Source organism: Streptomyces sp. ITFR-6 (genome assembly GCF_031844725.1).
Taxonomy (GTDB): Bacteria; Actinomycetota; Actinomycetes; order Streptomycetales; family Streptomycetaceae; genus Streptomyces.
Map to the genome: position 1 here is coordinate 3,541,064 of NZ_CP134612.1, position 53,904 is coordinate 3,594,967.

The window sequence follows — 53,904 nt, forward strand, 5'->3', positions numbered from 1 at the left end:
GACGCGTTCCGGGAGGGGCGGGCGGCCGTGCTGCGGCAGCTTCTGGAGCTGCCGAGGCTGTTCCGTACCCCGCACGGGGCGGCCGAGTGGGAGCCGAGGGCCCGGCACAACCTGCGCACGGAGCTGGAGCTGCTCGCACACTGAGGTGACCCGCGCCACCGCGCGACCGGGCCACCGCGCCACCCGTCCGTCGCGCGACCGGCCGGGAATGCGACGGGTAAGCGCGCTGTTAAGACGTGTCATGCCCGACTCTGCCGCTAGCCGCTCGCGTATGCCCCTGGCCGTATACATACTCGGCCTCTCCGTCTTCGCACTCGGCACCAGCGAGTTCATGCTCTCCGGACTGCTGCCGCCCATCGCGGACGACATGAACGTGTCGATCCCGCGCGCCGGACTCCTCATATCCGCGTTCGCGATCGGCATGGTGGTGGGCGCCCCGCTGCTCGCCGTCGCCACGCTGCGGCTGCCGCGCCGCACCACACTCATCGCGCTGATCTCGGTCTTCGGGCTCGGCCAGGTCGCGGGCGCGCTCGCGCCGACGTACGAGATCCTCTTCGCGTCCCGGGTGCTCAGCGCCTTCGCGTGCGCCGGGTTCTGGGCCGTGGGCGCCGCCGTCGCCATCGCGATGGTCCGGGTGAACCAGCGGGCGCGCGCCATGGCCGTGATGATCGGCGGGCTGTCCATCGCCAACGTGCTCGGGGTGCCGCTGGGCGCCTTCCTCGGGGAGAACCTCGGCTGGCGCTCCGCGTTCTGGTCGGTCGGGGTGGCCTCCGCGATCGCCCTCGTCGGCGTGGCGACGCTGATTCCCCGCATCCCCGTACCGGACGAGAAGCCGCAGCTGAAGCGGGAAGTGGGCATCTACCGCGACCGGCAGGTGTGGCTGTCCATCACGATCACCGCGCTCGCGGCGGGCGGGGTGTTCTGCGCGTTCAGCTATCTCGCGCCGGTGCTCACGGACGTCGCCGGCCTGGACTCCGGCTGGGTTCCGGCCGTCCTCGCGCTGTTCGGGGTCGGCGCGCTGATCGGTACGACGATCGGTGGCCGGGTCGCGGACGCGCACCTCTTCGGGGTGCTGCTGAGCGGTATCACGGCGTCCACGGTCTTCCTGACGGCGCTGGCGCTGTTCGCCTCCAACCAGGTCGCCGTGATCGTGCTCTCGTTCCTGCTGGGCCTGTCGGCGTTCTATACGGCCCCGGCGCTGAACGCCCGGATGTTCAACGTCGCGGGCGCCGCCCCCACGCTGGCCGGTGCGACGACCACCGCCGCGTTCAACAGCGGCAACACCGGTGGCCCCTGGCTGGGCGGCGCGGTGATCGACGCGGACTTCGGGTTCGCGGCGACCGCGTGGGCCGGTGCCGCGATGACCGTGCTGGCGCTGGTGGCGTTGGTGGTCTCGCTGCGGTTGCAGCGCACCCGGGGCTCCTCGTCCCGGCTGGTGGCGAGCGCCCCGGCCGCCGTGCCGAAGCAGTCGCAGGACGCGGCGGAGGTATGCGCCCCCTCGACGGGCACCTGAGCGCTACCGGCCCGGCAGCTCGCGCCCCTTCGGGCGGCGCAGGCCCGCCTCCGTGATCCGGCGGACCAGCTCCTTGGAGCCGATCTGCCGGGCCCCGGCCCGTACGGCGTCCTCGTACCGGGCAGCCGGCACGTCGTAGTGGTCCCGCTCGAAGGCCCGCGCCGGGCAGCCGATGGACGCCGCGAACGCGTGCAGCTCGTCGAACGAGTCGTCGCTGACCAGGTGCGACCAGAACCGCCCGTGGCCCGGCCAGTCCGGCGGATCGATATACACGGTCACGGGCGCAGTATCCCGCCGAGCGCGCCGACCGGGGCGACCGCCACGGTGGCCTTCGTGCAGACCCAGTGCGGGTCCGGGCCCAGCTCCGGTTCGACGTCGAGCGCGTGCGGGTCGCCCGAGTCGCAGACCGGGCACAGCGGCCAGCGGCCGTACTGCTCCAGGAGCGCGTCCTGGACGTCCTGGGCGACCAGGCCGACGACGAATTCCACGCCCTGCGGCCACTGCTCGACCCACCAGCGGCGGTGCGTCACCGCGTCCTCGACCATCGAGACGATCTGCGCCTCCGCCACGTCTCCGGCGGCGAGGTCGGCCATGACGCGTGCGCGGGCGGTGTGCAGCGCCTGCTCCAGGGGATTCAGCTCCATGCGTCCATTGTCCACCTGCGCGCCGGGGCGCCCCGCCGCTGCCGCCAGAGGTCGGGACCAAAGGGGGGGTTGACGGACCCCGGGGTTGAAAATATCTTTCAAAGGTGACCAATGACCTGAAGGAAAGTTTCAGCGCTGATTCGCCGCCCGCCCCGGCAGCCCTCGCCGCGAAGGTGCGCACGCTCGCGCCGTCCATGACCCGTTCCATGCAGCGGGTCGCGGAGGCGGTCGCGGGCGATCCGGCGGGCTGCGCCGCTCTGACGGTCACCGGTCTCGCCGAGCTCACCGGCACCAGCGAGGCCACGGTGGTCCGCACCGCCCGCCTCCTGGGCTACCCCGGCTACCGCGATCTGCGCCTGGCGCTCGCCGGTCTCGCCGCCCACCAGCAGTCCGGCCGGGCGCCCGCCGTCACGGCGGACATAGCGGTGGACGACCCGATCGCGGACGTGGTCGCCAAGCTCGCCTACGACGAGCAGCAGACCCTCGCGGACACCGCCGTCGGTCTCGACACCGTGCAGCTCGGTGCCGCCGTGGCCGCCGCCGCGACCGCCCGCCGGATCGACATCTACGGGGTCGGCGCCTCCTCGCTCGTCGGCCAGGACCTGGCCCAGAAGCTGGCCAGGATCGGCCTGATCGCGCACGCCAACATGGACCCGCACCTCGCGGTCACCAACGCCGTGCAGCTGCGCTCCGGTGATGTGGCCATCGCGATCACGCACTCCGGTTCGACGGGCGACGTCATCGAGCCGCTGCGGGTCGCCTTCGACCGGGGCGCGACCACGATCGCGATCACCGGCCGCCCCGACGGACCGGTCACGCAGTACGCCGACCACGTGCTGACCACGTCCACCGCCCGCGAGAGCGAGCTGCGCCCGGCCGCCATGTCGAGCCGTACGAGCCAGCTCCTCGTCGTCGACTGCCTGTTCATCGGAGTCGCACAGCGCACGTACGAGACGGCGGCTCCGGCCCTCGCCGCCTCCTACGAGGCGCTGGCCCACCGCCACAACCCCCGCACCCGCTGACGCCACAGAAGAACCGGCACACGCACCCGCACCCGCACCCGCAGAACCGCACGAGTTCAAGAAAGCAGAGCCGCTCTCCATGACCTCCATCACCGACGCCGACGCCACCGCTCCCGACGGATACGGCGAGCTGCGCGCCCAGCTCGAAACCCTCACCACCGAGGCGTTCCGTCCCGAGCTCGCCGAGATCGACCAGCTGCCCACCGAGAAAATCGCCCGGATCATGAACGGCGAGGACCAGACCGTCCCCGCCGCCGTCGCCGCCCGGCTGCCCGAGATCTCCGCCGCGATCGACGCCACCTCGGCGCGCATGGCGCGCGGCGGCCGGCTGATCTACGCGGGCGCCGGAACCGCGGGCCGCCTCGGTGTGCTGGACGCCAGCGAGTGCCCGCCCACCTTCAACACCGACCCGGCGCACGTCGTGGGCCTCATCGCGGGCGGCCCGTCCGCGATGGTCACCGCCGTCGAGGGCGCGGAGGACAGCAAGGAGCTGGCCGCCGCCGACCTGGACGCGCTGGGGCTCACCGCCGATGACACCGTCGTCGGCATCTCCGCCTCCGGCCGCACGCCGTACGCGATCGGCGCCGTCGAGCACGCCCGCACCAAGGGCGCGCTGACCATCGGCCTGTCCTGCAACGCGGACTCCGCGCTCGGCGCCGCCGCCGAGCACCCCGTCGAGGTCGTCGTCGGCCCGGAGCTGCTCACCGGCTCGACCCGGCTCAAGGCGGGCACGGCCCAGAAGCTCGTCCTCAACATGCTCTCGACGATCACGATGATCCGGCTCGGCAAGACGTACGGAAACCTCATGGTCGACGTGCGCGCCTCCAACGAGAAGCTGCGCGCCCGCTCGCGCCGGATCGTCTCGCTGGCCACCGGGGCGTCGGACGCCGAGATCGAGGCGGCGCTCGCCGCCACCGACGGTGAGGTGAAGAACGCCATCCTCACCATCCTCGGCCAGGTCGACGGCCCCACGGCCGCCACGCTCCTGTCCGCATCGGACGGCCACCTCCGCGCCGCGCTCGCCGCCGCCCCCCGCACCACCTGACCCCCTCCCCTCCGGCTCCACCCCCCGCACAGCAAGGCACCACGCACCATGGCTACAGAAGACAAGAACCGCGCCACTGCCGCCGCGATCCTTCCGCTCGTCGGTGGCGCCGCGAACGTCAGCTCCATCGCCCACTGCATGACCCGGCTCCGGCTGGGTCTGCACGACCGTTCGCTCGTCCAGGACGAGGCTCTGAAGGCCGTCCCGGCCGTCATGGGTGTGGTCGACGACGACACGTACCAGATCGTTCTCGGTCCCGGTACGGTCGCCCGCGTCACGCCGGAGTTCGAGAAGCTCGTCGAGGAGGGGAAGGCCGCGACCCCGGCGGCCGCCCCCGCCCCCGCGCCGGACCCCTCCGCCCCGCTCACCGCGGAGGAACTGGCGGCGCAGGGAGCCGAGATGAAGGCGGCCAGGAAGGCGAAGAACGCCACCCCGTTCAAGCTGTTCCTGCGGAAGATCGCCAACATCTTCGTGCCGCTGATCCCGGCCCTGATCGGCTGCGGCATCATCGCGGGCCTGAACGGCCTGCTGGTCAACCTGGAGTGGCTGCCCTCGGTCACCCCGGCCCTGGCGGCGATGGCGTCCGGCTTCATGGCCCTGATCGCGGTCTTCGTCGGCTACAACACGGCGAAGGAGTTCGGCGGTACGCCGATCCTCGGCGGCGCGGTCGCGGCCGTCATCGTCTTCCCGGGCGTCGCGAACATCGAGGCGTTCGGCCAGAAGCTCTCCCCCGGCCAGGGCGGCGTCCTCGGCGCCCTGGGCGCGGCGGTGCTCGCGGTGTACGTGGAGAAGTGGTGCCGTCGCTGGGTCCCGGAGGCGCTGGACGTCCTGGTCACCCCGACCCTGACGGTGCTGATCTCCGGCCTGGTGACGATCTTCGGCCTGATGTACGTGGCCGGTGAGGTGTCCACCGCGATCGGTACGTTCGCCGACTGGCTGCTGTCCAACGGCGGCGCGGGCGCGGGCCTGGTCCTCGGCGGGTTCTTCCTCCCGCTGGTCATGCTGGGCCTGCACCAGGCGCTGATCCCGATCCACACCACGCTGATCGAGCAGCAGGGCTACACCGTCCTGCTGCCGATCCTCGCCATGGCCGGTGCGGGCCAGGTCGGTGCGGCCATCGCGGTCTACTTCCGCCTCCCCCGCAACGAGTCGATCCGCAAGACCGTCAAGTCCGCCCTGCCCGCAGGCTTCCTGGGCGTCGGAGAGCCGCTGATCTACGGTGTCTCGCTGCCGCTGGGCCGCCCGTTCATCACGGCGTGCGTGGGCGGTGCGTTCGGCGGCGCGTTCCTCGGCTTCTTCAACCAGCTCGGTGACGCGGTCGGCTCCACCGCGATCGGCCCGTCCGGCTGGGCCCTGTTCCCGCTGCTGGACGGCAACCACGGCCTGGGCGCGACGATCGCGATCTACGCGGGCGGCCTGGTCGTGGGCTACCTGGCCGGCTTCGTCGCCACGTACTTCTTCGGCTTCAGCAAGGACCTGCTGACGGAGTTCAACGTGTCCCAGGAACCGACCGCCACCACCCCGGCGGCCGAGCCCGCCCCGGCCACGGCGACCACCGCCGCCTCCGGCCCGGACGCCCTGGCGAAGGAACCCGCCGCGGTCTGACGGCCACCCACCCCCCGGAACACCCGAAAGCGGCGGCACCCACCAGGTGCCGCCGCTTTCGTGCGCGCGCCTCAGACCGGGAAGGCGTCCGTGGCCAGCGTGACGTCGAAGGGCGCGGGCAGCCCAGAGTCTGGTAGACGCCCAGCTCGTCGGGCAGATTCGCGTAGAGGCGGCGCTGCACCTTGGCGGCGATCCCGCTGTGACGCGCATACGGCGGCGGCACCAAGCAGATCCGTCCTTCGTCGATCTCGGCGCGCCACCCCTCGGGCACGTCCAGTCCCTGCCAGGTACGCAGCAGGTAGTCCCACGGCCGGCCTTCGGAATCCTGCTCCTGCTCGACCATCGCGGCGGTCATCGCGGGTCCCTTCTCCTGAGGCCTGTCCGGGGAGCGTAGATCGACGTTTCCGCAACGCGGTGCCGCTTACCTCCCCGTCCCACGATCGTGTGACGGACGCACCGAGCAACCCGCTCCGATCAACGTTGGGAGGCGACCGGCTCGGGCGGCCGGACCGGCTGCACGGTCACCAGGGCGATCCCCGCACAGCACGCCGCCAGGAGCAGCACCTCGGGGAGGGACGGGGCGGGGGCGGTGTCCAGGGCCCAGTCGCCGAGCCGGACGGTGAACGGGACGGCCAGTTGGACGGCGGCTGTGAAGACCGGGCCGCGGAGCAGGATGAGGCGGTGCTGTACGAGGTAGGCGGGGGCGTAGACGACCGCGCCGAGCACCACGATCCCGCCCGTCGCGGCGAGCGTCGGGGGGTGGGCGATCAGCGCGGGCAGGGTGCCGGCGGCGTACCCGGCGAAGCCGAGCAGCCCCAGCAGCCAGACGGTCCCCGGCCGGTCGGCGGCCCGCCGCAGGTCCGCCCGGCCGCTCCTGCTCGACGCGGCGACAGCGCTGAGCACCAGACAGCACACGGCGGTACGGCCCACCGCGACGATCAGCGGATCGGTGCCGGTGACCAGCGCGCCGGACAGCAGCCAGGTACCGGAGAGCAGCAGGACGAGAACGGCCGGCATCACACGTCCTTTCCACGGGCGGAGGAGAGCGGGTGACCCCTCCACCGGCCGGAACCGAAGCCGGAGCCGAAGCCAGGGCCCAGGCCGAGGCCCGGGGCCAAGCCCGAGGGGCCGCCCGAACGGTACGGCAGCCGCTCGGCGTCAGCTCGGGCGGCCCACATGGCGGTCTCCCGGGTCGCGCACGCCGTCGGGTACGCGACATCGAGCGCCTTCCTCGCGGCTTTCCGGCGGACCGTGGGCGCCTCGCCGGGCCGCTACCTCAACGGTGACGCGTCGTCCGAGGCGCCGGGGCCCGATGACTGACTGCTGATCATCTCCAGCAGCAGGCCGTGCGTCTCCCGGTCAGCCGCGACCACCAGGCCCTCCGCGCCGGTGTGCAGCGGCTGGCCGTGAATGCCCGTCACCACGCAGCCCGCGGCCTCGCACAGGGCGATGCCCGCGGAGAAGTGCACGCTGTCGCGCAGCCGCCCGTCCGTCACGTACGCGGCCCGCCGCCCGGCCGCGACCCACGCCACGGCAAGGGTGCTGAAGACGACGCGCGGCCGGAAGTGCTCCGCGAACTCCGGTGCGGCCAGCAGTCCGACCGCCCGGAAGCCGGGCGCGTTGGGGAACGGCGGGTCGAGGTTGACGTCGACCAACCGCGACCCGGACGAGGGCGCCGGGCGTGCTCGCCGTCCGTCCAGAACACCTCGCCGCCGAACGGGTCGGCCGTCGCCGCCGCCGTGATGGACGACCCTTCACGCAGGGCGACGTTCACCGCGACCACCATCGTGTTCACGGTGTAGTTCAGCGTTCCGCACAAAGGGTCGACCAGCCACCTGAGTTCGGCGCCGTCCGCTCCGGTGCGACCGCTCTCCTCACCCGTGACCGCGTCATCGGGACGGGCGGTACGCAGGACATCCAGGATGGCCTTCTCCGCGGCGAGGTCGGCGGCCGTCGCGAAGTCACCGCCGCCCTTGTCGAACCGCTGCGGCGATGTCCCGTACATCTCCCGGACCACCGCCGCTCCCGCCCGCACCGCTCTGACGGCCAGTTGTGCGTCGCTTTCCGTGTTCATGCCGAGCATGAACACGGGGCTATCTGCGCCCGTTCCCGGCGCGGCACGGCGCCCCTTCGTACCCTCACCGAGGCAGCTGCCCTTCCCGGTTGACCTCCGTCACCCGCGCCCGCAGCACGAGCCCCGGCGACGCCGGACGGACGGACTCCGGCGGGCAGTCCCACTCCGGGCCACCGCCGGGCGGCCGCAGCCGCACATACGGCCCGACGCGCCCCGTAACCCGGCCCACCCGCCCGTCCCGCACATCCACGGCGAACGAACCCGGCTCCGGCGTACACGCCTCCGGCTCACTGCCCTCACCCACCATGACCAGCCGCCTTTCCGTTCAGCACCCCGCTCAGCCGCCGCACCGTGTCCACGTTGCAGCGCCCGAGCTCGATGAGCACGCCCGGCCCGCTCCCCGCACTGGAGACCGGGTCGACCCGCAGCGAAGGCAAGGTGATCCCGACCCCCGCGAGCCCTTCCCGCAGCCGCTCGACCGCCTCTTCCGCCTCCCGCACTCTGCCTGCCGTAACCATGCGCCGATCCGTTGTCGTCATGATCCATTCCTTCCACGCTGAGTAATGTCAATGCATACCCAGCGTGGCCAATCTCTCGTTAGCCTGGAAGAGGTGCAGTTCCAACAACCGCTGGTGCATCACAGGGAGTTGTCATGCCGGGTCCCAGAAAGCTCGATCCCTCCTCCTCGCCCCGCGCCCTCCTGGGCGCCGAACTCCGCCACAGAAGAGAGGCCGCAGGCCTCTCCCAGTCGGAGCTGGGCGCCCCGCTCTTCCTCAGCGGCTCGTTCATCGGCCAGCTGGAGTCCGGCGTACGGCGCATGCAGATGGACCAGGCGGAGAAGTTCGACGAGATGCTCGGCGCGGACGGCTTCTTCGTCCGGAACTGCGAGGCGTTGAAGAAGTCCAAGTACCCGGAACACTTCGCGGAGGCGGCCGAGGCGGAGGCCCGCGCGGAGGCGATCCGCGAGTACGCGCCCCAGCTCATCCCGGGGCTGTTGCAGACGGAGGGGTACGCGCGGGCGGTGTTCCGGGCGTACCAGCCGACGGCAGAAGAGAGCGTCATCGACGAGTTGGTGACGACCCGGCTGGAGCGCGCCCATATCCTCGCCGATCCAACAGCCCCGTTGTTTTGGGTAGTGCTGGACGAGGCGGTGTTACGCCGGAGGGTGGGCGGAAGCGAGGTGATGGCGGAGGCCCTGCGCCATATCGCAGGCCTTGCCAGGCGGCACCGGATCATCTTGCAGGTTCTGCCGTTCTCGGCGGGCGCCCACATGGCGCTGGAAGGGTCGCTCAAGCTGATGGGATTCCCGGACGCTCCCCCGCTCGCCTACCTCCAAGGCCTGGGCACGGGGCAGTTGCAGGACGATCCAGCCACAGTCCGGCAGTACGAACTGACCTACGATCTGGTGACGGCCAGCGCGATCTCACCCACGGCGTCCCTGGCCTTGATCGAGTCGGTGGCGGAGGATTACGACCATGAAGCTGAGCAGTTCTGACTACGACCTGACCACGGCGATCTGGCGCAAGTCCTCATACAGCGGCGGAAGCGGTGGGGACTGCGTCGAGATCGCCACCTGGCGCAAGTCCTCTTACAGCGGCGGCGAGGGCAGAAACTGCCTTGAGCTGGGCACCTGGCGGAAGTCCACCCACAGCGGGGGCGAGGGCGGAAACTGCCTCGAAGTCCTCGACGGCGTCCCCGTCCGGGACTCCAAGGTGAGCGACGGCCCGGTGCTGATGTTCCGCGTGGCTGCCTGGCAGGCGTTCGTGGACGACCTCAGGTGAGCTACTCCCGGACCTGAGCGTCCAAGCCGTCCACCGCGTCCACCGCCTCGTCACTGCCCGCGTCGAGGGTGCAGGTCTCCCAGTCCGCGTAGAGGCCGCGCTCGGTCTCCTCCAGGAAGATGTGCCGGGCGGTGTTGAGGCCCGGCACCGGGTGGCCGTAGAGGAGCCGGGCGAGGCGGTTCGCGGCGAGGACGTCCATCCGGTGGTTCATGATCATCGCGGGGGCGCCGACGGTCAGGTCGAGGATCTGCAGCAGCTCGGGGCGGACCCGGCCGGTCGGCGCGGGCATGCGGCGGCGGCGCTGGCAGGCGAGCCGGCCGAGGTGTCCGCGTTCCGTCTCGTCGAGGCAGAGGACGCGGGCAAGCGCGTCCTGGACCTGTTCGGAGGGCTGGGTCGCGCGGCCCTGCTCCAGGCGCACGTAGTAGTCGACGCTGACACCGGACAGGTGCGCGACCTCTTCGCGGCGCAGTCCTTCGACCCGGCGGCGGCTGTCGACGGTGATGCCGACGGACGCCGGGTCGACGCGGGAACGCCGGGTCCGGAGGAAGCCTGCGAGATCGTCCATGCCCTCCAGTATGGACACGCGGGCGCCCCGGGAGGGTGGCCCTGCGATTACCAGGAAGTCCGGTCCGACGGAAAAGCCGCCCCTGAACGACGGGCGCCGGGGCGCCCAGAATCGGGGGCAACCGAACCGGAGGAATTCTCATGAAGACGCTGATCGTCCACGCCCACCCGGAACCGAAGTCGCTGAACGGCTCGCTCAAGGACCTGGCGGTGTCCACCCTGGAGGCGGCGGGGCACGAGGTGCGGGTGAGTGATCTGTACGCGATGGGCTGGAAGGCGGTCGCGGACGCCTCGGACTACGGTCCCGACGCGTCGAGTCCGTTGCGGGTCGCCCGTGACTCGGGCCGGGCCTTCGACAGCGGGACGCTCACCCCGGACGTGCGGGCCGAGCAGGAGAAGCTGCTGTGGGCGGACACGGTCATCTTCCAGTTCCCGCTGTGGTGGTACTCGATGCCCGCGATCCTCAAGGGGTGGGTGGACCGGGTGTTCACGTACCACTTCGCGTACGGCGTCGGTGAGCACAGCGCCACCAAGTACGGCGAGCGCTACGGCGAGGGCACCCTCGCGGGCAGGCGGGCGATGCTCTCGGTGACCGTGGGCGGCCCGGAGGCGCACTACGCCGCGCGCGGGATCAACGGCCCGATCGACGACCTGCTGTTCCCGATCCACCACGGCGTCCTGTTCTACCCGGGCATCGAGGTGCTCCCGCCGTTCGTGCTGCACGGCACGGACCGGATGAACGGCGAGGAGTACGCGGAGGCGGCCAAGGCGTGGGAACAGCGCCTGCTCACCCTGGAGTCGACCGAGCCGATCCCGTTCCGGCGGCAGAACTTCGGTGACTACGAGATCCCCTCGCTGCACCTCAAGGAGGGCCTGGAGCCCGCGAACCGCTCGGGGTTCGCGATCCATGTAGGCGGCTAGGGCGGCTAGGACCCGGTCTGCATGATCTGGATCAAGTTGCCGCAGGTGTCGTCCAGGACGGCGGTGGTGACCGGGCCCATCTCCGCCGGTTCCTGGGTGAAGCGCACGCCGAGTCCGCGCAGCCGGTCGAACTCCGCGTGCACGTCGTCCACGGCGAAGGAGGTGGCCGGGATGCCGTCCTTGAACAGTGCCGTCGTGTACGGCTTCACCGCCGGATGGCCGCTGGGCTCCAGCAGCAGTTCGGTCCCCTCGGGGGCGTCCGGCGAGACCACGGTGATCCAGCGGTCCGCGCCGACCGGTACGTCGTGCTTCTTCACGAAGCCCAGCACGTCCGTATAGAAGCGCAGGGGCTTCTCCTGGTCGTCGACGAAGACGCTGGTCAGGTGAATCCTCATGGGTGCTCCCGGTGCACAGGGGGTGGTCGGATCGCGGCGCTCTGCCCCTGAATCGTGGCACCCGCCTCCGACAGGGCCCCGCTCAGCGCTGGTCGGCGCGGAAGATCTCGCTCTCACGCACCACGGCGAGGGCGAACGCGAGACGCTTGTCGAGCGGGCCGCCGTGCTTGATGAAGTACCAGCGGTCGCCGTGGGTGCTGCGCGGGAAGGTCAGCACTTCCTGCCCGTGCTCCCCGTCCGCCGCGCCGAGCACCCAGACCAGCGGCGTCAGGCCGCCCCCCTCGGAGCCCGCCGTCTCGTCGGAGCCGAAGGACAGCACGGAGTCGACGACGCCCTCGACGACATGGCCCACCCCGCGCCCGAGGGAGGCATTCGCGCCGCCCTTCGCCCAGTTGCGGGGGCCACGATCGCCGGGTGGCCGGGCTGTTCCAGCCACAGGCCGTGCTGGCTGAACCGCTTGGTGACCGGGGTGCGGCGGACGGCGCCAAGGTCCTGCCCTTCGGCGTCCGTCACCCGGTAGCGGTCGGAGCCGTCCGGGAGCACCGTGCACAGCAGTTGCCGGGCGGCCTCGTCCTCGAAGAGCCGGAACCCGCCCTTGGCGAGCGCCACGGCCGGGTCCTCGGGGACGATGTAGACGCCGGGGACCATGTACTCGTCGCCCCCGCGCATCCTCATGAACCGCACCGCGTGCGCGCCCTCGCCCCGCGTCGACTTCCGCACCGTGCGCCGCATCATCCGGCCGACCGTGAACTGGGTGATCGCGTCCCAGTGCTCCGGCTCGAAGGGCTCGACCTGCCGGTTCCTCCCGAACGCCATGCGCTCTCCCTCCCCCATGTCCCGGACGCCCGTCCGGCCGACACGACGATACGAGAGGGGCCGGACGGCGACGGCGGCAGGCGGCCGCGCGTGACGGGCCCCGGCTCCGGTGCGGTGCGCCCGCGTGAGATCCGCCGGCCGCATGTGCGCTTTCGCTCCCTTGTGCTCACGCTCTCCCAGGGGTTTGCTTGCTTTTGTCCGGCGCTGATGACGTGGCACCGAAGGGGAGGCGCGGACGAGACGGTGTTCCGCCGGCAGGAGCTGCCCGAGGTGGAACGGCCGCACCCTGGCGCCCAGTTCCGCTTCACCGACCTCGGTGGACTGCGACTGACCTGCTCGGCGACGAACACCGGACGACGCCGCTGACTCCCCTTCACCACGACGATCGAGGCCAAAGCGTTTCGGATCAAAAGGTGGCCGTAGGGGAGTGAGCCACCCGGGCACGGACCGGAGCCGGGGGTGGATGCTGATACTGCGTCCACGAGGTGCGCTATTTCACGCCAGTGAGACTGGTGATTCGACTCGGTTCTTGCGTGAAAATTTACTGCACAACAGCCAATGGGGTACATTACACCCCAAACTTTCGGACATTTTACGGCTTCAGGATGCTCAAACATTGAAATTTCTAAAAGCCCACTCGAATCGAAAATCGTTCATCTTCACTCGCGAAGCGAGCTACGGTCACGGTTGACATATGAAGACGAAGAAGATCCGTCATTCACTTGCTGATTCCCACGGGGTGGGGAAATGATTTAATTCGTAACTCGAATAAAGGGTAATGCGGGGCAGTTCACTACTGTCGCGGCTTTAGCGCTTGCAGTAATTGGCCTCACGGCCCCGACGTCGAGCGCCTCGAACGAGAGTACTTGGCAAATGGGGTGCCGGGGGTACTGGTACTCGACGTCTGGTCACGGATACTGTTCCGACGCGAACATATTCATCAGTTCTACGTGATACACGAATTATGACTGCAGTGCTGCGCTCGACACGCAGCACCACGATCGACTGAGCAACGGCTATACGGGAAAGTACGACACCTACGAGTGCATGTACTCGATCAACAAAACACAGGTATGGCAGTAGGGTCATCATTGCCGTTGTGGGCCCGCCGAGGAGGCGGGCCCACCTCCCATTTCAGGGAATTCTATTTATGACACCTTATCCCGTAGTTCAATTGACATCCCTCACGCAAGGGTATGGGGCTCGAAACGTCGTCGAGGACCTCGACTTGTCCATCCAGCCGGGAGTGACTGGCCTGTTGGGCCCCAACGGAGCGGGCAAGACCACATTGTTCCGCACCCTCGCCACGATCGCGCCGCCACGCAGCGGGGAACTGGCGCTGTTCGGCAAGCCCGTCACCAGCGAACGGGACGCCCGTAAGGCCCGCCGCCGCATCGGCTACCTGCCGCAGGACTTCGGCTACTTTCCGGCGTTCTCCATCACCGACTTCGTCCGCTACTGCGCTTGGCTGCGCGAGGTCCCGACCAAAGAGGCCGAGGCCGCCACCGCCGAAGCGCTGGCCGAAGTCGGCCTGACCGACCGTTCCCGAGACCGAATGAAGTCACTGTCCGGCGGCATGCTCCGCCGCGCTGGGATCGCTGCCGCCATCGTCGGTTCCCCGTCACTGCTGCTGCTCGACGAGCCCACCGTCGGCCTCGACCCCGCGCAGCGCCTCGACTTCCGCGACTTGATCCGCTCCCTCGCCCTCGCGGGGACCGCCATCGTGCTCAGTACCCATCTCGTCGAGGATGTGGGCGCCACCTGCGACACCGTCCTGGTGCTGAGTAATGGCCGGGTGGTCCACAGCGGCACGCCACAGCAGCTGGCACAACGTTCCAGTCCGGCGGCCCCGGGGGACAGCCCGCTGGAGCGCGGCTACATGACCGTTCTGGACGACCGCGGCCTGTCCGAGGAGGCCGCATGCTGAACGCGTACCAGATCGAACTGCGGCGCTCTCCTCTTCTCACCGCCTTCCCCTTGATGATCGCCGTGGACCTGGTCGTGCTCTTCGGGCGGTCCCGGTACTGGATCGGCTCGTGGCCCGAGGCGAGCGTGGCGGCCCAGGTCGTCACGATGTTCCTGGGGCCCGTTCTCGCCGGAGTCTCTGCCTGGCAGGCGGGGCGCTCCTCCCGGGCAGGGATGCCCGAGTTCCTCCTCGCGGCGGCCCGGCCGGGCTGGAGGGCCGAGGCCGTGAGGCTGGCCGCGACGCTCACGCTCGGATTCCTTGCGTACGGGATCGGGTGCCTCGTTGCCGCGACTGTCTCGTCCGGGGATGCGGGTCCGGGCTTCTTGTGGCCGTCATACCTGCTGCTGGGCGCCTCGGCCTTGATCGTTTTCGCGTCCGTCGGGCATCTGGCCGGGCGCTGGTGGCCATCGGCCGGCTTCACACCCATCGTGTGCGCGCTGGGCAGCCTCATCAGCTTGTCCGTACTGCCGTTCAAGTTCACTCTCCTCGCGGCGCCGCCGGACACCTACGTGCGCCCTCAGACGGTCGCGATCCGGGTGCTGTGCGCTTTGGCTCTCGCAGTGCTGGCAGTTACCGCGCCGCCGCTGAGGAGAACGGCGGCCCCCCGCCGGAAGACGCCGTGGCACTTGCGCGGTGTTGCCGCCGGGTCGGCGGCCTGCTCCCTCGCCCTCCTGGTTCTGGCCGCCCCGGAGGATGGCCAGTTGACGGTGGCGCGCCCGTCCTCGTCCGTGACGCCGCTTTGTGACCGCGCCGGTGAAAGCGCCCCGCGCGTGTGTCTCTGGCCCGAGCACCGGAAGTACCTGCCCGAGCTCACCCACATGGCTCAGCGCCTGGGCCGGACCGGTCAGCCGGGGATCAAAGTGCCCGACGCGTTCTACGAGTTCGGGCTGAAGCGGACCAAACTGGGTGACCGGGGGCTCGACATCGCGGAAGGGCACACACGCACTGCGGCCATCGCCATGGCCGGCCAGGTGTTCAACAAGTCGTTCGGCCGCTGCCGCCCGCCCGAGGGCGAGAAGCGTGCGTGGCAGGCACGCGACAACCTTTCCCTGTGGCTTGAGTACCAGTCCACGGGGCAGGACCCGGCCGTCGCCGACAAGGGCCTGCATATGGAAGGGGTCTCCGAAGCCCAGCGCCAGGCGACCATCGCCGTACGGATGCCGCACGCCGAGCAGACGAAGTGGATCGCGCGGGAGCGCGGCGAACTCCTTCGAGACACATCCTGGTGCTCGCCTGATGACCGGGAATGACGACCTGCTGCGCTACGGGCGCGCCCACCGGGGCGGGGCGGTCCTCGCCGGAACGGCAGCGGTTGCCATTCTGTCGGCACTCTTCGGCGGTACCCACATCGCGCTTCCCTCCATCGGCAACGGAGGCATCACCACAGGATTGCCCTTCCGGCACGAGCTCCCTCTTCTGTCGGCCGTCTTCCTCACCGCCACCCTCGGCGGAGCGATGTCGGAACACGACGAAATGGGTGGGGCCGCAATGCACCGGCTTCGGGGCGCCTACTGTGCCCTACTGACGCTGACTGCCTGCGCCTTCTCCTTCGGCACCGAGGCACTGGCCACCGGGCCTGCGGCCGGGGCCGTATTCGTTCGCTCCGTGTTGATCTGGCTCGGCCTCGCTCTGCTCTCCGCCAAGTTGCTGGGGCAGCAACTTGGCTGGGCCATCCCTCTGGCTTCGGCCCTCCTGCTGATCTGGTACCCCAAGACCTGGTGGGACTGGACGGCCAACCCGCCAACCGAACTATGTAGTTGGGCTGTTGCCGGGACTGCTCTGGGTGCCGGAGTCGTAGCGACCGCGGCGACTCCCTGGCGAAGAAGAGTCATCTTCCGCAGAAGCCGTATCCCAAGCGGACATAATCGCTTGGTCTCTGCTGCTCAGGCATGGTTTCGGTCGGGGTGAGGGTCGCATCCGGCGACTTGTTTCCGCACTGTGAGCGAGGGGCGCGCGATGGCCTCGGTGCCGGGAATGCTGAAGGAGCGGGAGTCGGCTGCCCGTGTGCGGGTGGAAGGGCTGGTGGAGCCGACCGCAAGACCCGCACCACCTGCCCGCGCCGCCAGGGCGGGTCGGGGCCGGGCGGGCGGTGGCATCCCTGTCACCGTTCGTTACGGTGTGCCGTATGGGATCCGACACCGACCAGCCACGACGCAGCCGCCGGGAACGACCGGCCAAGCCCGCGCTGTCGCGGGACGGGATCGTGGCCATGGCGGTCGGGATCATGCGGTCCGAGGGCCTGGCCAAGGTGACCATGCGCCGCCTGGCGCAGGAGCTGGACACGGGTCCGGCCTCACTCTACGTGTACGTCGCCAACACGGCCGAGCTGCACGCGGCGATCCTCGACGAGCTGCTGGAGCCGTTGCGGGCCGAGGACGGCGGCGACTGGCGCGAGCGGCTGGAGGGCCTGCTCACCTCGTACACGGCCACCCTCTTCGCGCACCCCGGCCTGGCCCGCGCCGCACTGGTGATCCAGCCCAGCGGCGCGCACTACCTCCGGCTGATCGAGTCGCTTCTCGCCCTCCTCGACGAAGGCGGCATCGCACCCGCCCAGGCGGCCTGGGGCGTGGACCTGCTGCTCCAGTACACGACCGCGACGGCGGCGGAGCAGGCGACGCGGGACCAGTCCGCCGACACCCAGGCCGTGTGGGACTCCCTCACGGACACCCTGCACGGAACCTCGGACCGCACCCACCCGCACATCGCGGACCTCGCCACGCACCTGGTCTCCGGCACGGCGGAGCAGCGCATGTCGTGGGGCATCGCGACCCTGATCAACGGCATCCGCGATACCCCGGTGCCCACGGAGGACGCCTCGGACCGTCGGGACGAGGTGTGAGCGCCGGAGACAGCGGCCGGGCAGCGGAACGGATGCCTGAGCCGTCCTTGCCAGGGGGCTTCGTCAATACGGTCGTCCGTGTCGGGGACACGGTGCGCCGTCCGGCCTCGGCGGAGTTCGTGGGCGATCTGCTGAAGCTGCTCGAAGCCAGGGGCTGGAGCGGTGCCCCGCGATATCTCGGTGTGGACGCCGAAGGCCGTGAAGTTTTCGGATACCTCGACGGCCATGTGGCGTGGGAGCCGAACCAACCCGCTGCCGTGTCGTCGGACGAGAACTTGGTGGCGGTCGCCCGGCTCGTGCGGGAGTTCCACGACCTGACGGCCGGCACCCCGCTGGCCGGAGACCACGAGGTCGTGTGCCACAACGACCTGTCGCCCAAGAACACGGTCTACCAGCCGTACGGCGGCCGGCTTCGGCCGACGGCCTTCATCGACTGGGACCTGGCGGCACCGGGCTCACGCATCCACGACATCGCCCATGTCTGCTGGCAGTACCTCGATCTGGGCCCTTCGGTCACCGACGTCGAGCAGGTGGCACGACGCATGAGGCTGATCGCCGACAGCTACGCGTTGGCGGACCGGCAACCTCTCGTACCCACGATTCTGTGGTGGCAGGACCGGTGCTGGCGGGGCATCGACGCCCAGGCCGATGCGGGTGACGCCGCCATGGCCCGGCTCCGTGACGCAGGGGCGGTGACGCGAGTACGGACGGCCTTTGAGTGGGTCTCCGGTCACCGGGACGCGCTGGAACGCTCGCTGCGGTGAGCGCGTGGGACGGCGGGGAGGGGCGGCGCCCGTCGGGTGAGCCAAGATCCGGGTTTATGCGACATCGCGCATAGTCACGTTTCCGCATGGACGCCCCTGTACGCCTCCCCGTACCGTCGGAGAAGTTGGGCTCAACAGGCCTCATCACAAAGGAGTTCGGCATGGCGCGCGAGGCATTACAGCGGCTTACCGGCAACGGGAACGGGAACGGGAACGGGAACTGCAACAACGACGACTGCCCGAACGTGTACCGCACTGCCAACGGGTCCATCGTCGTCCAGGGGGACGTCTCCGATGCCTTTCAGCCGCCTGTCGGGGAAGGGCTGGTAGAGATCCCTGAAAGCGTTCTACGGGAGGCCGTACGTGCTCTTGGATGGTGACGCATGGAAAGCCCGCATGCAGGGATTCCGGAGCGAGGCGTGGCGGCTGGAGACCCTTCCCGTCTACCACTCACCTGGTGAGGACGGAGATATCCGGGACTTTCTCGCCGGAAAACGCATCAACCCTCACACCTACTCGTCCACCTACACAGACGGTCTGCGCAAATTCACGGCAGAGGGCAAGACAAAAGGGCGCGTCCACGTCGTCACGAGACCGTTGACGGACTATCTCCGGTTCGAGTTCATGTACTACGACGCGCACGCGCGGGCCGGCGATGACATCCGGATTCTCGACGTGACCGATCGACCTGACCCGCTGGACGGCGCACCTGATTTCTGGTTGCTGGACAGGTCGACAGTCGTGCTCATGCACTACGCGGAAGACGGAACACAAACGAGCCGCGAACTGTACGAGGGCGATCCTGCCCCGTACCTCGAATACCAGCGCATCGCGGTAGCCGAATCGGTGCCGTTCAGGGAGTACGCCAACGGTGGCCATCGAGCCTGACCGGCTGGACCAGCCCGGCCGTGAACTGGCGGCCATGCTCAAGCGGCTACGCCGACGAGCCGGGCTCTCAGGGGTCCGGCTTGCCGCGCATTGCAACATGTCCCAGTCGAAGATCAGCAGGATTGAAGGCAACAAGGCCCGACCCTCTCTGCTCGACGTGCAACAGATCCTCCGTGCACTGGATGTATCCCCCGCAGTCGCGGCGGAGGTGACGGCGCTTGCGCGGATCGCTCAGACGGAGTGGCAGGGCGGCAGGGCGCTGCGCCGCAAGGGGCTCGACAAGAAGCAACTGCAGCTAGCCAGACTTGAAGCATCGTCGACCACGTTTCGATACTTCCTGCTGTCCATGATTACGGGTCTGCTGGCTACGCCCGCGTACGTCCGGGCAAGTCTCGGTGACGCCCCCTCGGAGCAGCAAATGAAGACCGTTGCTTTGAAGCTGGAGCGTCAGCGGGTTCTGTTCGACCGTTCGAAACGCTTCACATTTTTGTTGACCGAGGCGGCCGTTCGCTACCCATTGATCCCTCGGGATGAGCTTGCCATGCAGATTGATCACCTCACCTCGTTGAGCAGGCAGCCGAATATCCGGATCGGGATTCTCCCCATGGACACCTGCCTGGGAACTGGGGCACTCAATACGTTCACCATTTATGACGAGGCTGTAGCCACCGCTGAACCTGATCTCGGGGCGATAGTTTTCCGGGATGCGCGTGACGTACAGGATCTCATTGCAAGGTTCACCCGCTATGAGGAGCAGGCTCTGTTCAGCGGGCACGCACGCACCCAACTGACAGATTGGGCGGAAGCCTGCCGGAGTGGTCGCTAGTCGATCACGTGCATAAAGCGTCACCCTTCCAGGCTGATGGGAGATTCTCCTTCGGGAGCGGATAAAACTTCACGAAGGAGGCAGGGACGGCATGGTTGTGCAGGCAATGGAGTCTGACGCGCGGCAGAGCAGGTGGGTGACGTACGCCCTTGAGGGGCCGGTATGAGCGAGCCGAGGACGTATCCCCATGCCCCAGTGACTCTGCCCTTGAGGCTGGAGCCGGACCCCGCCCCCGTGCCGGACTGCGCCGGGTGCAGCGAGTTGGCCGACGTGCGCGAACGGGCCCGCACTGGCGGCGACATGACCACCGTGTCCGACTGCAACGTCTACATGCGGCGACACCCGGAGGGGCACCGATGACCCGCACGGTAATGCGTTACGTGGACCACACCATCAGCCACGTGCCGGACGGTGGGATCACCGCTCAACTCTTCTGCATGACGGCGGAGTGCGGGGAGGACTCCGGACTCCGAGGTGTCCCGGACGACGCCCAGGACTGGGCCCTTCGGCATACCGGTCGGACCTGCCACGACCTGTTCCGGCGCGAGTACACCGACCACGCCCGCGTCGTCCGACACGAGCAGAACAGGGAGACGCACGGTGCCGCTGATCAGGAAGCACGTGATGAAGCCGAGTAGCGTTCCGCCGTCCAGTGAACCTCAATACCCCGGCATCCATCGCGCGAGAAACCCGATTGCGGACCGAAGCGGGCCACGGCTAATCTCGCGGAGGCCGTGCGAGAGAACGAGGAGGTGGTACCCGTGAACACAGAACTGACATGGGTGCTCTCCTCCGGGGTCACGGTCGGGCGATAGGTCGTCCGGGAGCGCCGTTCAGCAGCACTCCCGAAAGGCACGACCATGCGATTCACTTCTGAGCAGCGCCTCGACGACGGCGTCCTCGAACGCGAATTCACCCTCGGCGAGATTCCCGGTCTCCTGTGGACCTCCGGGTCCGCACCCGCCCCGCTGATCCTGATCGGTCACCCCGGCAGCCTGCACAAGCGGCTTCCCCGGCTGGTGGCGCGGGCCCGTTACTACGCGGCGGAGCACGGCTTCGCGGTGGCGGCCATCGACGCTCCGGGCCACGGTGACCGGCCCCGTTCCGCCGACGACGAGCAGACCAGGGCCGACCTGCGCCGGGCGTTGCAGGCCGGCGAACCGGTCGACGAGATCGTCGACCGGCTCCTCATCCCCCTGGTCGAGGGGCGGTCCCGGAATGGCGGACCACCCTGGACGCCCTCCTCTCGCTGCCCGAGATCGACGGCCCTGTCGGGTACGAGGGGCTGTCCGCCGTCGGCATCCGGCTGGCACTGGTCGAACCGCGCATCGCGGCCGCCGTCTTCTTCGGCATGGGCTTCGTCCCCGGCGTGGTGCGCGAGGAGGCCCGGCAGCTCACCCTGCCGCTTCAGTTCCTGCTCCAGTGGGACGACGCGGGCATGGAACGGCAGCCGGTCCTGGACCTGTTCGACGCCTTCGGCAGCCAGGAGAAGACCCTGCACGCCAACATGGGCGGGCACACCGGCACCCCGTGGTTCGAGACGGAGGACGCCGCCCGGTTCTTCGGCCGCCACCTGAAGTGACCGACGTAGGGCGGTAGGCCGCCCTACCGCCTCGGCCGGGCAGGGTGCCGCTCATCGAAAAATCCCCCGGAGCTCAAGCGTCGAGCTCCGAGCGCTCTTTCAGCGGAATGGTGGGTGGGTCTGAATACCCACCCACCCACCCTGACCGGCCAGTTGACCATTTGTCACCGACTTGCGACGGACCGTAGCGACGCTCTAGCGTCAGCGAAACCAAGACGGCCCCCGCCGGTGCGCAAACACCGAACAGGGGCCTGACCACTTCGATCGTCAGGAGCGATCTCATGGCTGCCAGCCAGCTTAGTCCTGCCCTTGTTCCCCCTGTCCCCACGCTCGATCACCCGATGGCCAGTCCCGGGTACGGCAAGCGTTCGGCGCCAGGCCAACGCCCGCGCACCGATCACGATTTCGCGCACCTGCTGCCCCGTGACGCCGCTGTCGCCGCGTACATCGACGGACTGTGCGACGGTGCCGACATCTCCGTGAAGACCCTCGCCAAAACGCTCCCGTACGGCCAGTGCGCCCTACGCACCACGCTCAACCGGCTCCAGGAAGCGGGCCACCTGCGCCGGGGCAGCGAGTGCATCGCCACCGAGGAAGCGCTGCTCTGGGTCACCCGCACCTTCTTTTCCCGCACCTGGCACGACGACGACTGGTGGGACGCGTTCATCCGGGGCGACGTACCCCAGGACCAGGTGCAGGATCAGGCGCCTCAACGCCCCACCCGCTCCCGCTCGTTCATCCTGCTCGCCGCCCTCGGACGCCACACCCCCACGCTCACGCTCTCCCAGGCAGACTGCGTGACGCTCGAACCCCAGGTCACCGAGTGGTTCGAGCGCGGCGCCACCGAACCGGAAATCATGCACGCCCTCACCGAAGGCCTCCCCCCACGCATCCACCACGCCGCCGCACTCATCCGCAGGCGTCTGCTGGACAAGCTGCCGCCCGTTCGTGAGGCCTCACTCGGCCCCCGAGTCGTCCTGCGCACCCTGGAATGCCGCGAATGCCGCGCCCCCGGCAACGCAGCAGCCATGCCCGGCGGACTCTGCACCACATGCCGAGGCAACACCCCCGACACCCCCAACGGCCCTGCGGGCGCCGTACCCGAACACGGCGTACGCGCCAGGATGAGCGCCGTACGCGCCGGACTCGTACCCCGCGCCGAGCGCGCCGGGCGGACCGGAAGGGACTGACCGGCGGGTGCCTGCCGTGGTGCATGCCGCGTGGCCGACCTGCTGCGCGAGTGCGTCGACGGGCGGTGGGGCAGTGACCGGCTGAACCGTCCCGGGGAGTGGGCGGCCCAGCCGGTCGTCAGTGGTTCTCCTGCCTGCCGTCCGGCGTCACCACGCTTCCGGCGCCGGCGGCGGGACGACGGCCGGCCGGTCGTCGCAGGTGATCGTGTTGGGGAGCAGCCAGGGGGCCAGCCGGTCGCCGTCGTTGCCGCCCAGGTCCGTCAGGGCGAACTCCGAGCCCGTGGAGGGGAAGTTGAACGAGCCGCAGTTGTTGACGCCGACCGCGCCGACGTTGCGCGCGTCCACGTTCTCGAACGTCGCGCCACCCGCCGCGCGGGCGCTCAGCACCGAGGTGCCTGTGCCGTCCACTCAACACCCACGTCTCGGGGCGGCTGTTCGGCATCCTGCTGGCGTGCGCCGTCACGGTGACCGGCCTGCTGGTGTGGCTCCGCGAGCGCCGCACGGCGACCTCGCGGGCGGCCGAGGCCCCGGTGCGCGTACCGCTCGCGCTCACCGTCGCGGTGGGGGTCACGGTGGCCGTCGCGGCGGGCCTCTTCGGCCTGGGCGGACCGATGCTGAGCGTGCCGCTCCTGGTCGTCTGTGGGCTCCCGGTGCTCTCCGCTCTGGCCGCCGCGCAGGCGCAGTCCGTGGTGATCGCGAGCGTGGGCACCATCGGCTACGTCCAGCACGGCTCCATCGACTGGACCCTGGCCGCGGTGGTCGGCGTACCGGAACTGGTGGGGGTGCTCGTGGGCTGGCGCATCGCCCGCTCCGTCCCGGCCCGCCGCCTCAAGTACGCCATGGCCGCCATGCTCCTGGCCCTGGCCCCGTACCTCGCGTTCCACTCCTGAGGCACGCGGTACGGGTCGGCGCCTACCGGTCGAGCTCGATGCTCAACTGGGAACCCAGTTGCGTGAAGCCCAGTGCGGCCGCGACCCGCCGGGACGCGGGAGGCCGCGCACGCCACTGCGGCAGCAGCCCGGCGGCCAGCGCGTGGGCGACCGCCGCCGAACCCGTCACCCGCGCCAGCCCCCGCCCCCTCGCCGCCGGAGCCGTCAGAACGCTGAGGTGAGCGGTCCGGGCCGGCCACACCTCATAACCGGCGGCAGCGACCACCTCACCGCGCTCGCGGACCACGAAGACAGGTGACGTGATCCCGCTCAGCCCGGCCTCCCCGGCGTCCGCGTCACCCGCTGCCGCCTCCAGCCGCCGCAGCTCCGGTTGTCCGGCGGGCAGTTGCTCCACCGGCAGCACACCGGCCCGCACCGGCCGGAATCCCTCCGGCGAGACGTACGACAGGGCCGCCGGTCCGAGCGTCCCGGCCACGGGCAGCGCCTCCCGTACCAGCGCCTCGTCCACGACGGCTTCCGCCCACAGCCCGGCCGGCGCGTCACGGACGAGCGCGGCGGCGCTCCTGTCCGGCGCGGTCACGAGCACTGATCCGCCCAGAGCCACCACGCCGACCCAGCCGGCCGGGCACAGCCCCGACTCCTCGGAGACCACCACGCTCACACCGCCCGTCGGCGCGAACGACACCGGCACCCCGGCCAGTTCCTCCCACAGCCCCCGGGCTACGAGCAGCGACGCGTCCATCGGCATGGGCCCGATCCTGCCACGCGCGTTCAGTGGCCGACCCGGAATTTCGTCCCACCGGCCGCCGTGGCAGCCCCCCATCCCCTACCCCGGTGCCAGCCGCCACGCCGCCGAATGAGCACCTGGGTATCACGCGCGGGGCGGGCCGCGCGGGGCATCGTGGAGGTGTTCGCACACGTACCGCGCACCACGCGACACATGAGCCGTGCCGCGCGGCGCCGCCCGAACGGGCAGTCCCAGGTGTCCGCAGTCCCGCGTACTCGCACTCACAACCGCCGGCAGGTCCTCACCGCCGCCCTCGCCGCGTCCGCTCTGCCGGCCACCGGCGCCATCCCGTCCTACGCGGCCGGCGGCCGGCGGACCCGCACCGCGCTGCCGGCCACCCTGCCGACCGCGCGGCTGCCCCGGCCCACCGGACCGTTCGAGGTCGGCTGCACCGTGCACCACCTCGTCGACCCCTCACGCGCGGAGCCCTGGCTGCCCGGGACCACCGCGCGCCGCGAGCTGATGATCAGCGTCCGCTACCCGGCCGCGCCCGGCGGCTCCGGGCGGCGGGAGCCGCAGATGACGGCCGCGGCCGCCGCGCACTTCGGCGGAGCGGAGGGGGCCGCCGCCCTGAACCTGGGGATGGCGCCCGGGTCCGTCGACTGGGGCGCCACGCTCAGCCACGCCCGCCGCGACGCCCCGGTCGCCGCGCGGGCGGGCCGGCTGCCCGTCGTGCTGTACTCCGGCAGGCTGGGCGACCCGCGCACCTGGAACACCGCCCTGGTGGACGATCTGGCGAGCCACGGGTACACCGTCGTCACGATCGACCACACCTACGAGGCGACCGAGGTGGAGTTCCCCGACGGGCGCCTCGCCACCATGCGGATCTTCGACGGGGCGCCGCCCAGCGATCCGGACGTGCTCAGCGCCCTGCTGCGCAAGATCATGGCCGTCCGGGTCGCCGACACCCGGTTCGTGCTCGACCGGCTCCCGGAACTGAACCGGACGCGCTTCGGCAACGTACTCGATCTGCGGCGGACCGGCATGTTCGGCCACTCCGCGGGCGGCTTCACCGCGGCCCAGACGATGCACGACGACCGGCGGGTCAGGGCGGGCATCAACATGGACGGGCAGATGGACTACGTGGGCGGCGAGGTGCCGGACGGCAGCCGGCTGAGCACGGTGGCCACGGACGGTCTTGACCGGCCGCTGCTCCTGATGGGGACGGCCGGTGAGGGATCCGGCGACTACCGGCAGCAGCCGTCCTGGGCGGCGTTCTGGAAGAACACCCGGGGCTGGCGGGCCGACGTCACCCTGACCGGCTCGCGCCACGCCTCCTACACCGACGCCGAGTTGCTGCTGCCGCAGCTGGCCCGGCAGAGCGCGGAGCAGGACGGCGGACTGGCCGAGGCGGTCGGGACGGTACGGCCCGACCGGGCGGCGGCCGCGAGCCGGGCGTACGCGGCGTCGTTCTTCGGGCGGTGGCTGCGCGGTCACGACGACTGCCTGCTGGACGGACCGTCGGCGCGCTTCCCGGAGATGGTGTTCACCCCGTAGGGCCCGCAACGACACCGGCCCCCGGGGAAGAATCCCCGGGGGCCGGTGTCGTTACAGCTGTGCAGGAGCTACCGATCCGTGAGGATCAGAAGTCCATGTCACCGCCCGGCATGCCGCCCGGAGCGCCCGCGGCAGCGGCCTTCTCCGGCTTGTCGGCGATGACGGCCTCTGTGGTGAGGAAGAGCGCGGCGATGGACGCGGCGTTCTGCAGGGCGGAGCGCGTGACCTTCGCCGGGTCGATGATGCCCTCGGCGATCATGTCGACGTACTCGCCGGACGCGGCGTTGAGGCCGTGACCGATCGGCAGGTTGCGCACCTTCTCGACGACGACTCCACCCTCAAGACCACCGTTGACGGCGATCTGCTTGAGCGGGGCCTCCAGCGCCAGCTTGACGGCGTTGGCGCCGGTCGCCTCGTCACCCGAGAGCTCCAGCTTCTCGAAGACGGCCGAGGCCTGGAGCAGAGCCACGCCACCACCGGCGACGATGCCCTCCTCGACGGCGGCCTTGGCGTTGCGCACCGCGTCCTCGATGCGGTGCTTGCGCTCCTTGAGCTCGACCTCGGTGGCGGCACCGGCCTTGATGACGGCCACGCCGCCGGCCAGCTTCGCGAGGCGCTCCTGGAGCTTCTCGCGGTCGTAGTCCGAGTCGGAGTTCTCGATCTCGGCACGGATCTGGTTGACGCGGCCCTGGACCTGGTCGCTGTCACCGGCGCCGTCGACGATCGTCGTCTCGTCCTTGGTGATGACGACCTTGCGGGCGCGGCCGAGCAGGTCGAGACCGGCGTTCTCCAGCTTGAGGCCGACCTCCTCGGAGATGACGGTGCCACCGGTCAGGATGGCGATGTCGCCGAGCATGGCCTTGCGGCGGTCACCGAAGCCCGGGGCCTTGACGGCGACGGACTTGAAGGTGCCGCGGATCTTGTTGACGACCAACGTCGACAGGGCCTCGCCCTCGACGTCCTCAGCGATGATCAGCAGCGGCTTGCCGGACTGCATGACCTTCTCCAGCAGCGGAAGGAGGTCCTTCACGTTGCTGATCTTCGAGTTCACGATCAGGATGTACGGGTCGTCGAGGGACGACTCCATGCGCTCCATGTCCGTGGCGAAGTACGCCGAGATGTAGCCCTTGTCGAAGCGCATACCCTCGGTGAGCTCAAGCTCCAGCCCGAAGGTCTGGGACTCCTCGACGGTGATGACGCCTTCCTTGCCGACCTTGTCCATGGCCTCGGCGATGAGCTCGCCGATCTGGGTGTCAGCGGCGGAGATGGAGGCGGTCGAAGCGATCTGCTCCTTGGTCTCCACGTCCTTGGCCTGCTCCAGGAGGGCGGCGGAGACGGCCTCGACGGCCTTCTCGATGCCCCGCTTGAGAGCCATCGGGTTGGCACCCGCGGCCACGTTGCGCAGACCCTCGCGGACGAGTGCCTGGGCGAGAACGGTGGCGGTGGTCGTACCGTCGCCGGCGACGTCGTCCGTCTTCTTGGCGACCTCCTTGACCAGCTCCGCACCGATCTTCTCGTACGGGTCCTCCAGCTCGATCTCCTTGGCGATGGAAACACCATCGTTGGTGATCGTGGGGGCGCCCCACTTCTTCTCAAGGACGACGTTGCGGCCCTTGGGGCCGAGGGTGACCTTGACGGCGTCGGCGAGCTGGTTCATGCCGCGCTCAAGACCGCGCCGGGCCTCCTCGTCGAACGCGATGATCTTGGCCATATGAAGTGGTCCTCCCGGACAGGGGTGGATTCTCCGGACCGAGTGGCGCCCGCGACGGACGGCCTGCCGTCTGCCGGTTCCTTGCCCCGGCAGACCTGCGGGCCTCACCGGCCCGGTCCAAGTTTCTGTCACTCTCACCCGGAGAGTGCTAAGCCCAATGATTAGCACTCGACCCCCGAGAGTGCAAGCGCCTCCCCTCTCGGGGAGTGGCTCGGGACGCACGGAGGGCCCGTACCCCTGGGGGTACGGGCCCTCCGTGCGTGAGTAGTGTCGTTGGCCGACCGCGCCGAGCTCAGCCGACAGCGAGCTTGACCATGTCCGCCTGCGGCCCCTTCTGGCCCTGCGAGATTTCGAATTCAACTCGCTGACCCTCTTCGAGGGTGCGGTATCCGTCCATCTGGATCGCGCTGTAGTGGACGAAAACATCCGCACCACCGTCGACCGCGATGAAGCCGTACCCCTTCTCCGCGTTGAACCACTTGACGGTGCCCTGAGCCATGCCTAACTCCCCTATTACTGGCCCTTGCACAGGACCGCACTTCGCGGGCCCGGGTCAGAACCCACCCTCCGACAGGAGAGGGTGCGTGCGCCGGAACGCGTCGACCGCGGCCGAATGTATCTGCCCAACTGCCCTCTGCAACAGGTCAATCGGACGAAAATTCTCAGGCGCGCCGATCACCCGAATATGAGGAATTCATGAGATTCCAGGGCAAGTCGGGCCAGGCAAAGGCGACTTATGGCGCAAGAAGCTCAGGTACTTTGGCTGCATCTTGTCGTGGCCAGGCGCATTCTCATATGCGGGGGGCACGGGCAGCGAAGGGGACTTCCCACACTCTACCGCGCTCAACCATGCAGAATTGCCCCCTCCGCTTCTGTCGCGGAGAGGGCAATCCAGGTGACTCGGCGCAGTGGGACCGCCAGGGTCCCCGGGGTCAGCAGCCGCCGGCGACGGCCGGGATGATCGAGACTCCCGCGCCGTCCGGGGTGAGCGCTTCCAGGCCGCCTTCGAAGCGCACGTCGTCGTCGTTGACGTACACGTTGACGAAGCGGCGCAGCTTGCCCTGGTCGTCCAGGACGCGGGCGGCGATGCCCGGGTGGTCCTTCTCCAGGGACTCGATGACCTGGGAGAGGGTCGCGCCCTCTGCCGGGACCTCGGCCTGGCCGCCCGTGTAGGTGCGGAGGATGGTGGGGATACGGACCTTGACGCTCATGGTGGGTGCCCTTCCTGGAGTCTCGGGTGGGATCAGCCGGCGGTGCCGAGGCCGGCGGCGCGGAAAGCGTCCAGGCTCGGACGGATCGTCGCCGTCGCCTGCGAGGTGGCGGCCACCGCGTCCAGCGTCTTGAGGCCGTCCCCGGTGTTCAGGACGACGGTGGTGAGCGTCGGGTCGAGCAGGCCGGCCTCGATCAGCTTCTTCGTCACGCCGACCGTCACACCGCCCGCGGTCTCGGCGAAGATGCCCTCGGTGCGCGCCAGGAGCTTGATCGCGTCGACGACCTGCTCGTCGTTCACGTCGTCCACCGCGCCACCCGTACGGCGGGCGATGTCCAGGACGTAGGGGCCGTCGGCCGGGTTGCCGATGGCGAGGGACTTGGCGATCGTGTTCGGCTTCTGCGGGCGGACCACGTCGTGACCGGCCTTGAAGGCGGCGGAGACCGGCGAGCAGCCCTCGGCCTGGGCACCGAAGATCTTGTACGGCTTGTCCTCGACCAGGCCGAGCTTGATCAGCTCCTGGAGGCCCTTGTCGATCTTCGTGAGCTGCGAGCCGGAGGCGATCGGGATGACGATCTGGTCGGGCAGCCGCCAGCCGAGCTGCTCGCAGATCTCGTACGCGAGCGTCTTGGAGCCCTCGCCGTAGTACGGGCGGAGGTTGACGTTGACGAAGCCCCAGCCCTCCCCGAGCGGGTCTCCGATGAGCTCCGAGCAGAACCGGTTGACGTCGTCGTAATTGCCCTCGATACCGACCAGCTCACCGCCGTACACCGCGGCCATGACGACCTTGCCCTGCTCCAGGTCGTGCGGGATGAACACGCACGAGCGCAGACCGGCGCGGGCCGCGGCGGCGCCCACCGCACCGGCCAGGTTGCCGGTCGAGGAGCAGGAGAGCGTGGTGAAACCGAAGGCGCGGGCGGCCTCGACGGCGATCGCGACGACGCGGTCCTTGAAGGAGTGCGTCGGGTTGCCGGAGTCGTCCTTGACGTACAGGCCGCCGGTGACGCCCAGCTCACGGGCGAGGTTGTCGGCCTTGACCAGCTTGGTGAAGCCGGGGTTGATGTTGGGCTTGTCCGCGACATCGGCGGGCACCGGCAGCAGCGGCGCGTAGCGCCAGATGTTGTCGGGTCCGGCCTCGATGCGCTTCTTCAGCTCGTCCGGGGAGCCGGTCGGCAGGTCGTACGCCACTTCGAGCGGCCCGAAACAGGTCGCACAGGCGAAAAGGGGACCGAGCGGGAATCGTTCTCCGCACTCGCGGCAGGAAAGTGCCGCGGCGGGACCGAGGTCCACGGAAGATTCGGTGGTTGCTGCAACAGTCTGAACAGCCATGATGGCGAGGCCCTTTCTCCTCATCTTCCTTGTGACGCATTTCGCCACAAGACGGAATTGGCACCGTCCCCACCTGACCTCGCGGTCGGCGGGATGGTTGCCGGGACTTCAACGGGCCGTTCCCTCTGTCCCTCTGGATGAGCGCTATGGCACTGGACCATCGATCCAGGCGTTTATCGGCGGATGGACCCCGGCATGCCACGGCCATCTGCGTTGTTCAGACTGTAACCGAAGCACCGGACTGTTGAGATAGTCGTCCGAACCGCGAGATGGATCACATACAGGGAGTATCGACCGTGCTGGAAGAGGTCGAACGCTGGCTGACCAGGCGTTCCTGGTCGTGCGCCGACCGCCCGCTGGAGCAGCTCATGGCCGCCCGGGGCGGCGACCCGCGCCGGGGGAGCGTGAGTGTCGTCCTGCCCGCGCTCAACGAGGCGGCGACGGTCGGGGACATCGTCCGGACGATCCGGCGCGAGCTCATGGAGAAGGTCCGGCTGGTCGACGAACTCGTGGTGATCGACTCCGGCTCCACCGACGACACCGCGGAGGTCGCCCGCCGGGCGGGCGCCCGGGTGATCCACCGGAACGCGATCCTGCCCCGGCTGCCGGCCGTCCCCGGCAAGGGCGAGGTGCTGTGGCGGTCACTGCTGGTGACCGGCGGTGACATCGTCTGCTTCATCGACGCGGACCTGAAGGACTTCTCGGCCGATTTCGTCTCCGGCATCGTCGGCCCGCTGCTGACCGACCCCTCCGTGCAGTTCGTCAAGGCGATGTACGACCGTCCGCTCGGGGAGACCGCGGGCCAGGGCGGGCGGGTCACCGAGCTGGTGGCACGGCCGCTGCTCAATCTGCACTGGCCGCAGCTGGCCGGCTTCGTCCAGCCGCTGGGCGGCGAGTACGCCGTACGCCGGTCGCTGCTCGAACAGCTGCCGTTCCCGGTCGGCTACGGGGTGGAGCTGGGGCTGCTCGTCGACGCCCTGCACACGGTCGGCCTGGACGCGCTGGCCCAGGTCGATGTCGGCGTCCGCAAACACCGCCACCAGGACGGCCGGGCGCTCGGCCGGATGGCGGCGGCCATCTACCGGACCGCTTCGCTGCGGCTCTCACGGGGCCATCTGGTGCGCCCCGAGCTGACGCAGTTCGAGCGCGGCGAGAGCGGCTTCGTGCCGCAGACCTACCCGGTGGACACCGAGGAGCGGCCGCCGATGCGCGAGATCGAGGAGTACGTCTCGCGCCGCGCCGCCTGAGTACCGGCTGACGCGTCGGCCGGGACGGCCCGCGGCCGCACGCACGTTTGGACGGTTCGGGATCGGGCTAGATTCCGCGCATGGTCTCCGAGCACGCCCCCCAGTCCGCCGCCCAGCCCGCCGCCCAGGTTCTTGTCGCGTCCAACCGAGGCCCGGTCTCGTACACCGTGGGCGAGGACGGCTCGCTCGACGCGAAACGGGGCGGGGGCGGGCTCGTCTCGGGGCTGAGCGCGGTGGACGACAAGATGTGGGTCTGCGCCGCGCTCGGTGACGGCGACCGCGAGGCGGTGCGGCGCGGGGTCGGTGAGCCGGGCGTACGGATGCTGGACATCGACGCGGACGTGCACGCCGACGCGTACAACGGCATCGCGAACTCGGTGCTCTGGTTCATCCACCACCTGCTCTACCAGACCCCGGTGGAGCCCGTCTTCGACGCGGAGTTCCGGCGCCAGTGGGCGTCCTTCGAGACCTACAACCGGGCCTTCGCCGAGGCGCTCGCGGAGGAGGCGGGCGAGGGCGCGGCGGTCCTGGTGCAGGACTACCACCTGGTGCTGGTGCCCGGCATGCTCCGCGAGCTCCGCCCCGACCTGCGCATCGGCCACTTCTCGCACACCCCGTGGGCGCCCGTCGACTACTTCCGGATGCTGCCCGACGACATCGCGGAGCAGGTGCTGCGCGGTGTCCTCGGCGCCGACCGGGCGGCCTTCCTGACCCGCCGCTGGGCGGACGGCTTCATCAGCTGCTGTACGGAGATCCTGGGCGGCACAGGCCGCACCCGGATCGGCGTGCACGGGCTCGGCGCCGACGCGGACTTCCTGCTCCGGCGCGCGCACGAGCCGGATGTGGACGAGCGGATGGCGGCGCTGCGCGAGCAGGTGGGCCCCGGCCGGAAGACGATCGTGCGGGTGGACCGCACGGAGCTGTCCAAGAACATCGTCCGGGGGATGCTCGCCTACCGGGCGCTGCTCGACGAACGGCCCGAGTGGCGCGGCCGGGTCGTCCACGTGGCGTTCGCCTACCCCTCGCGGCAGGACCTCGCGGTGTACCGGGAGTACACGGCCGAGGTGCGGCGCGTCGCCGACGACATCAACACGAAGCACGGCACGGCGGACTGGACCCCGGTCGTCCTCCACGTCAAGGACGACTTCGCCCGCTCGCTGGCGGCGTACCGGCTGGCCGACGTGGCGCTCGTCAACCCGATCAGGGACGGCATGAACCTGGTCGCCAAGGAGGTCCCGGTCGTCTCCGACCACGGCTGCGCGCTGGTGCTGTCGCGGGAGGCGGGCGCGTACGAGGAGCTGGGCGACGACGCGATCGTGGTGAACCCGTACGACGTGTCCGCCACCGCCGACGCCCTGCACGAGGCGCTGACGATGGCGGACGACGTACGCGCCGAGCGCACGGAGCGGCTGGCGGAGGCGGCCACCGCGCTGCCGCCGCAACAGTGGTTCCTGGACCAGCTAGAGGCGCTGCGCCAGGGCTGACAGGAAGCCGACGACCGCTCCGGGGCCCGGCAGCAACAGGTCGGCGCGCGCGGCCAGTTCCGGCACCTCCGCCTCGCCGCTGCAGACGAGCAGGCCTGGGGTGCCGTCGGGGCCCTCGCTGCGGAGCTTCTCCACGGCGGCGAACGCGGCCAGGTCGCCCAGGTCGTCACCCGCGTACAGCACGGACTCGGCGCCCGTCTCGCGCACGTACTGGGTGAGGGCGACGCCCTTGTCCATGCCGGCGGGCCGCAACTCCAGGACCATCCGGCCCGGTTCGACGATCAGGCCGTGCCGGGCTGCCAGCTCGCCGAGGGGGCCGCGCAGCGCCTCGAAGGCGGCCTGCGGGTCCTCTGCGCGGCGGGTGTGGACGGCGAGCGCCTGCCCCTTCTCCTCTATCCAGGTACCGCGCCAGGAGTCGAACCTGTCTAGGAAGCCGGGCAGTTCGGCCCGCACGGCGGCGACACCGGGGTGCGGAGCGGGGGCGTGGACGGTGCCGGAGACGGCGTCCCAGCGTTCGGCGCCGTAGTGGCCGAGGACGACGAGGTGGTCCAGTCCGGCGACCCCGGCGAAGCCGCCGTAGCGGACCGCGACGCCGGCCGGGCGGCCGGTGATCACGGCGATCGACGCGACCCGGGGAGCGAGTGCGGCGAGCGCCTCGACGGTCCCGGGGTGGGCGCGGGCCTGTTCGGGGTCCGGCACGATGTCTGCGAGGGTGCCGTCGAAATCGAGCGCGATGACGGCGCGGTCGGGCCGGCCGAGGAGAGCGGCGAGGCCCTCCCGTCCGGCGGGGGTCGTCGGGGTCGGCAGGGGTGGGGTGTGCGGGTGGCTGCCCATGCGTCCGAGCCTATAGGCGGTGGCCTGCCCGCGGGCCCGACCGGGGCTCCGCCCCACACAGGGCCCGGCCGGGGCTCCGCCCCGGCCCTCAGCGGCGGCCCCGCCTCGCCTCTCGTACCCGCCGGAGCCGGTTCACCGTGACCGGGTCGGCCTCCAGGGCCCGCCGGTCGTCCAGCAGGGCGTTCAGAAGCTGGTAGTAGCGGGTCGGGGAGATGCCGAGCCGCTCCCGGATCGCCCGCTCCTTCGCGCCGGGCCCGGTCCATGACTGCCGCTCCACGGCCAGCACCGCGCGGTCCCGGTCCGAGAGTCCGGCAGAGGGCGGGGCGGGCTGGTCGGGGGGGTCCGGGGGAAGGGCGGTCATATCAGCCAATATATTGCGCGGGCCGTGACCTGCGGACCGCCGCCCGCTACTCCGCGCTCTCCGCCGCCGTGGACTCCTGCGCTATGCGCGCCAGCACGCTCTCGGGCTTCGCGCCCGGCTCGACCGCCTCACCGATGTTCTTCTTGATCGACTCGCTGGCCCGCGCCCAGGACGTCTTTCCGAACGGGTAGAGCTGCGCGCTCGGCAGCGCGTCCAGGAACTTGTACAGCGGCTTGTACTTGGGGTCGGTCTCCATCGCGGCCGAGGCGCTGTCGGTGACCGGCAGCATGTCGTAGGTGTCCGCGAAGTCGATGACGTTCTTGTCGCTGAACATGAAGTCGAAGAACTTGCCCATCTCGACCCGGTGATCGTTCTGCTTGAAGCCCATGATCCAGTCGGCGACGCCCATCGAGCTGGTGCTCGGCCCGGTGATACCGGGCAGCGGCACCATGCCGACGTCCACGCCCTTCTCCTGGGCCTCCTGCATCAGCGTCGGATGGCCGTTGAGCATGCCGACGTCACCGCTGGTGAACGCCTGGAAGGCCTTCGCCCGGTTGAGCTCGCCGGGGGCGACGGGGCCGACGAGTCCCTTGTCGACGAGGTTCGACTTCAGCCAGTCGAACGTCTTGATGTTCTCTTCCGAGTCGATGTTGTAAGAGCCGACGTCGTCGGTGTAGCCACCGCCGCCGCTGAGCAGCCACATCAGCGTCTCGGCCTGGGACTCCTCCTGGCCCAGCGGCAGCGCGAACGGGAACTTCACGCCGCGCTGCTTGAGCGCGGCGGCGTCGCTCGCGATGTCGCTCCAGGTCTTCGGGGCGTCGAGCCCTGCCTGGCCGAAGAGCTTCTTGTTGTAGAAGAGCAGCCGGGTGCTGGCCACGAACGGCAGTCCGTACTGGACCTGGCCGACCCGGCCCGCGTCCGCGAGGACCGGCAGGAAGTTGGCCTGGGTGCGGACGCTGAGCATCTGGTCGGCCGAGTAGAGCTTCCCGGCCTTGGCGTAGTCCGCGTACGCGCCGATCTGCGCGATGTCGGGTGCCTTTCCGGCCTTGACCATCTCCGCGACCTTGCGGTCGATGTCCGTCCACGGCAGGACGGTCACGTCGACCTTGATGCCGGGGTGGGACGCCTCGAAGCCCCGGGCGACACCGTCCCAGTACTTGTCCGACTTGTTTGCCTCGCCGGTGCCGTAATCGGCCGCGACCAGCTTCAGCGTGACGTCTCCCCCGCCGCTCCCGCCGCCGCAGCCGGACAGCGCCGCCGTCATCCCCAGAGCGGCGACAGCCGCCGTCAGTCCCAAGTAACGCCGCTGCACAGCTCAGTCCGTTCTTGTCGATCGCGCCATCCGCTCCACCCACGTCGGCGTGGGGCGCTCCGGATGAGCTGCGATTTTGCCCCACCGCCTCCGAGGAGGTCTACACCGCCCCGGTATCGCTTCGGCAACGCAGCAGCATTGCACGGGACGCGGAGTAACTGCTAAGTAGGTCTCGGTCGACGTCTCGGTCAACGAGGGCCCGGCACAAGGCCCTTAACCCTCCAGCAGCCCTAATGGTCCAGACCTTTATACGCGCCCATCCCCGCGAGGAGCCGTACCGCATGTCCCGTACCGCATCAGAAATTGCCACCCAGCCCAGCTGCTGGCGGCGTGCCGCAGAGGCGGGAGCGGTGGCCGAGGGGCTGCCGCGTCCGGGCGAGCGGGTCGCCGTCACCGGCTGCGGCACCTCCTGGTTCATGGCCATCGCCTACGCGGCGCTGCGCGAGGCGGCCGGGCAGGGCGAGACGGACGCCTACGCCTCTTCGGAGTTCCCGGCCGGGCGGTCCTACGACCGGGTCGTGGCCATCACCCGCTCCGGCACCACGAGCGAGGTGCTGGCGCTCCTGGCCGAACTGCGCGGGAAGACGCCGACCGTCGCGCTGACCGCAGACCCGAAGACACCGGTGATGGACGCCGCCGACACGGTGGCGGTCCTGGACTGGGCCGACGAGGAGTCGGTCGTGCAGACCCGGTTCGCCACCACCGCGCTCGCCTTCCTGCGGGCCGGGCTCGAAGCCTCCGGGCCGCTCCCGGCGGGCGTGAAGACGGTGGCCGAGGCCGCGGTGGACGCGGAGCTGGCGGTGACGGAGCCGCTGGAGGAGGCGGTGGTCTCGGCCGAGCAGTGGACGTTCCTGGGGCGCGGCTGGACCTACGGGCTGGCGCAGGAGGCCGGGCTGAAGATGCGCGAGGCGGCGGGCGCCTGGACGGAGTCCTACCCGGCGATGGAGTACCGCCACGGCCCGATCGCGGTCACCGGACCGAACCGGGTGGCCTGGGTGTTCGGCGCCCTGCCCGAGGGTCTGGCGGGCGAGGTCGAGGGCGTCGGCGGGACGCTCGTGGCCCGTACCGCCGCCGACCCGATGGCCGATCTGATCCGGGCCCAGCGGCTCGCGGTGGCGCTCGCGGAGTCGAAGGGCTACGACCCGGACCACCCGCGCAACCTGTCGCGCAGCGTGATCCTGCCGGGCTGAGGGCGCACGCCGGGCGCGTTCACGGCGGATTGCCGCGCGGTTGCGGGCCGATTTTGTATGGATGCGCAACAAACAGCGATAGTGGACTAGACCTTTTGGGGTTCCTCGGGCGAAACTGTTTCCCGTGAAACACGTCATCGCCCTCGATGTGGGCGGCACCGGAATGAAGGCCGCACTGGTCGGGGCCGATGGCGCCCTGCTCTACGAGGCGCGGCGCGCGACCGGCAGAGAGCGCGGTCCCGACGCGGTCGTGGAGTCGATCCTCGCCTTCGCGGCGGATCTGCGCGCGTACGGCGAGGAGCACTTCGGCGAGAGCGCTCTCGCCGCTGGTGTCGCCGTACCCGGCATCGTCGACGCCGAGAACGGCGTCGCGCTCTTCTCCGCCAACCTGGGCTGGAGCGACATCCCCATGCGCCGGCTGCTCGGTGAGCGGCTCGGCGTCCCCGTCGCCCTCGGCCACGACGTCAGGACCGGCGGACTCGCGGAGGGCCGGATCGGGGCGGGCCGGGGCGCCGACCGCTTCGTCTTCATCCCGCTGGGCACCGGGATCGCCGGGGCCATCGGCATCGGCGGTTCCATCGAGGCGGGCGCCCACGGCTCGGCCGGCGAGATCGGCCACATCGTGATCCGGCCGGACGGCCCGGACTGCAGCTGCGGCCAGCGCGGCTGCCTGGAGACGCTGGCCTCCGCCGCCGCCGTCAGCCGGGCCTGGGCCATCGCGTCCGGCGACCCGAAGGCCGACGCGGCGGACTGCGCCAAGGCTGTGGAGTCGGGCGACCCGGCGGCCCTCGCGGTCTGGCACGACGCCGTGGACGCCCTCGCCGCCGGGCTCGTCACCGCGCTCACCCTGCTGGACCCCCGCACGCTCATCATCGGTGGCGGTCTCGCCGAGGCGGGGGAAACCTTGTTCACACCACTCCGTGCGGCCGTCGAGGAACGCATCACGTTCCAGAAGCTGCCCCACATCGTCCCCGCGGCTCTCGGGGACACCGCCGGATGCCTGGGCGCAGGGCTGCTCGCCTGGGATCTTCTCTCCACGGAGGTATCCGCCTGATGGCCGGACGCGCAGACAGCACAGTTCTCGCAGGTGCCCAGGTGGTACTCCCCACCGGCACCGTCGAGAACGGCCGGGTGGTCATCGAAGGCACCCGCATCGCCGCCGGTCCGGCACCGGACGCGCCGAGCCTCGACCTGTCCGGCCACTGGATCGTCCCCGGCTTCGTGGACATGCACAACCACGGCGGCGGCGGCGCCTCCTTCACCTCCGGCACCGTGGAGGACGTCCTGACCGGCGTCCGCACCCACCGCGAGCACGGCACCACCACCCTGGTCGCCTCCACCGTCACCGGCGAGATGGACTTCCTCGCCGGACGGGCCGGCATCCTCTCCGAGCTCGTCGAGCAGGGCGAGCTGGCCGGCATCCACTTCGAGGGCCCCTTCATCTCGCCGTGCCGCAAGGGCGCGCACAGCGAGGGCCTGCTGCGCGACCCGGACCCGGCCGAGGTCCGCAAGCTGATGGACGCCGCCCGGGGCACCGCGAAGATGTTCACGCTCGCCACCGAACTGCCCGGCGGCATCGAGTCCGTACGGCTGCTCGCCGAGCACGGCGTCATCGCCGCGATCGGGCACACCGACGCCACGTACGAGCAGACCGTCGAGGCGATCGACGCGGGCGCCACCGTCGCCACGCACCTCTTCAACGCGATGCCGCCCCTGGGCCACCGCGCACCCGGACCGATCGCCGCCCTCCTGGAGGACGAGCGGATCACGGTCGAGCTGATCAACGACGGCACGCACCTGCACCCCGCCGCCCTGCAGCTGGCCTACCACCACGCGGGCGCCCACCGCGTCGCCCTGATCACCGACGCCATGGACGCGGCCGGGTTCGGTGACGGCCAGTACCAGCTGGGCCCGCTCGCCGTCGAGGTCAAGGACGGCGTCGCCCGGCTCGTCGAGGGCAACTCCATCGCCGGCTCCACCCTCACCCTGGACACCGCCTTCCACCGGGCCGTGACCATCGACCGCATCCCGGTCGGTGACGTGGTCCAGTCGATCTCCGCCAACCCGGCCCGGCTGCTCGGCGTATACGACCGGGTCGGCTCGCTGGAACCGGGCAAGGACGCCGACCTGGTCGTCCTGGACGCCGACTTCGCGCTCAAGGGCGTCATGCGCAAGGGCGAGTGGGTCGTCCAGCCGGTGCCCGTGGCGGTCTGACGGCCACCGTCCCGAGCCTCGGACAGAACGTAACGAAGAGACGGCGGTTGTCCCCCGGGTCTGGGCCCGCCGCCGGCTCTTTGGCATGATCGTCCGCGAAACAACCAGGAACAGCGGGTTCCGCTACGGCATCCGCGCTCAGCACGTATCGAGGGGGCGGCCGAGTGATCCTCACAGTCACGCTGAACACGGCACTCGACCTGACGTACGGCGTACCCGCCCTCGTCCCGCACGCCAGCCACCGGGTCACCGATCTCTCCGAGCGGCCCGGCGGCAAGGGCATCAACGTCGCCCGGGTCCTCACGGCCCTCGGCCACGACAGCGTCGTCACCGGCTTCGCGGGCGGCGCCACCGGCTCCGTACTGCGGCAACTGCTCGCGGACCTCCCGGCCGGCCGGGCGAGCCTCACCGACGCGCTCGTCCCGGTGGCCGGCGACACCCGCCGCACCCTGGCCGTCGTGGACGGGACCACCGGCGACACCACCCAGTTCAACGAACCGGGCCCGCACGTCACCGCCGACGAGTGGACCACCTTCCTCCGCAGTTACGAGAAGCTGCTCACCGGCGCCGACGCGGTCGCCCTGTGCGGCAGCCTGCCCCCCGGCATCCACGTCGGCGCCTACGCCGAACTGATCCGGCCGGCCCGCGCCGCAGGCGTCCCGGTGCTCCTGGACACCAGCGGAGAACCGCTGCGCCGGGGCATCGCCGCCCGCCCCGACCTCATCAAGCCGAACGCCGACGAGCTCGCCCAGCTCACCGGCTCCCGCGAGCCCGCCCGCGCCACCCGCGACGCCCGCCGCAGAGGCGCGCACACGGTGATCGCCTCGCTGGGCCCCGACGGCATGCTGGCGGTCACCCCCGACGGCAGCTGGCAGGCGTCCCCGCCCGCCGCGGTCAAGGGCAACCCCACCGGGGCCGGCGACTCCGCGGTGGCCGGGCTGCTCTCCTCCCTCGTCGAGGGCCTGAGCTGGCCGGACCGGCTGCGACGGGCGGTGGCACTGTCGACGGCGACCGTGCTGGCCCCCACCGCGGGTGACTTCGACCGCGCGGCCTACGAGGAGCTGCTGCCGCGCGTCGCCATCGAGGAACACGCACACGGAGCGGCCTGAGCGCCGCACCCCCACCGGGCCCCCACCGGGCCCGAGGAAACGACAGAGGTCAGCAATGCCGCTCGTCAGTACCGGTGAACTCGTCTCCGCCGCCCAGGCCCAGGGAGGCGGGATCGCCGCCTTCAACGTCATCACCCTGGAACACGCGGAGGCCATCGCCACCGGCGCGGAGCGGGCCGGGGCCCCCGCCATCCTCCAGATCTCCGAGAACGCCGTGAAGTTCCACGGCGGCCGGCTCTCCGCCATCGCGGCGGCCGCCGCCGCCGTCGCCCGCGCCTCCGCCGTCCCGCTCGCCCTCCACCTCGACCACGTCGAGTCCGTGGAGCTGCTGCACCAGGCGCACGACGAGGGCTTCGGCTCCGTCATGTTCGACGCCTCCAAGCTGACGTACGCGGAGAACGTGCGGACCACCGCCGAAGCCGTCGCCTGGGGCCACGAGCGCGGTATCTGGATCGAGGCCGAGCTCGGCAAGGTCGGCGGCAAGGAGGGCGAGGCCCCCCTCGACGCCCACGCCCCCGGCGTCCGCACCGACCCGGCGGAGGCCGCCGCGTACGTCGCCGCGACCGGTGTCGACGCGCTGGCCGTCGCGGTGGGCTCCTCGCACGCCATGACAGAGCGCACCGCCGCCCTGGACCACGAGCTGATCGGCCGGCTGCGCGACGCCGTCCCCGTCCCGCTGGTGCTGCACGGCTCCAGCGGCGTCCCGGACGAAGAGATCCGCCAGGCCGTCGCCGCCTCCGGCATGGTCAAGATCAACGTGGGCACGGCCCTGAACACCGCGTTCACCGGCGCCGTCCGGTCCTACCTGGCCGAGGACACCACGGGCGTCGACCCGCGCAAGTACATCGCCCCGGGCCGCGAGGCGATGGCCGCGACGGTCGCCGGGTTCCTGGCCCTGATGGGCTGACACCTCCGCCATCACCCCCACGGCGAGTAGCCGTGTGCGGGGAATCAGCCAAGGATGTAGATGGCGCGGGGCAGCCCTCGGGTGACGCCCGTGTCGAGGTCACCGGAGAGAGGGGGCCCGCATGAGCATGCTCAGGAACAGTCTGACGACCGTGGCTGTGGTCGGCACGCTGCCGGTCGGCACCTTCGCCGCACCGGCCGTGGCGGCTGACCCCAATACCTGCCCGGAAGGGAACATCTGCGGGTGGTCGGGGAAGGGCTGTCCCGTAAGGCCCTGCAAGAGGCGGCATCTGCACTGCAGCCGCTGATGACCCAGCACAGAGAATACAAGCGTGGCCTCTCCCGGTTCGGAAGCCAGGAGAGGCCACAAGCGGTTCGCCCGCCATGGGCTAACCATTCGCCGGCGTGACCTCCAGCCAATCCAGGATCACGTCGCACTGGTTGCCGTCCTGGCACGAAATACCGATCTCGTTCTCACCCTTGACCAGGTCGACGGGTGCCCAGGTGGTCTGCCAGTTCTTCTCCCAGTTCGGGTCCGAGGAATGGACGAAGTCCTTGAGCCCGATCGGCTGCGAGTTCGGCTTCCCGTTGACCGTCAACGTTGCGTTGGCGTCCTTGCCGGGGATCGAGTAGCGCACCGTCAGACGGTACGCACCGGCCTTCTCCATCGCGGCCTGCCACGTCACGGAGGATCCGACTGCGTTGAAACCGGAGACATAGGCGCCGCCGGGTCCCTCGGCGCCCTTGACGCTCTTCTCCACGGCCGCTGTGCCGCCGAGCTTGAGCGACACCGCGTCCTGCTTCGGGAGCTCCGGAGGAGCCTCGGAGGTCTTGGACTGCTGCGGCTTCGGCGACTCCTCGACCTCGCCGGCAGCGCCGGAGGAGGAGGACGCCGCGTCCTCGTTCTTCTTGTCCTTGTCGCCGTCGCCCGTCATCAGGGCGGCGCCGATGCCGATGAGCACGACCGCGACGACCGCGATCGCACCGATCAGCAGGCCCTTGGTGTTGGGACCGCCCTTGCCGGGACCGCCGCCGTTGCCCCGGCCGCCCTGGTGCGGGACCTGGGAGGTGGGGGCGCCGGGATACGTCTCCGGGGCCGCGTACTGCGCGTTCGGCTGCCCGTACTGGCCCTGCTGCGGCTGGGCGTACTGCCCCTGCTGCTGACCGTACTGGGCGTTGTTCTGCGCCTGCGGCGGGTAGCCGTACGCCCCCTGCTGCGGCACCTGCTGGCCGTACTGGCGCTCACCGACGGTACGCACCTGGTTGTACGAGGTACGCGGCACCCCGCGCTGCGCGGCGGGACCCGGATAGCCGTAGCCCCCCTGCCCACCCTGACCGGGCGGCTGCGCGCCGGCCGCTCGCCCGTCCTCGTAGAGGTAGCCGAACGGGTCGTCGTCCTCGGGTGTGCTCGCGCCGTTGTTCCCGGCCATCCCTGGGTCACTCCTCACCATGTCGTCGGCCACTCGCCGTATACCGTCAGCCCACGCCGACCGGCCGAGCCTACCCCGAACGGACCAGCCCAAGAATTGCCGAAGGTGCGGCGGGGACCGGGGCGGGGTACCCGCACAACGCCCCGGCGAACGTCAGCCGGCCCTGCGGTGAACCTTCGAGCGGGACCGCTTCTCGACGTACATCCGCTGGTCGGCGGAGCGCAGCACTTCCTCCGCGGTCATGCCGCAGGCGGCCCAGCCGATGCCGAAACTCGCCCCGACGCGGACCGCCCGGCCGTCGACCCGAATGGGCGGAATGATGGCGTTACGCAGGCGTACGGCCAGGTCCGCGGCGTCCGCCGAGCCCAGGCCGTCCGCGAGCACGACGAATTCGTCACCCCCGAGCCGGGCGACGGTGTCGCCGTCGCGGACACAGGTGGTGAGCCGGCGGGCGACCTCGATGAGGACCGCGTCACCCGTGTGGTGGCCGAAGCGGTCGTTGATCGACTTGAAGCCGTCCAGGTCGCAGAAGAGGACCGCGAGGCCCTTCGAGCCGTCGTCCTGCCCGGTGTCGGGTGCGACGGAATGCACATGGTGGTCGTACGGGCCGACGCCCGTCCCGGCGTCGAAGCCGTCCGCGGGGAAGCCGTGCAGCCGGGCCTCGTCCACATCGCCGTACGCCGCGTCCAGCGCCTGTACGTCGGTGGACGCCATCGCGTGCGGGCGCTCGCAGAGCCGGGCGCTGAGCCGGGAGCGCAGCTCGGCGCTGTTGGGCAGGCCGGTGAGGGCGTCGTGCGAGGCGCGGTGCGCGAGGTTCAGCTCGTGGCGCTTGCGCTCCTCTATGTCCTCGACGTGGGTGAGCAGGAAGCGCGGCCCGTCCGCGGTGTCCGCGACGACGGAGTTGCGCAGCGAGACCCAGAGGTAGGTGCCGTCCCGGCGGCCGAGCCGCAGTTCGGCGCGGCCGCCCTCGGCGGAGGTGCGGAGCAGGGTGCCGATGTCCTCGGGGTGGACCAGGTCCGCGAAGGAGTAGCGGCGCAGGACGGAGGCGGGGCGGCCGAGCAGCCGGCACAGGGCGTCGTTGGTGCGCAGCAGCCGGCCGTGCTGGTCGCCGCCCATCTCCGCGATGGCCATGCCGCTGGGGGCGTACTCGAAGGCCTGGCGGAAGGACTCCTCGCTGGCCCGCAGCGCCTGCTGTTCCCGCTCCAGGCGGACCAGGGCGCGCTGCATGTTGGCCCGGAGCCTGGCGTTGCTGATGGCGATGGCCGACTGGGAGGCGTACATCTGGAGGGCCTCGCGGCCCCAGGCGCCGGGGTGGCGGCCGTTGCGGGGGCGGTCGACGGATATGACGCCGAGGAGGTCGGAGCCGCCGCCGGAGGCGTACATCGGGGCGTAGAGCCGGTCCTGCGGGTGCCACTCGTCCTCGAAGCGGGGCTCGGGGCCCTCGGTGTGCCACTGCGGGACGTCGTCGTCGAGGAGGACCCAGCCGTCGGTGTGCGGTATGAAGCGGAGCTCGTCCCATATCTCGCCCATGGCCAGCCGCCGCTCCCAGGAGGTACGGGAGCCGACGCGGCCGGTGATCAGGGCCTCCGCGGCGCTGTTCCCGGCGAAGGCGGCGACCACGAGGTCACCGTCGGGACGGACGAGGTTGACGCAGGCCAGCTCGTAGCCGAGACCAGTGACGATTCCGTCGGCCACGGTCTGCAGTGTGTCGGCCAGGCTCCGCGCCGTGTTGAGATCGGCCACGGCCTGGTGCAGCTGCCGCATCGTCGCAAGACGGACGTACGGCTCCGACTCGGCCTCCATCGCTCGCACTCCCCGAGACCTCGACAGCACTCCAGGTTTCATATCGGCGTACTTGACGTACTTACTGCAGTGTCACGGCCACTGAATCACAGTGAGCTGTTCACCCGGTACACAGGGTCAACAAATATCGCACCCTGTGAGGCAAGTCACAACAGATAGTAAAGGATTACCTCCAGCTCTCCGGCAGGTCCTAGGACCTGGCTGGTTCCCTGGCCCGATGCGCCGCCGGCCCGTGCACGACTAGCGTGCCCGGTGTGTTGCAGACGAAGCCCCCCGCCCCGCGTTCCCGGCCCGTCCCCCATGCTGAGGGGGTGAGCAACGACGAGTTCCGTGGTGCCCTTGCCCGACTGGCCGCCGGCGTGGTGCTGGTCACCGCCCAGGAGCCACCGCTCGACGAGCAGGGGCGCGGCGAGGACGTCGGGATGACCGCGACCGCCTTCATGTCGGTCTCGCTGGACCCGCCGCTGGTCATGGTGAGCCTGCGCAACGACTCACGGATGGACGACCTGCTGGCGGAGCAGCCGCTGTGGGCGGTCTCCGTGCTGTCGGAGAGCCAGCGGCACATCGCCGGGCGGTTCGCCATGAAGGGCCGGATCAGCGACCGGCTGCTGTTCGAGGACATCCCCTATGTTCGCGGGGAGATCACGGGGGCGCCGCTGGCCGGGGGCGCGCTCGCCACGCTGGAGTGCCGTACGGAGCAGCGCGTCGTGGCGGGTGACCACACGCTGGTGATCGGGCGGGTGCTCAGTGCGCAGCTGCCGACCCAGGACGGCGGCCCGCTGACGTACTTCCGGGGGCGCTACCGGCGGCTGGGCTGACCGCGCTCGGCGGCCTCGGCCCCCGGCTCTACCAGTCGCGCCCGGAGCGGCCGCGCTTGGTGTCGCCGCGCTGCTTCTTCTCGCGCAGCCTGCGCTCGTTGATGCCGCGCGGGATCTTGCGCTTGCGGCGCGGTTTGGGGGGCGGTGCCGTGGCCTCGGCCAGCAGTGAGGTGAGCCGTACGGCGGCCGTCTCGCGGTTGCGCCACTGCGAGCGGTGCTCCGAGGAGCGGACCGACACCACCCCGTTGACCAGCCGGCCCTCCAGCCGCTCCAGGGCGCGCTCCTTCCACACCTCGGGCAGCGCCTCGGTCGCCGCGAGGTCGAAGCGCAGCTCGACCTGGGAGTCAGTGGTGTTGACGTGCTGCCCTCCGGGCCCGGAGGACCGCGAGAAACGCCACATGAGCTCGGCCTCCGGCAGGGAGACCGCACCGCGGATGACATAGGGCCCGGACATGACACCCATGTTCCCTGGCCCACCGGGTGTTCGTCACCTTCTTTACGACGGTCGCGCGGTCGCACCCCGGGACCGTTCGGTAAAGAAAGCAAAGGCGGAAGGAACCTCTCGGTCCCTTGTCCGCGTTATGAAGGGTGACGGTAGCTTCGTGACGACACGAAGCCCGCACACGACAGATGAAAGGGACTTCCCATGGCAGTAAGCCTGTCCAAGGGCGGCAACGTCTCCCTCACCAAGGAGGCCCCCGGCCTCACCGCCGTCACGGTCGGCCTCGGCTGGGACGTCCGTACCACCACCGGCACGGACTTCGACCTCGACGCCTCCGCGATCGCGGTCAACGCCGCCGGGAAGGTCTTCTCCGACGGTCACTTCGTCTTCTTCAACAACAAGGCGACGCCGGACCAGACCATCGTGCACACCGGTGACAACGTCACGGGTGAGGGCGATGGCGACGACGAGCAGATCAACGTCAACCTGGCGGGCCTGCCGGTGGACATCGACAAGATCGTCTTCCCGGTGTCGATCTACGACGCCGAGACCCGCAGCCAGAACTTCGGCCAGGTGCGCAACGCCTACATCCGCATCCTCAACCAGGCCGGCGGCGCCGAGATCGCCCGCTACGACCTGAGCGAGGACGCCGCCACCGAGACCGCCATGGTCTTCGGCGAGCTGTACCGCAACGGTGCCGAGTGGAAGTTCCGTGCCGTCGGCCAGGGTTACGCCTCCGGCCTGCGCGGCATCGCGCAGGACTTCGGCGTCACTCTCTGACGCTCCGTCCCACCGCTTCACCGGAGCCCCCGGCCGAACGTCCTGCGGCCGGGGGCTCCGGCGTGTCCGCACACCACTGATCGCCATACCATCGATCTTCCCCAACGCGGCGCACGACACCCGGTTTTGCCCAATCGATGGAAGTCCGCCGGATAGCGGACACAGATGTACCCCAGTCGGACAAGAACTGGTCAAAAAATTGTGAGGTAATTGTTGGTACACCGTCAATGTCGGTCATTCGGTGGCACGCTCTCCGCTCGTAACCCCCCACGGAACGAGCAACGGAGAACCCATGACCCCCCACATGAACACCCGTCGCGCCGCAGCCCTGGCCGCCGTGGCCGCGATGGTCGTCGTCGGAGTGCAGACCGGTACCGCGAACGCCCGGACGGCCGCCCCCGACAACGGCTCCTCCGCCTCCTCCCCCGCCTTCAGCGCCGCCGCCGCGCGCACCACGGCCATCAAGTCGGCCCAGACCGAAGCCTCTTCGACCGCAGCCACGCTCAAGCTCGGCGGCAAGGAGAAGCTGATCGCCCGTGACGTGATCAAGGACGCCAAGGGCACCGTCCACACCCGCTACGAGCGCACCTACGCCGGACTGCCCGTCATCGGCGGCGACCTCGTCACCCACACCGCGAGCAACGGCAAGCTCAAGAGCGTCACCAAGGCGACGGACGCCAAGATATCCGTGCCGTCCACGACGGCGAAGATCAAGACGGTGGCCGGCGCCCGCAAGGTGATCTGGGCGGGCGGCTCCAAGCCGGTACTCGCACTCGAATCGACGAAGACCGGGGTGCAGAAGGACGGCACCCCGAGCCGCAAGCGCATCCTCACCGACGCCACCACCGGCAAGGTCCTGCACAGCTACGAGGAGATCGAGACCGCCGGAGTCGGCAACAGCCAGTACAGCGGCAAGGTGGACCTGTCCACCACCGAGTCCGGTTCGGGCTTCGAGCTGACCGACGGCGACCGGGGCGGCCACAAGACGTACGACCTGAACCAGGGCGAGAGCGGCACCGGCGACCTGGTCACCGACGACGACAACACGTGGGGCGACGGCACCGGCAACGACCGCCAGACCGCCGCGGTCGACGCCCACTACGGCGCCGCCGAGACCTGGGACTTCTACAAGGACGTGCTCGGCCGCGACGGCATCGCGGGCGACGGCAAGGCCGCGTACTCCCGGGTCCACTACGGCGACGCGTACGTCAACGCGTTCTGGGACGACAGCTGCTTCTGCATGACGTACGGCGACGGCGCCGACAACAAGAGCGCCCTCACCGGCCTCGACGTCGCCGGGCACGAGATGAGCCACGGGCTGACCTCGTCCACCGCCAACCTGGACTACGTGGGTGAGTCCGGTGGCCTCAACGAGGCGACCAGCGACATCTTCGGCACCTCGGTGGAGTTCTACGCCGACAACGCCACCGACGTCGGTGACTACCTCATCGGCGAGAAGATCGACATCAACGGCGACGGCACCCCGCTGCGTTACATGGACGAGCCGAGCAAGGACGGCGGCTCGGCCGACTACTGGAGCAGCAGCGTCGGCAACGAGGACGTGCACTACTCGTCCGGTGTCGCCAACCACTTCTTCTACCTGCTGGCCGAGGGCAGCGGCGCGAAGACCATCAACGGCGTCGACTACGACTCCCCGACCTCCGACGGCTCCACCGTCACCGGCATCGGCCGGGACAAGGCCATCCAGATCTGGTACAAGGCCCTCTCCGAGTACATGACCTCCTCCACCGACTACGCGGACGCCCGCACCGCGACCGAGAAGGCCGCGACCGACCTCTACGGCGCGGACAGCGCAGAGCTGAAGGCCGTGGACGCCGCCTGGACCGGCGTCAACGTGAAGTAACACCCGCTCCGTTGCTCCCGGGAGCCGGTCAGCCGTTCGCGGCGGGCCGGCTCTCGCCGTACAGCCACTTCTTCCACAGCTCCGTCAGATCGAGGCCGGTCGTCTTCTCCACGTAGGCGGTGAACTCCGCCGTGGTGGCGTTGCCGTGCCGGTGGGCCTTCGTCCAGCCCGCGAGCAGCGCGAAGAACTTCTTGTCGTCGTCGACCGCCTCGCGGATCTTGTGGACCACCATGGCGCCCCGCCCGTAGACCGGCGGGTCCGAGATGTTGGCCGCGGACGGCGGATCGGCGGGCGGGAAGGCCCAGTTGTCGTCGTCCGCGTAGGCCTCGTCGAACGACTCCTGGGCCGGGGTGTCCTCCTTCTCCTCCTCCCACAGCCACTCCGCGTAGGTCGCCGGGCCCTCGTTGAGCCACATGTCCCGCCAGCTCGCGGGCGTGACCGAGTCACCGAACCACTGGTGCGACATCTCGTGGACCAGCAGCCCGACGCTCGGCGGCCCGGGGAAGAACGGCCGGGTCTGCGTCTCCAGCGCGTACCCGGCGTCGCCCTCGCGCTCGACGATCGCGCCCGTGGCGGAGAACGGGTACGGGCCGAAGTGCTCCGCCTCCCACGTCACCACCTCGGGGATCCGGGCCACGGTCCGCGCGCTCGCCTCCGCCGACTCCGGGTCCACGGCGGTGAACACCGTGATGCCGCCCGCCATCGTGGACGTCTTCGTCCCGAACCGGCCGATGGCCAGGACCGCGAGATAGCTCGCCATCGGCTCCGCGGTGTGCCAGCGGTACGTGGTGCGGCCCCGCTCCGTCGTCGGCGGCCCGGTCTGCACCCCGTTGGAGACCGCCGTCAGCCCCTTGGGGACGGTGACCGACACGTCGTACGTGGCCTTGTCGCTCGGGTGGTTGTTGCCGGGGAACCAGGCCATCGAGCCGGTCGGCTCACCGAGGGCGAGGGAGCCGTCGTCGGTCGGCAGCCAGCCCTCCTGCGACTTGTCGGGGTCGGTGATGGTCTTCGGGGAGCCGGAGTAGCGGATGACGGTGTGGAACGTCTCGCCCTTGCGGAGCCGGTCCTCGGCCTTCGGGTCCGTACGCAGCGTCAGCTCGCTGCCCGCCCGGTTGACGGCGGCCGGCCTGCCCTCCACGGTCGCGGAGTCCACGGTGAGACCGTCCAGGTCGAGGTTGAACGAGCTGAGGTCCTGGGTGGCGCGTGCGGTGACCTCGGCGGTGCCGCGCAGCGTCTGCTCATCCGGGTCGACATCGAGCGTGAGGCCGTAGTGCGTGACGTCGTATCCGCCGTTGCCGAGCTTGGGGAAGTACGGGTCGCGTACGCCGGGGGCGCCCGGTTTGCCCACCACCCCGCCTGTACAGGCGGGGGCGAGGAGCGCGAGGGCGAGCAGCGGGACGGCGATCCTGGCTGCGGCGGGCGTGACCTTGGAGGGTGCGGTCCTGGAGGGTTCGGTTCTGCGGGCAGTACGGGCCGTGCCGCGTGTCGGGAAGCCGTGATCCACGTCGATGATCCTATGTGCGGAATGTCGGATCAGGGGGATGCCGGCACCGTGCCGACCGTGTGACGGCTTTCACCGGGTGTCCCGCAACAGCGCCGCGATCTCCGCGAAGCCTCGGCGCTCCGCGTGCTCCAGGGCCGTGACCCCGTCGCCGTCCGGCAGCCCCGGCGTCGCGCCTGCGGCAAGCAGCAGCTCGACGATCTGACGGTGCGCCCGGCCGCCGTCACCGAGGATCACGGCCTCCAGCAGCGCCGTCCAGCCCAGCCGGTTGACGTGGTCGACGTCGATGTCGGTGACCCTGAGCAGCTCCCGCACGTAGGCGACATGGCCGCGCTCGCTCGCCGGGATCAGCGCGATGCCGCCGAACCGGTTGCGGAGCTTCAGATCGGGCCCGGCCGGGAGCAGCGCGTGCAGCATCGGGACGCTGCCGGTGACGCCCGTGGCCAGCCAGGGGCTCTCCTCGCGCCGGTCCTGCGCGTCGGGGTCCGCGCCCGCCACGACGAGCAGCCGGGCCGCTTCGACGTGATCCCCGTGGACGGCCAGGAGCAGCGGGGTGCGCAGCTCCTCGTCGCGGACGTCCACCCGGGCGCCGCCCTCGATCGCGGTCCGCACGGAATCGGTGTCGCCGGTGCGCGCGGCGTCGAGCAGCTGCTGATCGAGGGCGTCCATGTGTCTCTCCTGAGTCCGGTCCGGCTACTTGGCCAGGGCGGCCGCGCCGGCCTGCGCGAACTTCTCGTCGAGGTCGCCGCTGGGCGCCCCCGCCACTCCGATGCCCGCGACCGGAGCACCCTCGACCTGCACCGGGGCGCCGCCCGCGAGAAACAGGGTGCCAGGGATGTCCTTGAGGTTCGGGGTCCGGGCCAGCCGCTTGACCAGCTCGGAGGTGGGCGCGTTCCAGGACACGGCGGTGTACGCCTTCCTCTCGGCGGACTCGTACGCCTGCGGGCCCGCGCCGTCGCCGCGCAGGGTGACGATGGTGTTGCCGTTGCGGTCGACGACGGAGACGGCGACCTTCTGGTGCTCCTTCTCCGCCGCGTCCAGGGCCGCCTGCGCGGCCTTCGACGCGGCGTCCACGGTCAGGTGCGTGGACTGCTGGAGGTTCCGGTTCGCGGCGTCGGCCTTGACGGCGGCGGGCGCGGCGGCCGGGGCGGAGGCGTTCGCGGACACGGCACCGAGGGTGCCGGCCCCGAGCGCGGCGGCGGCGACGGCACCGGTCAGGACACGGGTGCGCAGCGACATCTTCTTCATGGTGGGCTCCTTGGAGTGGCCGTGAGTGTTCCTGTGGTCTGCGTTCCATCCTTGGGCCGGTCCCGTGGCCGTACGGTCGGCGTACCGGCTGGAGACCGCGCGCGGAACGGCTGACGGCCCCATCGGCCGATCGGTTGATGCGGACCGGGTTCTTCGGGGTGACGATGGAGTGTCCGCGCAGGTCAGCGACAGTGCGCGGTACGGGGCACGGCCAGGAGAAGGGGGTAAGAGGTGAAGCGTCGAAGCCGCTCGGCGCGGCCCACCCGCCGAGCCGAGGACGACACCCGGGGCCTCTCCCTGCTCATGCACGCCGCGTTCTTCCTGCTCCTGGGCGCCTCGCTGACCCGGTTCCTGCTGCGCCACCCCGGCGAGGCCCGCACCCCGTGGATCATCGGGCTGTCCGTCGCCCTGGCCGCGCTGTACGTGATCGGGCCGGTGCTGGGCTCCCGCCCGACTCCGCGCAGCCTGCTCTGGCTGGGGGCGCTGGTCGCCGTCTGGATGGTGCTGGTCGTCCTCGCGCCGAGCTTCGCGTGGTGCGCGGTGCCGCTGTTCTACACCGGGCTGCGCATCCTGCCGCCGCGCGCCGCGCTCGCCCTGGTCGCGCTGCTCACCCTGTTCGTGGTCGCCGCGCAACTGCGGCTGGCCGACGGTTTCGACCCGACCCTGATCCTCGCCCCGCCCGCTGTCGCCGCCGTCGCGACCGCCGTGTTCGTCCACATGCAGCGCCAGGCCGCCACGCAGAACGAGCTGATCGACGACCTGCTGCGCACCCGCCGCGAGCTGGCCGCCACCGAACGGCGCGAGGGCACCCTCGCGGAACGCCAGCGGCTCTCCATGGAGATCCACGACACCCTGGCCCAGGGCCTGTCGAGCCAGCAGATGCTGCTCCAGGCCGCGGACCGCACCTGGGACACCGACCCGGCGACCGCCCGCCGCCACATCCGTACCGCCACCGGCATCGCGGAACGCAACCTCGCGGAGGCCCGCCGCTTCGTCCACGACCTGGCCCCGGCGGACCTGGCGGAGGGCGGCGGCCTGGACGCGGCACTGCACGCGCTCGCCGTCCGCGAGACGGCGCAGGCGCAGGGCCGGCTGACCGTCCGCTGCCACGTGGAGGGCGCACCCGCCACCGCGCTGCCCGACCGGGTGCAGTCCGCGCTGCTGCGGATCGCCCAGGGCGCCCTGGCCAACGTGACCGAGCACGCGGGCGCCACCGAGGCCGCCCTGACCCTCACCCACCTCGACGACCGGACCGTCCTCGACGTCGCGGACAACGGCCACGGCTTCGCACCCGCCGCGCACCCCGGGGAGCCGGGCGGGGTACGCGGGCACGGGCTGCCCGCGATGCGCGCCCGGCTGCGTCAGCTCGGCGGCAGCCTCACCATCGAATCCGCACCCGGCGAGGGCACCGTGGTGACCGCCACCGTCCCCCTCACCGCCGGACCGTCCGCCGCCCACACCTCCCAGACCCCCGCATGACCACCGCCCTCACCCACCGAACCGGGACCCCTCATGACCACCGCCCTCACCCCACCGAACCGGGACCCCGCATGACCGCCGCGCACCCGCCCATCCCCACACCCGCCCCCAGGCCCGTCCGCATCCTGCTCTGCGACGACCACGCCGTCGTACGCGCCGGGCTCCTCGCCCTCCTCGGCAGCGAACCCGACATCGAGGTGGTGGGCGAGGCAGGCAGCGGCGAGGAGGCCGTCGCCCTGGCCACCCGTCTCACCCCTGACGTCGTCCTGATGGACCTCCAGCTGGGCGAGGGCATCGACGGCGTCGAGGCGACCCGCCGGATCGTGTCCGCCACCGACGACGCCCACGTCCTGGTCCTCACCACGTACGACACCGACGCGGACATCACCCGCGCCATCGAGGCCGGCGCCACCGGCTACCTGCTCAAGGCCGAACGCCCCGAGGAACTCTTCGCCGCGATCCGCTCCGCCGCCCAGGGCCGCACCACGCTCTCACCGCCCGTCGCCAGCCGCGTCATGGCCCGCATGCGCAAACCGCTGCCCACCCTCACCGACCGCGAACGCGACATCCTCGGCCAGCTCTCCCGGGGCCTGGGCAACCGCGACATCGCCCGCGCCCTGTTCATCAGCGAGGCCACCGTCAAGACCCACCTGGGCCGCATCTACGACAAGCTCGGCGTCGACACCCGCGCCGGAGCGGTAGCCGTGGCGAAGGAGCAACGGCTGCTGCCGTGAAGGCTGAGGCCTGCGGGCTGCGGGCTGCGGGCTGCGGGCTGCGGGCTGCGGACCGTCCGGCGTCACCGTGGATAAGCCCATCGGTCGACGCTCTGCCCCCACCGGCATCCAGCGATGATCAGCTGCACGCCTTCTCGATGGCCTCGAAGATGTCGGCGTCCGTCTCCTGCTGCCAGGACGGCAGGTCGGGCCAGTCCGCCACGTAGCCCGGCTTCGGCTCCTCGAAGTGCTTGAACATCTGTGCCGTCCAGCACGTCGCGACGAACCGGCTCTTCTGCTCGCGGGACAGCCTCGACGTGCGGCCGCCGCTGATCTCGACGAACTGCCGGACCTGGTCGTAGACCGAGCCTGCGGCCTCGCGCTCCCACTGCGGGGTGTCTGCCCACGGAGTGACGTAACCGGCCTTCGGCTCCCCGGGAAAGTGCTGGTGCACTCCCGCGATCCAGGTTTCCCGGAACAGTCGTGCACCTTCGGTCTGCGGCATGCCTACCCCTCTCGTCACGGCGTGCTCAGCGTGGCGATCTCCGCCCCCAGCTCCGCCACGCGGTGGTCGCGGCTCAAGGGACCGAACTCGTCGCACAGGGCTTGGAGTCTACGGACGACGTACCCGGACGCGGAGGCTCGGGCCAGGCCGATGGCCTCCCTGCCGCACGCCACAACCTGCTCGACGTCCTGCCGCTTCGCGCCGATGGCGGCCAGGTCGGTGAGCACTGCTCCGCGTCGCCGGTACGACTGCCCGGATGCCAGGGCTGTCTGCTCCAGGGCATCCTTCAAGGCGTTCTCCGCCAGGTCGAGGCGGCCGAGCCGTACGTAGCGCGATCCCCGTTCCTCGGCCAGCCGCGCACCATCGAACCGAAGCCATCCACCGTTGACGCTGTCTGCGGTGAGGTCGCGGACGGCCTCCGCCTGATCCATCGCCCGCTCGCACGCGTACAGGTCGCCGAGGCCCGCGTATGCCTCGGCTTGGACGGAAGCGACCCAATACCGGGTCGAGAGGTTGTTGTCCCCCCGGCCGGCCAGTCGCCCGGCCGCGTCGAGCACCTGCGCAGCCTGGCGGTAGCACTGCTCGGACATGTCAACGTAGGCTTGGCGAACGAGCGCGCACGCCCAAAGGTCGTACGCCTCCGCATCCTTGCTGATCGAAGCCGCGAGCGAGTACGACGCCGCCGCGTCGGAGTACCGGTTGCCGTCGAACGCGACCTCTCCGGCCAACTGGAAGAGGTCGGAGGCCGCGTTCAGAAGGGGGCGCGCGCTTCCACGGCGGCCCGCCAATGCCTCGTTCAGTGTCG

At 70.5% G+C, this 53,904-nt stretch carries 58 protein-coding genes, 6 pseudogenes and 1 riboswitch (2 of these 65 only partly in view); of the genes and pseudogenes, 36 read left to right on the forward strand and 28 right to left on the reverse strand.

All coding sequences use genetic code 11. The annotated features are described in order from the left end of the window. Positions 1–144 carry the end of an HD domain-containing protein gene (locus RLT59_RS15990; protein WP_311304018.1) on the forward strand. It extends 498 nt beyond the left edge of the window, so the window shows 144 of its 642 coding nt (coding positions 499–642); the start codon falls outside the window, past its left edge; it ends in the stop codon at positions 142–144. Between the two features lie 127 nt (positions 145–271). Next, the gene (locus RLT59_RS15995) at positions 272–1,513 is read left to right on the forward strand and encodes a Cmx/CmrA family chloramphenicol efflux MFS transporter (RefSeq protein ID WP_311304019.1); all 1,242 of its coding nucleotides are present in this window, start codon (positions 272–274) and stop codon (positions 1,511–1,513) included. A gap of 3 nt (positions 1,514–1,516) precedes the next feature. On the opposite strand, the gene RLT59_RS16000 is transcribed toward RLT59_RS15995, so the two are convergent. Further along, positions 1,517–1,792 carry a DUF4031 domain-containing protein gene (locus RLT59_RS16000; RefSeq protein ID WP_311304020.1) on the reverse strand — a complete coding sequence of 92 codons (276 nt, stop codon included), beginning with the start codon at positions 1,790–1,792 and terminating at the stop codon, positions 1,517–1,519. After that, a complete protein-coding gene (locus tag RLT59_RS16005) occupies positions 1,789–2,157 on the reverse strand; it encodes a DUF8819 family protein (RefSeq protein WP_311304021.1) in 369 nt (122 codons plus the stop codon). The genes RLT59_RS16000 and RLT59_RS16005 overlap by 4 nt, the downstream gene beginning before the upstream one ends. A 104-nt stretch (positions 2,158–2,261) precedes the next feature. Here RLT59_RS16005 and RLT59_RS16010 point away from each other — a divergent pair, with 104 nt between their 5' ends. The 3 genes from RLT59_RS16010 (at position 2,262) to RLT59_RS16020 (ending at position 5,829) form a co-directional block, all read left to right on the forward strand. Beyond that, the gene (locus tag RLT59_RS16010; RefSeq protein WP_311304022.1) at positions 2,262–3,179 is read left to right on the forward strand and encodes a MurR/RpiR family transcriptional regulator; all 918 of its coding nucleotides are present in this window, start codon (positions 2,262–2,264) and stop codon (positions 3,177–3,179) included. A 79-nt stretch (positions 3,180–3,258) separates the two neighbouring features. After that, positions 3,259–4,224, forward strand: a complete 966-nt coding sequence (gene murQ, locus RLT59_RS16015) for an N-acetylmuramic acid 6-phosphate etherase (RefSeq protein ID WP_311304023.1) — start codon at positions 3,259–3,261, stop codon at positions 4,222–4,224. Positions 4,225–4,272: 48 nt separating this feature from the next. Next, positions 4,273–5,829, forward strand: a complete 1,557-nt coding sequence (locus tag RLT59_RS16020; RefSeq protein WP_311304024.1) for a PTS transporter subunit EIIC — start codon at positions 4,273–4,275, stop codon at positions 5,827–5,829. Positions 5,830–5,950: 121 nt separating this feature from the next. Here RLT59_RS16020 and RLT59_RS16025 read toward each other — a convergent pair. Beyond that, positions 5,951–6,184 (reverse strand): annotated as a pseudogene (locus RLT59_RS16025) (Uma2 family endonuclease); the annotation flags it as partial. Between the two features lie 119 nt (positions 6,185–6,303). After that, positions 6,304–6,846, reverse strand: coding sequence for a hypothetical protein (locus RLT59_RS16030; RefSeq protein WP_311304025.1), 543 nt, complete (start codon positions 6,844–6,846; stop codon positions 6,304–6,306). Positions 6,847–7,011: 165 nt separating this feature from the next. Between RLT59_RS16030 and RLT59_RS16035 the strand changes: the two are divergent. Beyond that, a pseudogene (locus tag RLT59_RS16035) lies at positions 7,012–7,149 on the forward strand (AraC family transcriptional regulator); the annotation flags it as partial. On the opposite strand, the pseudogene RLT59_RS16040 reads toward RLT59_RS16035, so the two are convergent. From RLT59_RS16040 to RLT59_RS16050, 3 genes and pseudogenes are all read right to left on the reverse strand, one after another. After that, a pseudogene (locus RLT59_RS16040) lies at positions 7,101–7,912 on the reverse strand (inositol monophosphatase family protein). The pseudogenes RLT59_RS16035 and RLT59_RS16040 overlap by 49 nt on opposite strands. A 55-nt stretch (positions 7,913–7,967) precedes the next feature. Then, complete coding sequence (locus RLT59_RS16045; protein WP_073732947.1) at positions 7,968–8,210, reverse strand: hypothetical protein; 243 nt, start codon at positions 8,208–8,210, stop codon at positions 7,968–7,970. Continuing rightward, complete coding sequence (locus tag RLT59_RS16050) at positions 8,200–8,442, reverse strand: hypothetical protein (RefSeq protein WP_311304026.1); 243 nt, start codon at positions 8,440–8,442, stop codon at positions 8,200–8,202. The genes RLT59_RS16045 and RLT59_RS16050 overlap by 11 nt, the downstream gene beginning before the upstream one ends. Positions 8,443–8,555: 113 nt before the next feature. Between RLT59_RS16050 and RLT59_RS16055 the strand changes: the two genes are divergently transcribed. Continuing rightward, a complete protein-coding gene (locus RLT59_RS16055; RefSeq protein ID WP_311304027.1) occupies positions 8,556–9,398 on the forward strand; it encodes a helix-turn-helix domain-containing protein in 843 nt (280 codons plus the stop codon). Then, positions 9,379–9,684 (forward strand): DUF397 domain-containing protein, encoded by a 306-nt coding sequence (locus RLT59_RS16060; protein ID WP_311304028.1) that lies wholly within the window; start codon positions 9,379–9,381, stop codon positions 9,682–9,684. The genes RLT59_RS16055 and RLT59_RS16060 overlap by 20 nt, the downstream gene beginning before the upstream one ends. Before the next feature lie 58 nt (positions 9,685–9,742). On the opposite strand, the pseudogene RLT59_RS16065 reads toward RLT59_RS16060, so the two are convergent. Further along, positions 9,743–10,249 (reverse strand): annotated as a pseudogene (locus RLT59_RS16065) (helix-turn-helix transcriptional regulator); the annotation flags it as partial. 140 nt (positions 10,250–10,389) lie between these two features. On the opposite strand from RLT59_RS16065, the gene RLT59_RS16070 reads away from it, so the two are divergent. Further along, positions 10,390–11,169: an NAD(P)H-dependent oxidoreductase gene (locus tag RLT59_RS16070; protein WP_311304029.1), complete on the forward strand. Its 780-nt coding sequence runs from the start codon at positions 10,390–10,392 to the stop codon at positions 11,167–11,169. Between the two features lie 5 nt (positions 11,170–11,174). Here RLT59_RS16070 and RLT59_RS16075 read toward each other — a convergent pair whose 3' ends face one another. The 3 genes from RLT59_RS16075 to RLT59_RS16085 form a co-directional block, all read right to left on the reverse strand. Further along, positions 11,175–11,564, reverse strand: coding sequence for a VOC family protein (locus RLT59_RS16075; protein WP_311304030.1), 390 nt, complete (start codon positions 11,562–11,564; stop codon positions 11,175–11,177). 82 nt (positions 11,565–11,646) lie between these two features. Continuing rightward, a complete protein-coding gene (locus RLT59_RS16080) occupies positions 11,647–11,883 on the reverse strand; it encodes a hypothetical protein (RefSeq protein ID WP_311304031.1) in 237 nt (78 codons plus the stop codon). Beyond that, on the reverse strand, positions 11,832–12,380 hold the full coding sequence (locus tag RLT59_RS16085) for a hypothetical protein (protein WP_311304032.1): 549 nt from the start codon (positions 12,378–12,380) through the stop codon (positions 11,832–11,834). The genes RLT59_RS16080 and RLT59_RS16085 overlap by 52 nt, the downstream gene beginning before the upstream one ends. 207 nt (positions 12,381–12,587) lie before the next feature. Between RLT59_RS16085 and RLT59_RS16090 the strand changes: the two genes are divergently transcribed. The 13 genes and pseudogenes from RLT59_RS16090 (at position 12,588) to RLT59_RS16150 (ending at position 22,435) form a co-directional block, all read left to right on the forward strand. Next, entirely contained in the window at positions 12,588–12,746 is a 159-nt protein-coding gene (locus RLT59_RS16090; protein WP_311304033.1) for a hypothetical protein, read from the forward strand. 784 nt (positions 12,747–13,530) lie between these two features. Then, on the forward strand, positions 13,531–14,307 hold the full coding sequence (locus RLT59_RS16095) for an ABC transporter ATP-binding protein (RefSeq protein ID WP_311304034.1): 777 nt from the start codon (positions 13,531–13,533) through the stop codon (positions 14,305–14,307). Next, positions 14,301–15,596, forward strand: a complete 1,296-nt coding sequence (locus RLT59_RS16100) for a DUF7224 domain-containing protein (protein WP_311304035.1) — start codon at positions 14,301–14,303, stop codon at positions 15,594–15,596. The genes RLT59_RS16095 and RLT59_RS16100 overlap by 7 nt, the downstream gene beginning before the upstream one ends. Further along, on the forward strand, positions 15,583–16,254 hold the full coding sequence (locus RLT59_RS16105; protein ID WP_311304036.1) for a hypothetical protein: 672 nt from the start codon (positions 15,583–15,585) through the stop codon (positions 16,252–16,254). Before RLT59_RS16100 ends, RLT59_RS16105 begins: the two co-directional genes overlap by 14 nt. Positions 16,255–16,471: 217 nt before the next feature. Then, complete coding sequence (locus RLT59_RS16110) at positions 16,472–17,185, forward strand: TetR/AcrR family transcriptional regulator (RefSeq protein WP_311304037.1); 714 nt, start codon at positions 16,472–16,474, stop codon at positions 17,183–17,185. 32 nt (positions 17,186–17,217) lie between these two features. After that, positions 17,218–17,949 (forward strand): phosphotransferase, encoded by a 732-nt coding sequence (locus RLT59_RS16115; RefSeq protein WP_311304038.1) that lies wholly within the window; start codon positions 17,218–17,220, stop codon positions 17,947–17,949. 161 nt (positions 17,950–18,110) lie between these two features. Next, positions 18,111–18,329, forward strand: a complete 219-nt coding sequence (locus RLT59_RS16120) for a hypothetical protein (RefSeq protein ID WP_311307743.1) — start codon at positions 18,111–18,113, stop codon at positions 18,327–18,329. After that, positions 18,313–18,837: a DUF6879 family protein gene (locus RLT59_RS16125; protein ID WP_311304039.1), complete on the forward strand. Its 525-nt coding sequence runs from the start codon at positions 18,313–18,315 to the stop codon at positions 18,835–18,837. Before RLT59_RS16120 ends, RLT59_RS16125 begins: the two co-directional genes overlap by 17 nt. Beyond that, complete coding sequence (locus RLT59_RS16130; protein ID WP_311304040.1) at positions 18,821–19,663, forward strand: helix-turn-helix domain-containing protein; 843 nt, start codon at positions 18,821–18,823, stop codon at positions 19,661–19,663. Before RLT59_RS16125 ends, RLT59_RS16130 begins: the two co-directional genes overlap by 17 nt. Positions 19,664–19,825: 162 nt before the next feature. Further along, positions 19,826–20,023, forward strand: a complete 198-nt coding sequence (locus RLT59_RS16135; protein WP_311304041.1) for a hypothetical protein — start codon at positions 19,826–19,828, stop codon at positions 20,021–20,023. Then, a complete protein-coding gene (locus RLT59_RS16140; protein ID WP_311304042.1) occupies positions 20,020–20,301 on the forward strand; it encodes a DUF7848 domain-containing protein in 282 nt (93 codons plus the stop codon). The genes RLT59_RS16135 and RLT59_RS16140 overlap by 4 nt, the downstream gene beginning before the upstream one ends. A 222-nt stretch (positions 20,302–20,523) precedes the next feature. Next, positions 20,524–21,245: pseudogene (locus RLT59_RS16145) on the forward strand (dienelactone hydrolase family protein). Between the two features lie 341 nt (positions 21,246–21,586). Further along, a complete protein-coding gene (locus tag RLT59_RS16150; protein ID WP_311304043.1) occupies positions 21,587–22,435 on the forward strand; it encodes a hypothetical protein in 849 nt (282 codons plus the stop codon). Positions 22,436–22,582: 147 nt separating this feature from the next. Here RLT59_RS16150 and RLT59_RS16155 read toward each other — a convergent pair. Beyond that, positions 22,583–22,843: pseudogene (locus RLT59_RS16155) on the reverse strand (mycodextranase); the annotation flags it as partial. Between RLT59_RS16155 and RLT59_RS16160 the strand changes: the two are divergent. Then, positions 22,831–23,325 (forward strand): TSUP family transporter, encoded by a 495-nt coding sequence (locus RLT59_RS16160; protein WP_311307744.1) that lies wholly within the window; start codon positions 22,831–22,833, stop codon positions 23,323–23,325. The pseudogene RLT59_RS16155 and the gene RLT59_RS16160 sit on opposite strands and share 13 nt — an antisense overlap. Before the next feature lie 22 nt (positions 23,326–23,347). On the opposite strand, the gene RLT59_RS16165 is transcribed toward RLT59_RS16160, so the two are convergent. Next, positions 23,348–24,073, reverse strand: coding sequence for a GNAT family N-acetyltransferase (locus tag RLT59_RS16165; RefSeq protein WP_311304044.1), 726 nt, complete (start codon positions 24,071–24,073; stop codon positions 23,348–23,350). A gap of 192 nt (positions 24,074–24,265) precedes the next feature. Between RLT59_RS16165 and RLT59_RS16170 the strand changes: the two genes are divergently transcribed. Beyond that, on the forward strand, positions 24,266–25,609 hold the full coding sequence (locus tag RLT59_RS16170) for an alpha/beta hydrolase family protein (RefSeq protein WP_311304045.1): 1,344 nt from the start codon (positions 24,266–24,268) through the stop codon (positions 25,607–25,609). 85 nt (positions 25,610–25,694) lie between these two features. Here RLT59_RS16170 and groL read toward each other — a convergent pair whose 3' ends face one another. From groL to thrC, 4 genes are all read right to left on the reverse strand, one after another. Further along, positions 25,695–27,320, reverse strand: a complete 1,626-nt coding sequence (gene groL / locus RLT59_RS16175; protein WP_311304046.1) for a chaperonin GroEL — start codon at positions 27,318–27,320, stop codon at positions 25,695–25,697. Between the two features lie 292 nt (positions 27,321–27,612). Beyond that, positions 27,613–27,819: a cold-shock protein gene (locus tag RLT59_RS16180; protein WP_003967346.1), complete on the reverse strand. Its 207-nt coding sequence runs from the start codon at positions 27,817–27,819 to the stop codon at positions 27,613–27,615. 433 nt (positions 27,820–28,252) lie between these two features. Next, the gene (locus RLT59_RS16185; RefSeq protein ID WP_311304047.1) at positions 28,253–28,531 is read right to left on the reverse strand and encodes a MoaD/ThiS family protein; all 279 of its coding nucleotides are present in this window, start codon (positions 28,529–28,531) and stop codon (positions 28,253–28,255) included. A gap of 32 nt (positions 28,532–28,563) precedes the next feature. Next, positions 28,564–29,859 carry a threonine synthase gene (gene thrC / locus RLT59_RS16190; RefSeq protein ID WP_311304048.1) on the reverse strand — a complete coding sequence of 432 codons (1,296 nt, stop codon included), beginning with the start codon at positions 29,857–29,859 and terminating at the stop codon, positions 28,564–28,566. 17 nt (positions 29,860–29,876) lie between these two features. After that, positions 29,877–30,003: riboswitch (SAM riboswitch) on the reverse strand. A gap of 152 nt (positions 30,004–30,155) precedes the next feature. Here thrC and RLT59_RS16195 point away from each other — a divergent pair. Both RLT59_RS16195 and RLT59_RS16200 read left to right on the forward strand, forming a co-directional pair. Further along, the gene (locus RLT59_RS16195; RefSeq protein WP_311307745.1) at positions 30,156–31,106 is read left to right on the forward strand and encodes a glucosyl-3-phosphoglycerate synthase; all 951 of its coding nucleotides are present in this window, start codon (positions 30,156–30,158) and stop codon (positions 31,104–31,106) included. Between the two features lie 80 nt (positions 31,107–31,186). After that, positions 31,187–32,590: an alpha,alpha-trehalose-phosphate synthase (UDP-forming) gene (locus RLT59_RS16200; RefSeq protein WP_311304049.1), complete on the forward strand. Its 1,404-nt coding sequence runs from the start codon at positions 31,187–31,189 to the stop codon at positions 32,588–32,590. On the opposite strand, the gene otsB is transcribed toward RLT59_RS16200, so the two are convergent. The 3 genes from otsB to RLT59_RS16215 all read right to left on the reverse strand — a co-directional run bounded on the left by otsB (position 32,567) and on the right by RLT59_RS16215 (position 35,049). Then, positions 32,567–33,424, reverse strand: a complete 858-nt coding sequence (otsB, locus tag RLT59_RS16205; RefSeq protein ID WP_311304050.1) for a trehalose-phosphatase — start codon at positions 33,422–33,424, stop codon at positions 32,567–32,569. The two genes, RLT59_RS16200 and otsB, sit on opposite strands and share 24 nt — an antisense overlap. Positions 33,425–33,512: 88 nt before the next feature. Beyond that, positions 33,513–33,785 carry a DUF3263 domain-containing protein gene (locus tag RLT59_RS16210; protein ID WP_311304051.1) on the reverse strand — a complete coding sequence of 91 codons (273 nt, stop codon included), beginning with the start codon at positions 33,783–33,785 and terminating at the stop codon, positions 33,513–33,515. Positions 33,786–33,831: 46 nt separating this feature from the next. Continuing rightward, positions 33,832–35,049 carry an extracellular solute-binding protein gene (locus RLT59_RS16215; protein WP_311307746.1) on the reverse strand — a complete coding sequence of 406 codons (1,218 nt, stop codon included), beginning with the start codon at positions 35,047–35,049 and terminating at the stop codon, positions 33,832–33,834. Positions 35,050–35,378: 329 nt separating this feature from the next. Here RLT59_RS16215 and RLT59_RS16220 point away from each other — a divergent pair, with 329 nt between their 5' ends. The 5 genes from RLT59_RS16220 (at position 35,379) to RLT59_RS16240 (ending at position 40,517) form a co-directional block, all read left to right on the forward strand. Continuing rightward, a complete protein-coding gene (locus RLT59_RS16220) occupies positions 35,379–36,287 on the forward strand; it encodes an SIS domain-containing protein (protein WP_311304052.1) in 909 nt (302 codons plus the stop codon). A 124-nt stretch (positions 36,288–36,411) separates the two neighbouring features. Further along, complete coding sequence (locus tag RLT59_RS16225; RefSeq protein WP_311304053.1) at positions 36,412–37,341, forward strand: ROK family protein; 930 nt, start codon at positions 36,412–36,414, stop codon at positions 37,339–37,341. Further along, positions 37,341–38,501 (forward strand): N-acetylglucosamine-6-phosphate deacetylase, encoded by a 1,161-nt coding sequence (gene nagA, locus RLT59_RS16230; RefSeq protein WP_311304054.1) that lies wholly within the window; start codon positions 37,341–37,343, stop codon positions 38,499–38,501. The genes RLT59_RS16225 and nagA overlap by 1 nt, the downstream gene beginning before the upstream one ends. A 164-nt stretch (positions 38,502–38,665) precedes the next feature. Beyond that, on the forward strand, positions 38,666–39,610 hold the full coding sequence (locus RLT59_RS16235; protein ID WP_311304055.1) for a 1-phosphofructokinase family hexose kinase: 945 nt from the start codon (positions 38,666–38,668) through the stop codon (positions 39,608–39,610). Between the two features lie 55 nt (positions 39,611–39,665). Then, entirely contained in the window at positions 39,666–40,517 is an 852-nt protein-coding gene (locus RLT59_RS16240) for a class II fructose-bisphosphate aldolase (RefSeq protein WP_311304056.1), read from the forward strand. A 388-nt stretch (positions 40,518–40,905) separates the two neighbouring features. Here the strand turns inward: RLT59_RS16240 and RLT59_RS16245 are convergent, their stop codons facing one another. Next, on the reverse strand, positions 40,906–41,946 hold the full coding sequence (locus tag RLT59_RS16245; RefSeq protein WP_311304057.1) for a CBM35 domain-containing protein: 1,041 nt from the start codon (positions 41,944–41,946) through the stop codon (positions 40,906–40,908). 153 nt (positions 41,947–42,099) lie between these two features. Beyond that, positions 42,100–43,749 carry a diguanylate cyclase CdgB gene (gene cdgB / locus RLT59_RS16250; RefSeq protein WP_311304058.1) on the reverse strand — a complete coding sequence of 550 codons (1,650 nt, stop codon included), beginning with the start codon at positions 43,747–43,749 and terminating at the stop codon, positions 42,100–42,102. A 311-nt stretch (positions 43,750–44,060) separates the two neighbouring features. Here cdgB and RLT59_RS16255 point away from each other — a divergent pair, with 311 nt between their 5' ends. After that, positions 44,061–44,567 (forward strand): flavin reductase family protein, encoded by a 507-nt coding sequence (locus RLT59_RS16255; RefSeq protein WP_311304059.1) that lies wholly within the window; start codon positions 44,061–44,063, stop codon positions 44,565–44,567. A gap of 28 nt (positions 44,568–44,595) precedes the next feature. Here RLT59_RS16255 and arfB read toward each other — a convergent pair whose 3' ends face one another. Further along, the gene (arfB, locus tag RLT59_RS16260) at positions 44,596–45,030 is read right to left on the reverse strand and encodes an alternative ribosome rescue aminoacyl-tRNA hydrolase ArfB (RefSeq protein WP_311304060.1); all 435 of its coding nucleotides are present in this window, start codon (positions 45,028–45,030) and stop codon (positions 44,596–44,598) included. 183 nt (positions 45,031–45,213) lie between these two features. On the opposite strand from arfB, the gene RLT59_RS16265 reads away from it, so the two are divergent. Together RLT59_RS16265 and RLT59_RS16270 are read left to right on the forward strand one after the other, a co-directional pair. Next, the gene (locus RLT59_RS16265; RefSeq protein WP_311304061.1) at positions 45,214–45,789 is read left to right on the forward strand and encodes a TerD family protein; all 576 of its coding nucleotides are present in this window, start codon (positions 45,214–45,216) and stop codon (positions 45,787–45,789) included. A 292-nt stretch (positions 45,790–46,081) separates the two neighbouring features. Beyond that, a complete protein-coding gene (locus RLT59_RS16270; protein WP_311304062.1) occupies positions 46,082–47,653 on the forward strand; it encodes a M4 family metallopeptidase in 1,572 nt (523 codons plus the stop codon). Between the two features lie 28 nt (positions 47,654–47,681). On the opposite strand, the gene RLT59_RS16275 is transcribed toward RLT59_RS16270, so the two are convergent. From RLT59_RS16275 to RLT59_RS16285, 3 genes are all read right to left on the reverse strand, one after another. Next, on the reverse strand, positions 47,682–49,046 hold the full coding sequence (locus RLT59_RS16275; protein WP_311307747.1) for a M1 family metallopeptidase: 1,365 nt from the start codon (positions 49,044–49,046) through the stop codon (positions 47,682–47,684). A gap of 180 nt (positions 49,047–49,226) precedes the next feature. Then, positions 49,227–49,823 (reverse strand): ankyrin repeat domain-containing protein, encoded by a 597-nt coding sequence (locus tag RLT59_RS16280; RefSeq protein WP_311304063.1) that lies wholly within the window; start codon positions 49,821–49,823, stop codon positions 49,227–49,229. A gap of 24 nt (positions 49,824–49,847) precedes the next feature. Further along, a complete protein-coding gene (locus tag RLT59_RS16285) occupies positions 49,848–50,402 on the reverse strand; it encodes a GlcG/HbpS family heme-binding protein (RefSeq protein ID WP_311304064.1) in 555 nt (184 codons plus the stop codon). A 231-nt stretch (positions 50,403–50,633) separates the two neighbouring features. Here RLT59_RS16285 and RLT59_RS16290 point away from each other — a divergent pair, with 231 nt between their 5' ends. Further along, positions 50,634–51,881 carry a sensor histidine kinase gene (locus RLT59_RS16290; protein WP_311304065.1) on the forward strand — a complete coding sequence of 416 codons (1,248 nt, stop codon included), beginning with the start codon at positions 50,634–50,636 and terminating at the stop codon, positions 51,879–51,881. A gap of 71 nt (positions 51,882–51,952) precedes the next feature. Further along, entirely contained in the window at positions 51,953–52,615 is a 663-nt protein-coding gene (locus RLT59_RS16295) for a response regulator (protein WP_311304066.1), read from the forward strand. 118 nt (positions 52,616–52,733) lie between these two features. Here RLT59_RS16295 and RLT59_RS16300 read toward each other — a convergent pair whose 3' ends face one another. Together RLT59_RS16300 and RLT59_RS16305 are read right to left on the reverse strand one after the other, a co-directional pair. Continuing rightward, positions 52,734–53,099, reverse strand: coding sequence for a hypothetical protein (locus RLT59_RS16300; RefSeq protein WP_311304067.1), 366 nt, complete (start codon positions 53,097–53,099; stop codon positions 52,734–52,736). A gap of 14 nt (positions 53,100–53,113) precedes the next feature. Continuing rightward, positions 53,114–53,904, reverse strand: the 3' portion of a protein-coding gene (locus RLT59_RS16305) for an NsdA family TPR-like regulatory protein (protein ID WP_399126905.1). The gene runs 457 nt beyond the window's last position; 791 of the gene's 1,248 nt are visible here — the last part of the coding sequence; the start codon falls outside the window, past its right edge — the gene reads right to left on this strand; its stop codon occupies positions 53,114–53,116.

What these genes read in the sequence shown, in the direction of transcription:
- RLT59_RS16075 (WP_311304030.1), bottom strand. Translation starts at nt 11,564, where the DNA reads ATGAGGATTCACCTGACCAGCGTCTTCGTCGACGACCAGGAGAAGCCC.
- cdgB (WP_311304058.1), bottom strand. Translation starts at nt 43,749, where the DNA reads ATGGAGGCCGAGTCGGAGCCGTACGTCCGTCTTGCGACGATGCGGCAG.
- arfB (WP_311304060.1), bottom strand. Translation starts at nt 45,030, where the DNA reads ATGGGTGTCATGTCCGGGCCCTATGTCATCCGCGGTGCGGTCTCCCTG.
- RLT59_RS16245 (WP_311304057.1), bottom strand. Translation starts at nt 41,946, where the DNA reads ATGGCCGGGAACAACGGCGCGAGCACACCCGAGGACGACGACCCGTTC.
- RLT59_RS16140 (WP_311304042.1), top strand. Translation starts at nt 20,020, where the DNA reads ATGACCCGCACGGTAATGCGTTACGTGGACCACACCATCAGCCACGTG.
- RLT59_RS16180 (WP_003967346.1), bottom strand. Translation starts at nt 27,819, where the DNA reads ATGGCTCAGGGCACCGTCAAGTGGTTCAACGCGGAGAAGGGGTACGGC.
- RLT59_RS16265 (WP_311304061.1), top strand. Translation starts at nt 45,214, where the DNA reads ATGGCAGTAAGCCTGTCCAAGGGCGGCAACGTCTCCCTCACCAAGGAG.
- RLT59_RS16285 (WP_311304064.1), bottom strand. Translation starts at nt 50,402, where the DNA reads ATGAAGAAGATGTCGCTGCGCACCCGTGTCCTGACCGGTGCCGTCGCC.
- RLT59_RS16020 (WP_311304024.1), top strand. Translation starts at nt 4,273, where the DNA reads ATGGCTACAGAAGACAAGAACCGCGCCACTGCCGCCGCGATCCTTCCG.
- RLT59_RS16150 (WP_311304043.1), top strand. Translation starts at nt 21,587, where the DNA reads ATGGCCAGTCCCGGGTACGGCAAGCGTTCGGCGCCAGGCCAACGCCCG.
- RLT59_RS16050 (WP_311304026.1), bottom strand. Translation starts at nt 8,442, where the DNA reads ATGACGACAACGGATCGGCGCATGGTTACGGCAGGCAGAGTGCGGGAG.
- RLT59_RS16120 (WP_311307743.1), top strand. Translation starts at nt 18,111, where the DNA reads ATGGCGCGCGAGGCATTACAGCGGCTTACCGGCAACGGGAACGGGAAC.
- RLT59_RS16100 (WP_311304035.1), top strand. Translation starts at nt 14,301, where the DNA reads ATGCTGAACGCGTACCAGATCGAACTGCGGCGCTCTCCTCTTCTCACC.
- RLT59_RS16165 (WP_311304044.1), bottom strand. Translation starts at nt 24,073, where the DNA reads ATGCCGATGGACGCGTCGCTGCTCGTAGCCCGGGGGCTGTGGGAGGAA.
- RLT59_RS16055 (WP_311304027.1), top strand. Translation starts at nt 8,556, where the DNA reads ATGCCGGGTCCCAGAAAGCTCGATCCCTCCTCCTCGCCCCGCGCCCTC.
- RLT59_RS15995 (WP_311304019.1), top strand. Translation starts at nt 272, where the DNA reads ATGCCCCTGGCCGTATACATACTCGGCCTCTCCGTCTTCGCACTCGGC.
- otsB (WP_311304050.1), bottom strand. Translation starts at nt 33,424, where the DNA reads ATGGGCAGCCACCCGCACACCCCACCCCTGCCGACCCCGACGACCCCC.
- RLT59_RS16060 (WP_311304028.1), top strand. Translation starts at nt 9,379, where the DNA reads ATGAAGCTGAGCAGTTCTGACTACGACCTGACCACGGCGATCTGGCGC.
- RLT59_RS16295 (WP_311304066.1), top strand. Translation starts at nt 51,953, where the DNA reads ATGACCGCCGCGCACCCGCCCATCCCCACACCCGCCCCCAGGCCCGTC.
- RLT59_RS16270 (WP_311304062.1), top strand. Translation starts at nt 46,082, where the DNA reads ATGACCCCCCACATGAACACCCGTCGCGCCGCAGCCCTGGCCGCCGTG.
- RLT59_RS16220 (WP_311304052.1), top strand. Translation starts at nt 35,379, where the DNA reads ATGTCCCGTACCGCATCAGAAATTGCCACCCAGCCCAGCTGCTGGCGG.
- RLT59_RS16280 (WP_311304063.1), bottom strand. Translation starts at nt 49,823, where the DNA reads ATGGACGCCCTCGATCAGCAGCTGCTCGACGCCGCGCGCACCGGCGAC.
- RLT59_RS16185 (WP_311304047.1), bottom strand. Translation starts at nt 28,531, where the DNA reads ATGAGCGTCAAGGTCCGTATCCCCACCATCCTCCGCACCTACACGGGC.
- groL (WP_311304046.1), bottom strand. Translation starts at nt 27,320, where the DNA reads ATGGCCAAGATCATCGCGTTCGACGAGGAGGCCCGGCGCGGTCTTGAG.
- RLT59_RS16045 (WP_073732947.1), bottom strand. Translation starts at nt 8,210, where the DNA reads ATGGTGGGTGAGGGCAGTGAGCCGGAGGCGTGTACGCCGGAGCCGGGT.
- murQ (WP_311304023.1), top strand. Translation starts at nt 3,259, where the DNA reads ATGACCTCCATCACCGACGCCGACGCCACCGCTCCCGACGGATACGGC.
- RLT59_RS16095 (WP_311304034.1), top strand. Translation starts at nt 13,531, where the DNA reads ATGACACCTTATCCCGTAGTTCAATTGACATCCCTCACGCAAGGGTAT.
- RLT59_RS16090 (WP_311304033.1), top strand. Translation starts at nt 12,588, where the DNA reads ATGACGTGGCACCGAAGGGGAGGCGCGGACGAGACGGTGTTCCGCCGG.
- RLT59_RS16215 (WP_311307746.1), bottom strand. Translation starts at nt 35,049, where the DNA reads ATGACGGCGGCGCTGTCCGGCTGCGGCGGCGGGAGCGGCGGGGGAGAC.
- RLT59_RS16070 (WP_311304029.1), top strand. Translation starts at nt 10,390, where the DNA reads ATGAAGACGCTGATCGTCCACGCCCACCCGGAACCGAAGTCGCTGAAC.
- RLT59_RS16200 (WP_311304049.1), top strand. Translation starts at nt 31,187, where the DNA reads ATGGTCTCCGAGCACGCCCCCCAGTCCGCCGCCCAGCCCGCCGCCCAG.
- RLT59_RS16240 (WP_311304056.1), top strand. Translation starts at nt 39,666, where the DNA reads ATGCCGCTCGTCAGTACCGGTGAACTCGTCTCCGCCGCCCAGGCCCAG.
- RLT59_RS16210 (WP_311304051.1), bottom strand. Translation starts at nt 33,785, where the DNA reads ATGACCGCCCTTCCCCCGGACCCCCCCGACCAGCCCGCCCCGCCCTCT.
- thrC (WP_311304048.1), bottom strand. Translation starts at nt 29,859, where the DNA reads ATGGCTGTTCAGACTGTTGCAGCAACCACCGAATCTTCCGTGGACCTC.
- RLT59_RS16300 (WP_311304067.1), bottom strand. Translation starts at nt 53,099, where the DNA reads ATGCCGCAGACCGAAGGTGCACGACTGTTCCGGGAAACCTGGATCGCG.
- RLT59_RS16110 (WP_311304037.1), top strand. Translation starts at nt 16,472, where the DNA reads ATGGGATCCGACACCGACCAGCCACGACGCAGCCGCCGGGAACGACCG.
- RLT59_RS16085 (WP_311304032.1), bottom strand. Translation starts at nt 12,380, where the DNA reads ATGGCGTTCGGGAGGAACCGGCAGGTCGAGCCCTTCGAGCCGGAGCAC.
- RLT59_RS16030 (WP_311304025.1), bottom strand. Translation starts at nt 6,846, where the DNA reads ATGCCGGCCGTTCTCGTCCTGCTGCTCTCCGGTACCTGGCTGCTGTCC.
- RLT59_RS16115 (WP_311304038.1), top strand. Translation starts at nt 17,218, where the DNA reads ATGCCTGAGCCGTCCTTGCCAGGGGGCTTCGTCAATACGGTCGTCCGT.
- nagA (WP_311304054.1), top strand. Translation starts at nt 37,341, where the DNA reads ATGGCCGGACGCGCAGACAGCACAGTTCTCGCAGGTGCCCAGGTGGTA.
- RLT59_RS16170 (WP_311304045.1), top strand. Translation starts at nt 24,266, where the DNA reads ATGAGCCGTGCCGCGCGGCGCCGCCCGAACGGGCAGTCCCAGGTGTCC.
- RLT59_RS16135 (WP_311304041.1), top strand. Translation starts at nt 19,826, where the DNA reads ATGAGCGAGCCGAGGACGTATCCCCATGCCCCAGTGACTCTGCCCTTG.
- RLT59_RS16005 (WP_311304021.1), bottom strand. Translation starts at nt 2,157, where the DNA reads ATGGAGCTGAATCCCCTGGAGCAGGCGCTGCACACCGCCCGCGCACGC.
- RLT59_RS16105 (WP_311304036.1), top strand. Translation starts at nt 15,583, where the DNA reads ATGACCGGGAATGACGACCTGCTGCGCTACGGGCGCGCCCACCGGGGC.